Source organism: Geodermatophilus sp. URMC 65, from assembly GCF_053502545.1.
The window spans coordinates 4,537,058-4,593,693 of the sequence record NZ_CP199954.1; the positions used below are offsets into that span (position 1 = coordinate 4,537,058).

A 56,636-nucleotide genomic window follows, 5' to 3' on the forward strand; every position below is an offset into this window, starting at 1 on the left:
CACAGGGCGGTGGCGACCACGCTCAGGCCCAGTCCGATGTCAGCGGTCACGCTGTCCTCCCTCTGCGTCGCGGTGGTGGCGTCGTCCGCTGATCGGCGAGGTCGCCGGCGGGCGTACGGGGAGCTCCGCCGCCGCGCTGTCGGTGCGGCCGGGTGGTCCGGCCGGGAGCCGCGCGGATGACGTGGATGCGGCGTCCACGGTGGGCCGCAACCGTCGTGGTAGGGCGAAGACCAGCAGAGGCGCCGCCAGGCTGACCGCGATCAGTGACACGAGAAGGTGGTCGTGTCGGCCGGGAGCTCGACGATCTTGAAGCTGTCGATGGCGGTGTGGACCAGCGCGGGAGCCCACAGGGTCCGCCGGCCCCACTCGTAGAGGTAGCTGAGCGGCACCGAGGTCACGGCTGCCACCAGCATGGGCGCCCAGTCCCACCACCGGGCCGACCGTCAGCACGATCGGGACGTGCGCCGCGACGACGAAGGGCATGCTCCACCAGACCGCCGGCCAGAACGCGTGGGTCTCGCGCAGCCGCCGGAGGACGAATCCTCGCCAGAGCAGTTCCTCGGCCAGCCCGTGCACCGCGAACACCCCGAGGAGCAGCCAGGGCCAGTTCGGCGGAGCGCGACCGTGCTGCCGGTCAGTGCTCCCGTCAGCGGGTAGACCGACAGCACCAGGAGCGACACCGCCGTGGCCGCGAGGAGCGCAGGGACGCCCGGCGCGCCGAGTCCCAGCCGCGCGCACACCACCACCCGGGCCGATCGAGCCTGCATCCACTCGGGGAGGGCAACCGCCACGAGCACCGCAGCCAGCGTCAGCAGGCCGGAACGCACCGAGGAGTCCAGGGCAGTCCCGATCGCCAGGACGCCGTACACGACGACGAAGCCGACGATCAGGCGGGTCCACGTCGTGGCGGAGCGCGTGGTCATGCCGCCGACCCGTCCGCTCGGCTGGTGAGTGCCGCGGCCGGTGAAGGCGGTCGGACGACGCAACGCGCATCGACCAGGACGATCCGTGACGGCGGGGCACGTCCGCGCGCGGTAGCGGCGGCACGGGTCTTGCGCGTGCTCATGACGTCGGCTCCTCGTCAGTGACGGAGGTCATCGGCCGGTGCCTCCGCGGGCTGCTGTCCACCGACAGGGCGGCGATGGTGGAGCCGGTGTCCCACATCAGCTCGGGCAGGTCCCGGAGCGCGGACCGGTCGGGGACGGTGCCGGGAACTGCGGTGGTCCCGCCCCCTCCGGCCGTCCACGCGGCCGTCCGGCCACCGGCACCTCGGAGTGCGAGGTCATGGCGAGAGGGTCCCCGCAGCGACACCGTCCCGGCGCCCAGGGCGCGGTGGTCGCCGGGGCGTACCGGCCCGAGGAGCCCGGTTGCGGCGCCGGCTATCCGTTGCTGTAGATCCGGTCCGGATCGATCAGCACGGCGGTGCGCCGTTGTTCGGCCATGACCCGGTCGTACTCCTCCCAGTTCTCGTGCCGGCCGCCGGCCGCGGCGAACACCGCGCGCAGCAGCAGGCGGAGCTGGTCGGCGTCGGCCAGCCACGGCTGCGGGTCGTCGGGCCCGGCCACCTGCGCGCGTCCTTCCACCGTCGCCCACTGCCAGCCGTGCCGGAAGGTCACGCTCACCTGCGGGCGGGCGCGGAGGTTGGCCAGCTTGACCCGGCCGTAGGTGACGAAGGCCAGCGACGGCCGCCCGGTCGCCGGGTGGGCGAGGATCCCCGCGTTGACCACCGAGGCCTGGATGGTCGAGTCCGCCCGCAGCGTGGAGACGACCGCGAGGTGGTGGTCGTCGGCGGCGATGGCCGCGACGTCGTCGAGGCTGGTCATACCCAGACCTTGGCACCAGCGCCGCGACGGCTCAGGTCAGCTGCTCGGGGGTCGACGAACGGGCTACGGCCGTAGGCGGGGTGCAGGCCGGGCGTCCGGCGGCCGGCACGAGCCCGGTCGGCGATGGCAGTCGACGGCGTGCGGGGGAGTTCGCGGCCGCGGGAACCTGCCGGTGAGGCGGCCTGGGGGGGCGGCGGTGCACCGCCATGAACGCGATCATGACGGCCTCGGGGGTGCGAGGATCAGGACTTCGGTCGAGACGGCCGCTTCCCCGTCCGGGGGTGGCCTGAGCGGCTCACGGCTTGACCCCATAGCGAATGGCAAGATCTGCAACGCGGTCCCAGTGGAAGGTCACGCCGTAGCGAGCGTGGTGCGCTTCCAGGGCCTCACGCCGCTCCTGTTCGGTCATCGCGGAGTCGGCGAAGATGGCGCCGACCTCGTCGTAGTAGTGAGCGAATGTTGCCGGCACGTGCAGCTCCATCACCCGCGCGGGCTCGCTGCCGGGGTTCCAGAAGGCGTGCGACACCCCGCGAGGCTTGATCACGTAGCTGCCGGCATCGGCTGTGACGATGTCCTCATCCACCTGGAACATCACTCTTCCGGAGATGACGTAGGAGCATTCGTCTTCACGGGTGTGGGTGTGCGGCGGGATGAGCGCACCGGGAGCGACCTGACCTTCCATGATGAGTAGACCGACCGCCGAGACGGTGTGCGTCCACCTTGTGAGCCATGTCCATCCCGTGCACTCGTGCGCCTTCGCCGGGCCGGATGATGATCGGGCTGCCAGGGTCCTGGCTCATCGCCACTCCTGTCGCGGGCTCCTCGATGCCGACGGGATGCGCGCTCCAGGTCGTCGGTCCAGCCAACCCGTCGATGACCGCGCACGGTCCCAGTCGACCAGGGTCACGCCGACGCCTGCGCGGTGAGCGCCACGAGCCCGTCGACTGCGCAGCGTGAAGGTCTGTGCAGCCTGCTGTGGCCGATGCGTGTCCCACGCGGAGGCATGCGGGCGCACCTCGGCAGCTGCGGCCGGCGGGCGGGATCTCGTTGCTGTGGACGGTCCCGGGATGATCGGGTCCGGCTCGAGCCGACGACCCAGACCGAGCGGTGGTCGAGTACCGCCATCCGGCCTGAATCGCAGCCACCGCAGGTCGGGCGGAAGACACGCCCGCAGGAATCCCTGCCGAGCTGGCAGGCGTGGGCCACGTCGACGCCGAGCACCTCGCCGAGCGCGACGACTCCCAGCCGGTCCCCGGTGCTCAGCTCCTGGCCCTGCGAGGGTGCATCAGCCGCTCCATCTCCGTGGCGGCCCGCTGCTTCTCCTTGTGCTCGCTGCGCTTGACCTTGACGGCCTTGCCGGACTTCTTCGCGGAGTGGTTGTCGTGGGGCGACTTGTCGGCCATGGGAGTGCTCCCTCGTCGACGGCCAGAACGGCTCCTCCCTACCTCTGATTGCGCGGCCACGCCAGGGTGTCCGCCGCGTCCTTTCTCGGCTCACGGCGTGAATCCACCCGGATGAGCGTGTCCCCGGTCCGGGCCTGCCCGTGGGTCACGGCGACGCTGCCGTCCGCGGCCGGCAGCGTTCGGCCACACGGACCGACCGGTCGAGGACGCCGACCGGGTGACCGGCGGTCGATGCAGGTCCTGCTGCGCGAGTCAGCCGTCATCAGGGGTGGCATGGTCCCTTGCCGGTCCAACCGGATCCGGCGCCGGGCAGGTCTGCGGCGGGCGACCTGCCGGGTTGGCACGTTCCGCGCGATGGATGCTGTCCGGGTGCCTGCCGTCGAGCGCCATCGCTCACGAGCCTCGCTCCTCCCCGAGCCGCCGCGGGCGGGACTGGACGTCGCCGCCCTCGCGGCCGCCTGGCCGCTGCTCGCGACCGCCTGCCGTGGTGACGGCCACCCGGTGCTGGTGCTTCGGGGCTGATGACCGACGACCCCGCCACCTCGGTTCCCGGACCCCGCGCTCCGCGCCCTCGGCCACAGCGTGACCGGCTGGAGCCTTGGCCTCGATCGGGGCCCGACGAGCCACGTCGTCCACACGTCCTGCGGGATCACCTGATCGATTCGCGATGCTGTTGCCATCGTGGGTCGGATGAGCCGACGAGTGCAGCCCGGACGCGGGATCGACCCCCGTCTGCCATGCGGCCAGACTGAAGTCCGATACGAGAATGTCGTGAACCGCCACACGGCAATACCCTGATCGGTCATGGGTCGGTGCCTTCCGGCCTGACCGCTGTTCGTACTCCGACTACAAAAGTCCCTCGGGGCTCATCATGGCCCTCACAGGTTCCGGTCGGTTGACAACCTCCTACGCCTCTGATTCCTTCGCTCCATGGCCACCAAGACTCAGGTCGTTCTGGTCGATGACCTCACTGGCGACTCGGCCGACACGACCGTGACGTTCGCCCTGGACACGACCGAGTACGAGATCGACCTCTCGGATGAGAACGCAGCTGAAATGCGCAAAGCACTTTCTCGGTACGTTGATGCTGCGCGGAGGGTGACCGGCGGCGGACGCCGGAGCGCGCCAGCGGCGAAGCCGACGTACTCCGGATACGACCCGGCCGCGGTGCGCGCGTGGGCGGCCGGGCAGGGCATCGAGGTCAACGCCCGCGGGCGCATCAAGGCAGATGTCGTGGAGCAGTTCCGGGCCGCCGGCAACTGAAGCCCCACCGCCTTCGACCGGCGTGCCCGGCGAGCGCCCTGAGGGCCTTCATCGATGGACTGAGGTGTTCTCAACGGATTGGTCGCTCGGCGGTGGTCGGGACCGAGGCTGCAGCGGCCATCGCACCGATCCGCTGCGGGCACAGGCGGACGTGGCGTAGCGCTCCCCACCGGGTCTTGAGCAGGGCGACGCCGCGTGCGCCGTCGGCGCGTAGCCGGATCAGGAGCTGATTGCGGGTCGCGGTGCTCGGGGCCAGGCGGGCGCCCTCGACCGGCGAGTGCACGCCGATGCCGGCGCCGTGGTAGCCCTGGTCGGCCAGCGCGGGTGACCCGAGCAGCGCGGCCGCGGCGTGCACGGCACCGAGTAACCCGGGGCCCGGGCGGCGGCGATGTCGTGCACCGAGCCCGGCTGCGCGTCGGGGACCGCGACCGGAAAGCCCTCCGGAGCGCAGCGGACCTGCACGTGTCCGCCGTGGGCGCGGTGTTTGCCCGAGTACCACCGGTCATTGCCGGTGCCGGGGGGGGGTGGTTCGGCAGCGGTCGGTGGCGATCAGCGTGCCGTCGAGCACGACGTGGCTCCAGCCGGCGGCCGTGCCCTGCTCGAGCACGGAGTGCCGGTCGGGGGCTCGGGCGGCCAGCACGTCGATGCCCTCGTGCAGGTAGCGGTAGCCGGTAGCCGACGACACTCCGGCGTCGCGGGCCAGGGTGGGCATGCCGGTGTCCTCCCGGAACCAGCGCAGCACCAGGATCGCCTGGGTGCGGCAGGTGGCGGCGCGGGCGCCGATACCGGTGCCGCGGCGGCGACGTTCGGCGATGAGCAGGTCGGTCGGCAGCGTGGCGCCACGTCAGAGCCGCAGGACGGCGTCAGCCGACCATCCGTTGAGGACACGTCACTGGCACCAGGCTCGAGTTCGGACCCCTTCTGCGATCCCGCCCGCAAGGATCTCTACGCGGCATCGTGCGCCCTGATGGACACCACAGCCATGATCAGGGCGCCAGGAAGGTGCGCCATCCGTCGGGAGGTGGTTGACCCGGCGAGAGTGTCCGCAGCCGGGCGAGCATGGTCGGGTCCTGGGCTTCCAGCCAGGCGACGAGTTGGCGGAAGGACACCAGGCGCACGTCAGGCTGTTCGGCCATCTGGCGCAGGGCCTCCTCGATGGCGTCCATGTAGATGCCGCCGTTCCACTGCTCGAAGTGGTTGCCGATGAACAGCGGCGCCCGGTTGGTGGTGTAGGCGCGTTCGAAGCCTGCGAGGTAGGCGTCGCGGGCCTGGGCCCGCCAGGTCGGGTACATGCCCGGGTCGCCGTCCGTATCGCCGTTGTTCTGCTTGTACATGATGTTGTAGTCCATCGCCAGGGCGTGGCGGCTCTTACCGGCGATGGCGCCGGGGAACGGCACAGCCTGCAGTGGGAAGTCCCACAGGCCCGACCGCTGGTCGGGCCAGACCTGCACTCCACCGGGTGAGCTGGCGTCGTACTTCCAGCCCAGCGCAGCGGCGGTGGGCAACAGCCCCTCCTGGCCCTGCAGGCAGGGGGTGCGGCCACCGATGAGCTCGCGCTCGTAGTCGAAGGGGAGCGGCGCCACGTCGGGTCGGCCGGCCAGCCCGGTGGTGGTCTTCCAGGTCTGCACGAACCGCTTGGCCTGGGCTATCTCCTCGGCCCAGTCGGCCGGCGTCCACAGCGCGACCCCGTTGTCCCCACAGAAGTGCCCGTTGAAGTGGGTGCCGATCTCGTGACCGTCCAGCCACGCGGCGCGGACCTCGCTCATGGTGGCGACGACCTCGGCGGTGGACAGGAACTCGATGTCCGAGGCGCCCACCGGATGCCGTGGCGGGGCGTACAGCATCCGGTGTTCGGACGGCAGGGCGTAGATGCCGCTGAGGAAGAAGGTCATCGCCGCGCCGTACTCGGCCGCCAGCGAGCGGAACCGTGGGAACAGTCCGGTCTCCAGGTTGGCGGCTCCGTCCCAGGAGAAGACGACGAACTGCGGCGGCGTCTGTCCTGGCTCCAGCCGCTGGGGCACTGGCTGGTGCGGCTGGGGGCCTGTGTCGGCGGTCGACCCGTCGCCGATGAGCCGCCCGGTTCTGTCACTGCTCTCAGCAGCAGAGTCGTATCCGGTCAAGCCGCGACCCAGCCCGATCCCCAGCACTGCTACCGACGCATACTCCAGGAACTCCCGCCGAGACAACCCGCTCATGTGGCCGAGCCCCTTCCGCTTGGCATCGTGTGCGGATGTCGAGTCCGACCGGGCTCGAACGGCATCCGCAGGTCGGCCGCCACCGCCACCATCAGCGCGGCCAGTTGCTCGTGGACGAAGCGGTCGCGGGCCCATCGTTCACGCGCTCCAGGATCAGCCGGTGGTGACGCGCCGAGCACCTGAACGACTGTCCGCGAACGCCGTCACGAGGTGTCCTCATCGAGATGGGCTGTTCATGGACGCGTGTCGGCCGCGTCGTCTCAGAACGCGTCTTCGCACTCGCTCACCGAGCCGGCCGGCGGGACATGGTCATGATCATGGCGAGGTGGACCATCGCCTCGGCCTGCTCGGGCCGGGTCTCGTAGTCGCGCACGCAGCGGCGGTGCTTGCTGATCCAGGCCAGGGTGCGTTCCACGACCCAGCGGCGGGGGATGACCTGGAAGCCGGTCAGGTCATCGGTGCGCTTGACGATGCTGACGGTGAGCGCGAGCACCGTCTGCGCCCATCGCACCAGGCGTCCGGCGTAGCCGCTGTCGGCCCAGATCAGGACGATGGTGGAGAACGTGGCGCGCAGCGCGGCCGGCATCCAGGACCGCGCCGTCGCGGTCCTGGATGCCGGCGATGGTGACCACGACCGTCAGCAGCAGCCCGCCGGTGTCGACGGCCGGGTGCCGCTTGCGGCCGGTGACGCGCTTGCCGGCGTCGTAGCCGCGGGAGCGGGCGGGCACGGTGTCCGCGCCGCGGACCCAGGCGGGGTCGATGAGCGCCGCGGTCGGGTTCGGGTGCCGTCCGGCCCGGATGCGGGCCCGGTCACGCAGCGCGTCATGGATGCCGGCCCACGCGCCGGCGGCCGCCCAACGGCAGAACAGCCCGTGGACGGCGGCGCCGCCGCGCTGGTCGGTGCAGGTCGACTTCCCACGACGTCGTCAGCGCGCACGGGCCACCCGGTGTGGGCATGCTCCTCAGCGCGCCGGCCCCGCCAGTTGCCGCCCGGCCCCCGGCCCATCGTCTTCGGCCCCGGCGGCGAGCTCGCGGATGCGGCCGGCCACGTGGTCCCAGCTCCACAGCCGGACCGCTGCTCGGCGAGCTCCCTCGGAGAGCGCTCGCCAGGACCCGGTGTCCAGGTCCAGCAGCTCGCGCAGCCGGGTGCGGAGGTCCTCGGCGTCACCGCTGGTGAAGGATGCCAGGTGCCGCAGGTGCGGCGGGTACTCGCCCTGCAGGCCGGCCGCGATCTCGGCCAGACCGGAGTGCCGGGCGACCAGCGGAGGCGACCCACAGGCCGCGGCTTCCGCAGCCACCATGCCGAACGCCTCCGGGAAGACCGACGGCACGACACTGACGTCCGCCAGCGGCCACAGGTGTGCCAGGTGGCGGTGCTGCAGCGGGCCGGTGAACAGGACGTCCGGGCCGGCCGCAGCCGCCAGCTCGGCACGGGCCGGGCCGAAGCCGACCACCACCGCCCGGGCGTCCAGTCCGTGCAGCGCCTCCAGCAGCAGCGAGACCCCCTTCTCGGCGCTGAGGCTGCCGACGTACAGCACCGTCTTGCGGTCCCCGCTCAGGAACCCCGCCAGCCGCTCGGCGTTGCCCACGTCGGGCAACCGCTCGTCGTGCCCCCCCACCGGATGAGCCGGATCCCGCCGGCTCTCCTCGACCAGCGCGGTCAGTGCGGCGGCCCGCTCGCGGGGGCGCAGCGCGTCGACGTCCACGCCCGGGGGGACGACGGCGACCCGCTCGGGGGCCACGCCGACGAGTTCGCCGAGGACACCGGACACGTGGCGGGACCCGGCCAGGACGACAGCCGCGCCGGCGAGGGTCTCCCGGGCCCAGGCGCCCAACTCGGCGTTCCCCCGCATGGCGAACTCCAGTTCCGACCCGTGCGCCTTGACGACGTACGGCAGCCCGGACGCCGCCCCCACCGGAGCGCCGAGCAGCACGTGGTTGACCAGCAGGAAGTCCGCGGGGCCCTGCGCCCGTACGGCCGCCGCGTTCGCCGCCACGAACGCCTCCCGGTCAGCGCGGCTCAGCTCGGTCAACAGCCGCGGCTGCACGTCCTCGTAGGGTCCCAGGACGAAGACCGGGAGCGGCCCGGGCAGGCTCGGCCGGACGACCGCGGCGCCGCCCAGGTCGTAGCGCTCGGGATGCGGCTCCTGGCAGAGGACCACGACCTCGTGGCCCATCCGGCTCCATGCCCGAGCGAGTTCCCGGGTGTAGACGTTCGAGCCGCTGCCCTCGAGCAGATAGCCGTGCCAGATCAGGATGCGCATCGGATCAGAGTGCGTGACGGACGCCTTCGCCGCCGGTGTTTCGCCGGGTGGGGAGTCGGTTCGCAACCGGCTCCCTCGTCATCCGGCGCTCTTCTCTGTCTGGGTTGAACACCCGCACGAAGTCGGCCCTCGGCACGCCGTTGGGCGACGGAATCGCCCAGGGGCCGCCGTGGGCAGTACCGCGTCTGCCGACGTTCACCCTGAGCGGCTACGACTGCTGATCGGCCCTCGGAATCGACGAGATGGTGGATCCGGTCCAGCGCTGGCCGGCCACCTCGAGCTCGCGAACCTTCAGCGAGCCGATCTCGATCTCCTCGGCGCGCAGTCTCCGGATCACCGCGTCAGCAATCGCGAGCCGGCCGACGGCCATCGCGCCGACCGCGGTGACGGCGAGAGCAAGGGGGCCCATTGCCGACGGCCCGAGGATGCGGGCGCCGACAGCCATCGCGCCGGTGACGCTCGCCGTCGTGGCGGTGGAGCCGGTCCTCTGGCGACGGATGCTGATGATGCTGGACATGGCGCCTCCTGTGACGGTCCCTCGTTCGTGGCAAGCCACCGTTGCGCGTTCGGGCACGCCCATGCAACCACCGGTGGGCGTCGAGCTGTCGGTCGTCGACCTCCGGCGTAGTCCTCGGGGTACTGGTCGGTCCGGCGTGCGGCTCCACCGTCTCCACGACCTGCCGACGGCTGCACGCTGAACCGTCGTTGGCCCGATGGAGGTGGTGGCGTGGCCGAGTTGGTCGGCGGCTGCGCGGGCGGACAGGCCGGCGTGGTCCACGGGCCGGATCGCCATCTGCGGAGATCATCCGGGGGAAGAAGCGCTGTGCCAGGCCCACGAGAGTGCCGGATCCACCCGTTCTCGCTGGTGGGACGCCTGGCGCGGCTGGGCTGCACCCGCATCGGCTCGCCCAGCATCTTCGGGGAGCGGAACCCGAGAGCGCTGTCTGCCGTAACGGCCCTCGCAGTGGCCCCCGACGGACGGATAGTTAGCGCTTGGGGGGATCGGCGACTTCGACTATGGGATCCAGATGAGGGAAGCGCCGCGGCGGAGATGGCGTGCCTGGCGACCGCAATTTCTTTCGCACCGATTAACGACCAAGGTGCGTCCCGCTTCGCTGTCGCGCATGAAGGTCACGGCATTAGTTTGTGGTCCTTGCGCTCGCGGTAGTGCGGCGGGTAACCCACCAACTTAAGTAGGCGTGTCCCAAGCGTCAGATTGACCTGTCTAGGGCTCCTGGGGGTCGACGGCTGGCGAGGCTGCACGCCTTGCTCGCCGTCCGTCCGGCGTAGCTGGACCCGGCGGACGCGCCCGGACGCATTGGTACTGCAGCGGCACCTGGCGAGGCTTTGATCCGCTTGGCGTGGCGTCATCCCCCTGCTGCGCGCGCGGCGGTGATGATCGCGTCGGCGCTACGGTGGGCATCGGCTGGGGTGGTCTGCCATCCGACGACCGAGATGCGCATGACGCTGCGTCCGCGGAAGGTGCTGCCGGCCAGCCAGCAGATTCCGTCACGTTGGACCCGTTCGATCACCGTGTTGGTGAGTGCGTCGTCGTCGCCGAAGCGTACGAGGACCTGGTTGAGCACGACGTCGTTGAGGACGTCGATGCCGGGCTCGGCGGCGAGGCGTCGGGCGATCAGCCGGGCGTGGTCGCAGCATCGGTCGACGAGATCGGCCAGGCCGTGGCGGCCCAGCTGGCGCAGCGCCGCGTACACCGTGACGCCCCGTGCCCGCCGGGAGAACTCCGGTGTCCAGTCGAAACCGTAGGGCACGTCGTCGGCGTGCGCCGGGACGTAGGCCTGGGTCGAGGTCATCGCCGCGCGGTGAGCGGGCGGGTCGGCGACGATGGCGATTCCGCAGTCGTAGGGGACGTTGAGCCACTTGTGGCCGTCGGTCGCCCACGAGTTCGCCTGCTCGGCGCCGGCCAGGAGCGGGCGCCGCCGGGGGTTGGCGGCGGCCCACAGCCCGAACGCGCCGTCGATGTGCAGCCACGCGCGGTGCTCGCGACAGGTGCGGGCGATGTCGACGAACGGGTCGAACGCCCCGGTGTTGATCTCTCCGGCCTGCGCGCAGACGATCGTCGGGGTGTCGGCGCCGTCGGCGAGGGCGCCGCGCAGCGCGTCGGCGCGCATCCGGCCCTGGTCGTCGGCCGGTACCACGTCGAGGAGTTGGCCCAGCCCGAGCAGCCGGCAGGCGACCCCGACGGTGACGTGGGCGTACTCGCCGGCCAGGACGCGGACCCGGGGCGCACCCTGCAGCCCGTGCGCCTCGACATCCCAGCCGGCGTCGCGCAGGACCGCATGCCGCGCGGCGGCCAGGCAGGTGAAGTTGGCCATCTGGCCGCCGGTGACGAACCCGACCCCACTGGACGCCGGCACACCGAGGAGCTCGCGGACCCAGGTGGCGGCGACCTCCTCGACCACCGACAGGGCCGGTGAGGCGACGAAGCCGCCGCCGTTCTGGTCCCACGCCGACACCAGCCAGTCGGCCGCCACCGCGGCCGGCACCGCGCCGCCGATGACGAACCCGAAGTACCGCGGTCCACCCGACGCGACCAGCCCGGGGTCGACGTCGCGCGCCAGGCTCTCGACGATCACCGAGGGATCATCGCCGTCGTCGGTCAGCGGGTGTGCTAGCACGGCGCGCAGCTCACCGAGTCCCGCCGTCGCGCCCACCGGTCGATCCGGCAGCCCGTCGAGATACCGGCGGGCCAGTCGGGCGGCGTCGTCGAGACAGTCATAGCGCCGATCCGACGCTGGGGCATCCCCTGCCCGGAGAGACCGGCTTGAGGTGATGGGGGTCTCGTCGCTCGTCATGGCGGTCCTCCTCGCTCGCGGACACCAGGCCGTCGGCCAAGAATGGTCCGCCGCCGGGCTGTGCACAGGACGGTCGACGATCGCCCGCGACGGGTGTCTGGACGAGCAGGTGATCACCACCCGGCTGGGCGGCGTCGCGACAACCTGCCCCCGGTCCGCTGCTCGTCGAGGCGACGGACGCCGGCCGTCAGTGGACGCCGAGTAGCTCCTGCGCCGGCGGCGGCGAAAGGCCCGGTTGCCGAGCTCGGCTCGGTACGACCGCCCGTCCTCGACCGCCATCAGCGTCGCGCTACCTGCCGATGTCGGCGGCCCGCGTGGTGACGACTGGGCGGGAGACATCGACTGTGACGTCCTCCGGTCAAGCGCACGCACGGACAGAAGTGCGTCCAGCGGCGGCACGACGCGCTCCATCGGAGTCTGGTGTTTCGTTCCAGCGCTTCTTGATGCCGTCTCTAATCAATGTTCCCGATTCGCCATCGGTCTGTAGGACCCTCATTGCGCAAGGCTCCAGGTCCAGGCGGTGAATGGAATGTTCACTGCGGCCGCCTCGGGCGGTCGGCCGCCGCGTCGCCCCCGAGCACAAGGTGGCCACTGCTGGTGGCCTGTGTCAGGTACCGCATGAATGGGTGGTCGGGGCTCACCGCCCGGCGGGAGCGCTGCAGGGTGTCCTCGCCCAGGGCGCGGGCCGGCTCGGCCTCGCCCAGTTCGGCGTGTCGGTTCGGCAAGGTCTTGGTCGTTGTCTGTCATCGGCCACCACTGGCCCGCGGTGTCCTCGAGTGGCCCACTATCTGACAGCTTGGGTAGCGCACTCAGCCGGCGGGATCAACGCTCCCGAAGGCTCGGACAAGTGTCGTCTGACTCGGAGTCAGAGCGTCGTCGCCAGGGCGAGGTGATCCATCAGACGGCGATGGCCGCGCTGGGGATGATCAGGCCACGCGGCTCGAACTCCATCGTCACCGGTTCACCTCGCCGCGCATGGGCGCCCGACACGGCGTCCATCGCCGGCCAGACGACCTCGGCGAAGAAGCGGTCGCACTTCTCCTTGGACTCCCAGATCTCCAACACCTCGAAGCCTTCATCCGTCACCCGGCCCACGTGCAGCAGCAGACCGTCAGCCCTCCCGGTGCTGCGCTGCCCCACCTCGGTGTGCAGGGCGTCGTAGAACTCGGTCGGTGCCGGAACCTTCATGACGAGCCCATGGGTCATGGCGAACTCCGTTCTCGGCCGCGGCCCGCTCGGTGATCTCACCGGACGAGGATGTCGGTTCCCATGTGAACGAGATGGCGTCACCGTGCTGTCACTACGTCGTCACCGTGTGATCCGCTGGTTCCGGTCTACTGCCGGTGCCGCGACAGCCAACGTTCGCCCTCAGCGGCCCCACCTCACCCTGGACACCTGAGTGCAGCCAGACCACGGCCCGTTCGGCCGCGGTCATGGCGTCGGCGCACGTGCTGCTACCGACTGGCTGAGCGGAGCCGTTCTCCGGAGCGACGATCCCGCCGACTCCACGGGCCCTCCACCGTCCGCCCGTGTTCGGTATGCCGTCTGAGCTTGGCGGATGAACATGAGCGAACCTCCGCGAACCCGCGGCCGACATCTGGGGGATAAGAAGACATCTGGGGGATAAGAAGAGGTTGCATGAGTTCGTCGGTAGGCGTCGGACCCAGCCGGCCCCGCTCACCGAGGCGGTCGAGCACGGCCTGGTGCAGCCGGTCGAAGACGCCGACGTCGGCCCACTCGTGCATGCGCCGCCAGCAGGTCCAGCCCGACCCGAAGCCGAGCTCGCGGGGCAGCTCGGCCCAGCCGATGCCAGTGGACAGCATGAGGGCGATGCCCTCGAGCACGTCCCGATCCGTGGTACGCGGCCGCCCGGTTCGACCGTGCACCGCCGGAGGCCGCGGCGGGATCAGTGGCTCGGCCAGCGCCCAGAGCTCGTCACTGATCAACCGGGGCGGCGGGGAAGACGCCGACGAGGACATGCGCCGCACCCTGCGGCGGACCGTCAGGACAGGGCAGAGCCCGAAGACCTACTCTCGCAACGTCCTCTTACATGGCCGTGAGCGCGCTGAGGTCCAGGTGCAGCAGGCGCACGGGGTCGCCGAGGACGTCGATGCTCACGATCCTGCCGCCGCGTACGGTGAAGCCCATCACCGCGACGGGACGGGTGCCGACGAAGATCACGGCACCGGCGGCGCCGTTGACGGTCACGTGCACCACCCGCCGGTCGGGGGCGGCGAACGTACTGGCCCGGGCGGCCACCGCCGCGGCGCCGACCGCGGTCGAGGGCACCCCGGCGGCGGCCGCGCCCAGGTCCGCGCGCAGCACCGCGTCGGGATTCAGCACCGCCACCAGCGCGTCGAAGTCCCCGCCGCGGGCCGCCGCGAAGAACGCCTCAACCACCGCGCGTTGGTCCCTCAGGTCGCCGTCGGGGTGGACCGGCGCTGACTGCACGCGCCGACGGGCCCGGCTGGCCAGCTGCCGGGTGGCTGCGGGCGTGCGCTCGAGCAGCGCTGCGATCTGCTCGAAGGGGACGGCGAACACGTCGTGGAGGACGAACGCCAGCCGCTCAGCAGGAGACAAGGTGTCCATCACAACCAGCAGCGCCAGGCCGACCGAGTCGACAACCACCGCCTCCTGCTCCGGATCCACCCCGGGCGCCGGGCTCCCGGCACCCTCGGTGGCCGGCCCCACATCCGGGTCCGGCAGGTGGATGCCCGCAGCCTGCTCGCGCCGAGTGGCTCGCGCGCGCAGCATGTTCAGGCTGACCCGAGCGACGACGGTGGTCAGCCAGGCGCCTAGGTTGGCGACCTCACTGGTGTCAGCCCGGTTCAGGCGGATCCACGCTTCCCGGACGGCGTCCTCCGCGTCGCTGAAGGACCCCAGCATCCGGTAGGCCACCGCGCGCAGGTACGCCCGCTGCTGCTCGAAAGCAGCCGCCAGCAGGTCAGGTCCATCGACACCGCCCACGCTTCCCCTCCCCTTGTCGCCTTCGTACGCGCGGCGGAGTCCGGCCGCTCAGGGCCCGGCGCGGCTCACGGACTCCCCCGGACCCCTGCCCGAGCGTGCCGAGCCGATGCCCCGGGCCGTCCCGCCGGGCCGCAAGGTCGTGCCTCGCGCCCGCCGGCGAGTCCGCAGAACGGCTCTCAAGACATAGACCCCCTACGCCCGGCGGATGTGACCGGCAGACGCCAGAGGACAGCCAGAACCGTGACAAGGGCACCACGGCCGTCCGCGACGGTGTCCGTCGCGGGCCCGGCCCATGACCGTGCCGGTGGACCTGCCGATGACCGGCCAGCGCCGGGCGCAGGAGGGTGCACCTCAGTGGCCGCGAGCCGCACCGGGTGTCCCGGTGCATGCCCGCCGCAGCCGAATCGCCGCTCGGGACGCTACTGCCTGGCAGCGTCCAACCGCCGGCCGGCCACCGCACAGCCACCGGCACACCCGGCGCTGTCCGCCGCTCCACTCAACGGGACCGCCTCGCTGCACGATGACCTCTACGCGAGCCAATGCGTGGGTCAGTCCAAGGGACCTTCCCCCCGGCTCGACCGCCGGCCACGGCAAGCACGGTCACATTCCCACCGTTTGGCGGGTCGAAGGGATGGGAGCCGATTCCCTCCCCGGCGGGACACCGGTCGAGCACCGACTACCCGCCCGCAGCGCGCCTCTACGGAGTTGCAGCCACCTGAGGAGATCCACATGAGTGCACAGAACCCCAGCCCCGTCGCACCGGACGCGCCCTCTCACGCACCCGTGTCCGAGGCGACCGCAACCCTCACCGCGCCTTCGCCTCACGCCGACGCATCGCCCGGCAGGCGCAGGCGGATCCTGATGCAGGGCCTGTACTGGGTGGTCAGCCTCCCGGTCCTGTTGGAGACCGCCGTCGGAATCCAGTGGGACCTGGCTCGCGTGCCCTACGTCCTCGACGTCCTCGACCGGCTGGGCTACCCCCACTACGTCGCCACCGTCCTGGGGGTCGTGAAGATCCTGGCGCTGCTCGCGATCCTCGCGCCGGGTCTCGCCCGCCTCAAGGAATGGGCCTACGCCGGCATCTTCTTCGTCTACGCGGTGGCTGCTACCTCCCACTTCGCCGTCGGCGACACCATCGGCAGCGTCGTGACGCCCCTGGTCTTCGCTGGGCTCACGCTCCTGTCCTGGGCGCTGCGGCCGGCGGCGCGCCGTGACCCGCGACCGCTGTCCGCTGTGCTGAGCCGTCGGGGCCGGTGACCCACCTGCGTGACCCAGCGCCGCCTGGGTATCCGGCCACGCAGGCGGCGCCTCGCGACCGCCCACCGGGACACACCATGCATTCCTCTTCCACTGGCTCCACCGGCGTCCTCGTTGGTACTCGCGAGTTCCGTCGGCCAGCGCCAATCGGTCTCAACTCGAGCGTTGGACGCGGCTGGGGTCATTTCCGTCCTTCGAGGCCCCCCGGTTGGCGTAGCACTCATCAGGAACGCCCAGCTCCCGTGCCCCACGAAGGCCATCCTGCCGCCGGCGTAATCGATCAGGGCCGGAACGGTGCAGTGGACGTTGCGTGTCCAGCCATGCCGACGTAGTTTCCCTAGATACGATCCGTTTCGATCGACGATCGTCCGGGAGGCCGCATGGACCGGCCCGTCGCACAGCTCCCGCCCGGCCTGCCTTCCGACGCCCTCGACCAGACGCTCATGGCGCCTGGGGAAGACGGTCTCCTGCGCGTAGGACCGGGAGGGCACTGCCGGTGTCCGGCTCTGCCGCGCCGCTGTCGGTCTTCAGGTTCGGCCCGGCGATCGCCCGCTCACCCGTCCGCCGCGCGACACCGCCCATCGGCACGCCGCAGTCCGACCGTCAGGAGCGCGTCATGACCGGCACGCTGCACCGTCACCAACTCGTCGTACCGATCGCGGCGCTGAGCCGCGAGGATCTGGCTCTGGCCGGCGGGAAGGGCGCCAACCTCGGCGAGTTGGTGCGCGCCGGCTTCCCCGTTCCCGACGCGGTGGTCATCTCCACCGCCGCCTACACCCACGTCGTCGAGAGCGCCGGGCTGGCCGCGACGATCCACGCGGGCCTGCGCTCGGGTGACGCCGCAGGCATCCGTACAGCGTTCGAGGTCGCCACCATCCCGGACCGGCTGCAGGCGGAGATCGTCGAGGCGTACGCGCTGCTCGGCGGCGGCCCGGTGGCGGTGCGTTCCAGCGCCACCGCCGAGGATCTGCCGGGCGCCGCGTTCGCCGGTCAGCAGGACACCTACCTCAACGTCGTCGGCGAGGCCGCGCTCCTCGAGGCGGTGCACCGCTGCTGGGGGTCGCTGTGGACCGAGCGGGCCATCGCCTACCGCGACCGGCGCGGTGTCGACCAGGCCGGGGTGCAGATCGCCGTCGTCGTGCAGCGGATGGTGCCCGCCGAGCACGCCGGGGTGATGTTCACCGCGAACCCGGTGACCGGCGCGCGCGACGAGGTGGTGATCGACGCCAGCAGCGGACTGGGTGAGGCGGTCGTCGCCGGGCTGGTCACGCCCGACCACTACGTGCTGGATGCCCGTGGGGCCTTCCGGCAGCGCTCTGCGGGCCGGCGTGAGGTCGTCATCCGCGGCATGGACGGTGGCGGGGTGGCGCACACCGCCGACGAGCAGGTCGACCCGCTGCCCGACGAGGCGGTGGTCGAGCTCGCAAGGCTGGGCCGGGCCGTCGCCGCGCACTTCGGGCGTCCTCAGGACATCGAGTGGGCCCGCGCCGCCGGACGAGTCTGGCTCGTGCAGGCCCGCCCGATGACCGCGCTGCCGCCGTCCCCACTCCGGCTGGGACGGGTCCGACGCCGGCTCGGCCAGCAGCTGCTCGACTACTTCACCGACCGGCCCTACCCACTGGACGTCAGCGCCTGGATCCTGCCGGGCATCGGCCGGCTCGTGGAGCGGATGTTGGCCGAGATCCCCGGGCTGCGCGTGGAGATGTCCGAGCTGCTGCCGGAGGTCGACGGGGTCGTGGACCGCTTCGTGCCTCCGCTGCCCCGGCCGACGCGGGCGATGCTCACCGCGCCCGCACGCCTGGCCGGCCGGATCCGCCGCTTCGCGCCCGCGGCCTGGGAGAGCGACCCGCGCTTCACCCGCTTCCACCGCGAGGTGCGCGAGCTCAGCACGACCGCCCTGGCCGAGCTGGAATGGCCGGCACTGACAGCGACCGCGCGCCGGGCGCTCGCGGCGACGGACCTGGTCAGCGACCTGCGGGTCGACTACCTGCCGCGCGCCGGTTACGACCTGCTGTGCCTGCACGCCCTGCAGGCCGTCCTCGGCCTGCGCGCGCTGTCCGGTCAGCTGACCCTGGGCACGCGGACCCGCACCGAGGACGCCAACCGCGGGCTGGAGGCGCTGGCCGCCCAGGTCCGGCACGACCCGGTGCTGCGGGCCGCGTTCGCCGAGCTCGACGGGCCCGCCCTGCTCGAGCAGGTCACCGGCGATCCCGCGTTCGGCGCGTTCTCCGCGGCGCTGCAACAGTTCCTCGTCGAGTACGGGCACCGCGAGACCACCAGCCCGCTGCTGATGTCCGCCCCGACCTGGATCGACGCGCCAGCGACGGTGCTCGCCCTGGTCTCGGTGCTCGCCGCCGGCCCCGCGCCGCCGTCCCCAGGCGAGGCCGCCGCGGCGGAGGAGCGGCTGGCCCGCCATCCCCTCATCCGCGCCACGGGCACGGCCGAGGCAGCGCGCCGGGTCGTCGAGGCAGCCCGCGCCGGCATCGCGTTCCGCGAGGACTCACACTTCCACGCCACAGCGGTGCTGCCGGTGCTGCGCCGGGTGGCTCTGGAGACTGGCCGGCGGCTGACGTCGGTGGGGGTGCTGGCGACTCCCGAGGACGTCTTCCACCTGCGGCTGGAGGAGCTGGAGCACTGCGCCGCCCCGGACCGGCTCCCGCCCGACGAGGCGGGGCGGCTGCGGGCGCTGGTGCGTGCACGCTCGGCTCGGCGCGACGAGTTGGCAGGCGTGCCGATGATCAGCACGGCCACGCTGTTCCCGCAGTCCGACCCCGGTGCCGACGCGCTGGTCCGCGGCGTCGCGGCCAGCGGCGGCCGGGCGACCGGGCCGGTGCGCGTGGTCGGCGGCCCGTCGGAGTTCGGCACGCTGCGCGACGGCGAGGTCCTGGTCTGCCCCTACACCAACCCCGCGTGGACACCGCTGTTCCGGCGCGCGGTCGCCGTCGTCGTCGACTCCGGTGGGGCCGGGTCACACGCCGCGATCGTCGCCCGGGAGTACGGAATCCCGGCCGTCATGGGCACCGGGACGGCGACCACGGTCCTCGCGGACGGCCGGCTGGTCACCGTCGACGGCGACGCCGGACTCGTCGCCGAAGCCGATGCGGCCGACCGGCCCGGGCGACGGCGGAACCGCTGACGTGCGCAGCGAACTCGACGTGCGCGACGTCCTGGAGGGGCCGCGGCGTAGACACGGTCAGACCCTCGTCGCGGCCATCCTGGAGGCGACGATCGCCGAGGTCGACGAGGTCGGCTACGCGAACCTGAGCATGGAGAAGGTCGCCGAGCGAGCTCGCGCCAGCAAGGCGTCGGTGTACCGCCGCTGGCCGGGCAAGGTGGCGCTGGTCGTGGACGCCGTCCATCACGCGCTGCCCGATCCGGCAGCGCTCGCCGACACCGGCACCTTGCGCGGGGACCTGCTGGCCCTGCTACGGACCGCGGGGGAGCAGCTCGCCGGCCCGGCGGGACGGGCCATGCGAGGCGTGCTCGGCGACGTGCTGCGCGACCCCGAGCGCGCCGAGCAGTTCCGCGCCCGGACACGGGGCAACAGCGCAGCGATGGTCGAGACGGTGCTGCGACGAGCGCAGCAACGCGGTGAGCTCGACGCTGACGCCGTGACCCGACGCCAGCGCGAGGTCGGGCCCGCGCTCATGCGCTTCCACTTCCTGACCAACGACGGACCGGTGCCCGACGAGGTGATCGTCGAGATCGTCGACGAGGTGGTGCTGCCCCTCCTGTGGTCGCGACAGAGCGGGCCGAGCCACGTCGAGCGGCAGCAGGTCTCGGGCTCACTGGCGAACGAGGAGCCGACAGGAGGTAACGGATGACCGCGACACCTGCCGGGTGGCCGGCACGTCCCCGCAGGCCTACCGGCTGGCCTTCCGAGGCAGCGGGGACCGGGACCCGGGCGCTCGGCCAGGCCGTCGTCGACAGGGCGGGGTAGTTGCATGACAGCCGTGAGGATCCGCGGGACAGGCCCGGGGAGGCCTCAGCCGACTCCGTGGGCGACATAGCTCATGACCGTGTACGGCTCGACGTCGAACTCGTCGGTGTCGCCCAGGAACGACAGCTCGCTGGACAGCACGGCGCCGGTGGCGGGGTGCGGCGGGAGGTTGAGACCCCGGGTCGGGGCCGGGCGTCGCCGTCGCGGTCAGGCGGCGCGGATGTGCGCCCGGACCTGTGCGGCTAGCTCGGCGGGGACCTCGATGAGGCCGTGGTCGGCGCGGGCGTGGTCGGCGACGGCGGCGAGGATGCCGTCCTCGGTGGGCGCGGTGAACGTGCGCCCGCACGAGGGGACGACGTCGCCACAGGCGAACTGCTTCACGGGTACCTCCAGGGCGGGACGGGACCGTCGCCGGACGGCGACGGGGGATTCGGGTCCGGGCGGAGCTCGGGGATCAGTCGGTGCCGGTCGCGGCGAGGGTGAGCAGCAGCCGCTCGACACGGACGACGCCGACGGCGGCGCCCACGGAGTCGACGCAGACGATGGGGTCGAACCGGGTGTCCTCGGAGCGGGCGACCACGCGCTGGGCGACCTCGCGGACACCCGCGGACCCGGGCACCCGCAGGATGGTGTCCGTGCGGCGGTGTCCGGGCGGGTCGTCGTGGCGGCGGTGGGGGAGCAGCAGGGCCACCGGGTGCCCGTACTCGTCGACCTGCACGGCGGGGCGCTCGGGTGGGATCTCGCTGCCGTCGTCGCCGGTGGTGAGGGGAACGGTCTCGACGAGGCTGGCGACGTGCCCGGTCAGCCGCGCCTGGGCCGCCCGGTGTCGTAGCCGCTCGACGACGGCGGGGTCGAGCCGCGCCCAGGCCGGTGCCGGTCGGCCGAGCAGGTATCCCTGGCCGAGGGGCACGCTCAGGCGGAGGAACGCCTCGAGCTCACCCCACGTCTCGATGCCCTCGGCCAGCAGCCACGCGTCGATGCGGGCGCCGAACTGCCCGAGCAGCTCGGCGAGGGCGAGCTTGGTCTCGTCGCCGTCGGCGCCCGCGACGAGTGCCCGGTCGAGCTTGATGAGCTGGGGGCGGAACTGGGTGATCTGCTGCAGGCCTGAGTAGCCCGAGCCGGCGTCGTCGAGGGCGAGCAGGGCGCCCCTGGAGCGCAGCCGGTCGCGCAGGTCGATGAGGGGGCGCAGGTCGGCGACGGCCTGGTGCTCGGTCAGTTCCAGCACCAGTGGGGCCAGGTCCTCGGCGCCGAGGAGCAGGTCGGCCAGCTCCGGCTCGGTGAGCAGGTGGGGGCTGACGTTGACGGTCAGGAAGCAGTCCGGAGGCAGGGTCGGCAGCAGGGCGAGGGTCTGCCGGACGACGACGGCCTCGAGGCGGGCTCCGCAGCCGCTCGCGTCCGCCGCGGCGAACCAGCGGTCGGGGGTGTCCGGGCTGGGCCGTCCGTCCGGCTCGTCGAAGCGGGCCAGGGTCTCGTAGCCCGCGATGACGCCGCGCTGCAGGTCGACGATCGGCTGGAAGACCAGTCGCAGCAGGGAAGGGTCGGTGAGGACCGCGGCGAGCCGGGCATCCCAGAGTTGAGACGCGGCGGACGAGCGCTCTGCGAGGACCATCGACACGAGTCCTGTGTCGGTCGCCCGGCCCGGCGGCTTGAGCGCAGCACCCCAGCGGAGTGGATCCTCACCCCCTCCGAGGGACTTCGCTGGCGCCGATGGGCGTAAGCAGAGGGGAGCTCGGTCGTGGGCACCCGATTCGTCTCCAGGCGTCCGCCGCGTCGGAGCCGGCCCAGCGGCGGCTGTGGCGAGCCGCCGGGGACGTCGCCCCGACCGGATCCCGCTCCTCACGAAGCGCACTCGTGTTCTGCAGCGGAGCTCGACGTCGGGATGGCGCCGACGGACGGCGGCGGCGAAGCGGGGTGCCTCGTTGCTGCTGGACGACGGTGGCGGCGCGGCCGGGGCGAGTGCATCGACGTCGAGTGCATCGACCCGATGTCCGAGCGCCCAGGGCGGTTCGCGACTCGCTCGTCGGGTCTGCTCATTGCCGTGGCCGCGCGGCCGCCGGAGTCGTGTCCGTGCCCCAGCTCGCCATCAGGGCAGCAGCCGGGCGGTGGGTGAGTCCGGCTGGGCGGTGTAGACGACGAGGCGCTGGTCGGACTCGTGCGGTGCGGCGACGATCTCGATGTCGAAGGCGAGCGGCCCGGCCGCCGGATGGTCGATGCGCTTGGCGACCGACACGGTCGAGCAAGCTTTCGACCTGCAGGACGCGGGCTCCGCGCCGAGTGGGGGTGGCCGGAGGCCCCGCCAAGTACGCCGCGATCCGGGGCGGCTGGTGAACGTTCTCGTCACGGATCAACACACAGCTCAACAGCTGGCGGAAGAGTCGCCGGCGGATCAGGAGCCGGCGGTGCGCTGACGTCGCCGTGGCGGCGGACCATCGACACGGGCGAGCGCATCCAAGCAGCTGTCGTCCGCTCTCCCTGAGCATCTCTGAACCTGCAGGACGTCGCGCCGCCGCGCATCGTCGAGGCCTGGGTCGCCGTGCTCCAGGGGCGTGGTGAGCGCCCGCCAGGTGTGGAAGCGTCCTGCGCATGGTCGGACACGAGGACCTCGTCGTGCGGACGCTCGGTCCCTGCCGGATCGACTCGCCGCTCGCCTCCCGGCTGGGCGGGCGCGAGACGACCCAGCACTCGGTCGTGGAGGAGGACCGCATCCTCTTCGACGACACGCTGTCCATGGCCGGTGCGCGTGGCGTGGCCGTCGATCGGCTGCCCAGTCTCGAGCCTGGCGGCCCCCGGAAGCGGATCTACTTCGACCCGGCCAAGACGCGGGTCGGGATCGTGACGTGTGGGGGCCTGTGTCCCGGCCTGAACGACGTCATCCGCGGGCTGGTGCTCGAGCTCTCCCGGCACTACGGCGTCCGGCGCATCGTCGGGTTCCGCAACGGCTACCGCGGGTTCATCCCGCGCTACGGGGAGGACGTCGTCGACCTCACCCCGGAGGTCGTGATGCACATCGACGACGAGGGCGGCACGATCCTCGGCACCTCGCGGGGCGAGCAGGACCCGGAGGAGGTCGTCGACGCGTTGGAGCGCCTCAACATCAACATCCTCTTCGTGATCGGTGGCGACGGGACCATCCGCGGGGCCATGGAGATCGTCCGGGTGGTGGGTGAGCGGGGCCTGAAGGTGGCGGTGGTCGGGATCCCGAAGACCATCGACAACGACATCCCCTACATCGATCAGAGCTTCGGCTTCCAGACCGCGATGGCAGAGGCGACGAAGTCGATCCACGCCGCGAGCGTCGAGGCCCGCTCCGCGCCGGGGGGCATCGGCCTGGTCAAGCTCATGGGCCGGCACTCGGGCTTCATCGCCTGTTACGCGACCCTGGCCAAGGACGACGCCGACTACGTCCTCATCCCCGAGGTGCCGTTCGCCCTGGACGGCGACCGCGGGCTGCTGGAGCACCTGCGCCACCGGGTGCAGGAGCGTGGGCACGCGGTCGTGGTGGTGGCCGAGGGGGCCGGGCAGAAGCACGTCGAGGGGGAGGAGCCGGGCCGGGACGCCTCCGGCAACGTCCGCTTCGGCGACATCGGCCGGCTGCTGCGTAAGCGGATCATCGAGCACTTGGACGCGCACGGCGTGGAGAACAACGTCCGGTACTTCGACCCGAGCTACGCCATCCGCAGCGTGCCGGCCAACCCGTTCGACAGCGCCTATTGCCTGCGCCTGGCCCACGCCGCCGTGCACGCCGCGATGGCCGGGCGGACGGAGATCATCGTCGCGCGCAGACGGCGGCGGTTCGTGCACATGCCCATGCCACTGGCGGTCAGCCGACGGAACCACGTCGACCCGCTGGGCGACCTGTGGCTGTCGGTGCTCGAGGCCACCGGGCAGCCCGTGCGCTTCGAATGAGCTGGGACCCTGAAACCGCACATCCCCGGCCTCGTTCGACCGCCCTCGGCTCCCCCCGCTGTTCACCTGCGCGGGGCACGGAGGGGGACCCGGCGAACGAGCAGCTCAGGACTGAGGTCTGTGGCAGGCTCTCGGGCCACGTGCTCAGTCGTCTTCTCGACCTCAGCGTCGCATCAGCCGACGGTGCAGCTCAGGCCATAGCAGCAGAGGAAGCAGAGCCTGCATCCGGCGATCTGTCGGGCCGCCTCACACGCCCGGCTCGCAGGGGACGGCGCCTCGCGCCACTGCGTCGACGAGCCGCTGGTGGTCTTGCTCGGTCTGGTCGGCGTATGCGCGGGCGAACGCGCACAGGGCGCGGTCGACCTTGTCGGACCTGCCCAGGTAGCCGGATACCCACACGGCCTCCGCCGTCCATCGGTGCAGCTCAAGCCGCTTACGGAATGGCGGCGAACCGCCGCGAATGCGATCATGACGGCCTGGCAGTGTGAGAGTCAGGGGGCTTCACCAACATGAACCGGCGATGCCGCCTCCGACACCGAGCACGCAACCGTCACCGCCGGCGACGATGTCAGCCGTGACGATCAGCGGCCCGAGCCTTCAGCTCTGCGCAGCCGGGCCACGCAGAGCTCGCCGGGCGGCAGCGATCAAGCCGATGCCCACCACGGCGGTGACTGATGGCTTGGGCGACCATCGCAGCGCGGCGACGGCCATGCCGGGAGGTGCGTCGCGCTGCGGATCGGACTCAAGCCCCGGCGCTGTCGTAGACGGCTCCGGCGCGGTACTGGCGAAGACAGCGAGCATTGCGGGGACGAAGGCCGCCATGTCCTGGGGCCCTCTGCTGGTGATGAGGTTCCCGTCCCGGACGATCTCCTGATCGAGCCAGGTGGCACCGGCGTTGACCAGATCGTCTCGGATGCCCGGCCAGGAGGTGAGGGTCCGTCCCTCGAGAAGTCCCGCCGATGCGAGTACCCACGGCCCATGGCACAGGGTCGCGATGGGCTTGCCGCTGGCGGCGAACGCGCGCACGAACTGGCGTGCCGGGGCGGACTGCCGGAGCAGGTCGGGATTGAGGAACCCACCGGGGAGAAGCAGACCGTCGTAGTCGCCAGAATCGGCCTCGCTGATCGTCTTGTCCACGCCGACCCGGCTGGCGGGCAGGTGCAGGTTCACTCCGCGGATGCGTCCGTGTCGAAGGGACACCACGTCGACCTTCGCGCCGGCCCGCTTGAGGGCTCGCAGCGGGATGACCAGTTCGACCTTCTCGAAGCCGTCGGCGGCCAGGGCCGCGATCGTGCGGCCCTTGAGCGGGCGTCGGGTAGGCATCTGGTCCTCCTGTCGCGACGATGGCGCCGCAGAGGTGCCATGGGTCCCTGGCGGCGGAAGCGTCAGCCAGGGCGCCCGGAGCCGTTCACATCTGGCTGGTTGCTCGGCCGTGAGCGGCTACCCACAAGCGACCGCCCGACACGTTGCCGGGCGAACCGAGGGTTGACCTGCCCAACGCCCGCATGATCCTGGCCGAGCTCACCGCCCGGCTGACTCCTCGGTGCGCGTGGAATCACTCACCATTGGTCCGCACTCGGATGCGTCTCTCTCGGAAGCCGCCCACCTGTCTCCAAGCGGCCCATCTAGGGACAGCCGGACTCCCTGCGGCCGAGGCCGGCTCTTCTGAGTCAGCCGCGCAGCACTAGCTCCACGATCCATCCTGCGTACATTTTGTGAGCTTGGGCGGGCGGCTCCGGCTTCCCGGGGTCGGCGACCTCGACCATCTGGAGCCGCCCGCTTCCAGGTACGGGCACACCGCTGAAGCTCGTGGAGTTGGGTTTCGCCTTGCGGTCGCATGTCACAACGCGGATTGATCGGACCATGCCGTGCAGCTCGACGACGGGATTGAGCTCGTCAGGGGGACCGTGGTGGTTCTCCTCGTATTCGACTGCGTCCGCCCACTCCAGCTCCAGTAGCGAGGTGACCCAGCTCTTTCTCTCCCTTGTCCGGTGCCCGTGCCAGTGAACTTCCGAACCCACGCGGAACTTTCGCCGCAGCACTGCTGCTGCCACGCATCCACCGACACGAATGCCCGCACAGGCAGAGGGTCACCTGGTCGGCTGACGATGACAACCATCATCGTTAGGCCCGCCGGCAGGGTGTCCCGTAGGTCGCCCTCAGGGACACCATGAAAGGCGCACGCGGTGGTCGGTGCGAGCGTCGTCCCGCCAACGTGCGTCCGACCGAGGAGCTGTGGCGCGGGTGAAGCCCGCGGGTCACGGCGGAGGCCACAGTGCGGACGTCGATGACGGCTAAGTGAACCGCCTCCGGAAAGTCGGGGAAGTCTCCGGACTCGCCGGGGCGGTTCACGCCCGGCGTGGCTGATGAAGAAGTCGGTCCTTCGACCGCTCATGCTGCATCCCTACAGCCATCCGAGTGACTGGGGCGTCACCGCTTCGTCACCCGGCGCCGCCCGCCACGTGAACCACCGCATCGGGCGTGCACCGTCGCCGCCAGCACGCGGGAATGAATCCCTTCTGATCTCCTGCGGCACCCACAGCCCGTCGTCCGCACTGGTCGGTGCGCGGGGGCGGTTCGGCGTCACCCAGCCGCTGATCTCCAGACAGTCTGGTCTGTCTGAAGTCCTGGGTGTCCCCTGTCGGGGAGTGCCGTTCCGGGCTGAAAATGGTGCGCGGCCGCCCGTCGACGTCGTGGTGGCTTGGTCGTTCGAGGCCGGTCTGAAGTCGGGCGCCGGGAGCTGCGCTGTGGGCCGTTGCGTGTGCTTCGAGCACGAGGATCAGATTCGCCCTTCCCTGCAGCTCCCACGGGTGGCCGCCTCCGGATCAGGGTCAAGGGGGCGAGGGCGATGCGGGTCGACACCGACGAGCCCGAGATCATCGAGCGGGTCGCCGCTCTCGACGTGGCCAAGGCCGAGGTGGTGTGCTGCGCCCGGGTGCCCGGCCCGGGCCGGCAGCGGATGCAGGAGGTCCGCACCGTCTCCACGATGACCGCCGCACTGCTGGGGCTGGGCGACTGGCTGGCCGAGCTCGGGGTGAGCCGAGTGGTGATGGAGGCGACCAGCGACTACTGGCGGGCGCCGTTCTACCTGCTGGAGGACCGCTTCGAGACCTGGCTGGTCAACGCGCACGACGTCAAGCACCTGCCGGGCCGGCCGAAGACCGACCGGCTGGATGCGGTCTGGCTGTGCAAGGTCGCCGAGCGGCAGATGCTGCGGCCGAGCTTCGTGCCGCCGCCGCAGATCCGGGCCCTGCGCGATCTGACCCGCTACCGGGTCGATCTGCTGGCCGTGCGCACCGCGGAGAAGCAGCGGGTGGACAAGCTGCTCGAGGACGCGCTGATCAAGCTGACGGCCGTGGTGAGCGATCCGTTCGGGGCCTCCGGGCGGGCGATCATGGCCGCGCTCATCGCCGGCGAGCGGGATCCGGTGGTGCTGGCGAACCTGGCCCGCGGCAGCCTGCGGTCCAAGACCGCTCGCCTGACCGAGGCGCTGACCGGGCGGTTCACCGACCACCACGCCTTCCTGCTGGCCCAGATGCTGCACCGGGTCGATGCGGTCACCGCCGACATCGCCACGGTGCAGGCCCGCATCGAGGCCCAGGTCGGCGAGTTGGCATCCGCGGTCGCCAAGCTGGATGCGATTCCCGGCGTGGGGCCGGTCGCCGCGCAGATGATCCTGGCCGAGATCGGTACGGACATGACCCGCTTCCCGACCCCGGCGCACCTGGCCTCGTGGGCTCGATTCGCGCCAGGAGTCAACGAATCCGCCGGCCGCCCCACGGGCAAAGCAGGCAGCGGCAAGGGCAACCGCTACCTGGCCCGGGTGCTCGGCGAGGCCGCCGTCAGCGCCGCCCGCACCGACACCTTCCTCGGCGAGCGCTATCGGCGGATCGCCCGACGTCGCGGCAAGAAGCGGGCCATCGTCGCGATCGGCCGCTCGATCCTGGTCATCATCTGGGCGCTGCTCTCCGACGAGCAGGCCCAGTTCACCGACCTTGGTCCGGACTACTACGCCGCGCGCAACAACCCCGAGCGCAAGGCCCGTCATCACATCCGCGAACTGCAGGCCCTCGGCTACTCGGTCACCCTCAACCCCGCAGCCTGATCCACATCCCGGGAGATTTTCGGATCAGCCGCCCACAGGGACACCGGGGAAAGCTACGTGTTGAGGGCTTCGAGGACTGTGGCGGCGCCGATGGCGGCGACCTTGCGGCCGAAGTGGACGTCGGTGGTCATGGAGGTGTTGGCGTGGCCGAATTGGTCGGCGGGGCGCGAGTACCGGCCGGCGTGGTGCATGACCCGTTGTGCACGTGCTCGAGTTCGAGGTCCTGTCTGCAGGTCGACGCGGAGCGCAGGGAGTGGCGCGACCCTGCGGCGGCAACTTGCTCCAGGGGTGGGAACGGCGGCGGACGCGCCTCACCCGCGTCCCCACCGTTGAGGGTGGCGGAGCTTCGCCGTGGCACGCCGGAGCACGCCGACCCGGTCGTGAAGGCAGGTCACTGGCATGCCGCGGTGAAGCAGAGGGGTCGCCGCTGGCCTCGTCGGGGGGCGAGCAGCGCAGCGATCAGGCGCTGGACAGGGCCGGGCAGTTCGCCGACGAGAAGACCGGCGGCAAGTACGACCGGCAGACCGAAAGGCCGGCGACCTCGCCGACCAGCGCATCGGCCAGCAGGACGCCGGGCAGCCCGGCAGCTGAGGAACCGAGGAGGGCAGGCTGCGTGCTGCACCCTGCCCTCCTCGGGACGGGCGATGCGTCCGTCCCGCCCTTTCGCCACCAACCAATTCGAGCGACCCACCCGTGGGGGCCGGCCCCGGAGGTGATCACCAGCAGCGGGAGGTCCGGGGAGCGCCGTGCACGACCGCCACGACCGACCGGGACAGGATGATCGCCGGGAGCATGCACCGTAGGGGACGGCGAGCACCACCTCGCCGCTGATCGGCCTGGCCGCGTCGCCCTGGCCGAACAGCTCGACGGTGTTGCCCCCTCTGCTGACGACGGCGCCGATGGCCGAGCTCATGGTGCCGGTGCCCATGATGCTCACGCGGGCCATTGCTCCCTCCAGTGGCGTCAGGTGACGGGGGGCGGGACGCCGTCGACGCTCGCGGCGAGCGCCGGCTCCCAGTCGCACGCGGAGCAGGAGTGGCGGATGACCGACCGGGCGAAGGAGACCGCCGCCCGGTGCGGATCCTCGTCACCGCGGACGTCCTCCCAGTCGAGGATGAACTCTCGGAGGGCTGGTTCCCAACGAGCCTGAGGCGGCTCGAGCCGGGCGTCCTGGTAGCCCCTGGGCGCCGGGTGCGCGTAGCCGTAGAAGGCGGCCCGTGGGTAGCGTTCGTCCCCGGGCCACCACCCGACGGCGACCTCCTGCGCGTCCATCGCGTTCCGCATGATGAAGTCGTCGGACGGCGGGTCCGCGGGCTGTCCCGAGAAGAGGTTCACGGCCAGGTCGAACGACCCCCACCAGGCGTTGACCGGCGTGGAGCGGCCCCGGTAGGGAGCACGGACCTCGGCGAGGGCCAGGGAGGCGCGAACCGCCGCCGCGAAATACGAGCCGACATGGTCCGGGTCGTACGTGGCGTGCTCCTCGTCCTCGTCCAGAGGAGTCGACCACGGCGTCTCCTGCGGACGGGAATCGATCATCACCGGTCCCGCCACATCGCGAACCGCGGCGAGGACCTCGCGCGTCACCTCGCCCACCGAGCGGGAAGGCCCGAGGCCGATTCGGTGCCGGCGTCCGTCGCTGTGCTCCACGCCCGCCTCGTGCGCGTGGAGGTCCAGGACGACGACCAGGGTCCCGGATCCGTCGGGTGCGGGCAGGGGCTGTGTCTCCCAGCCCCTGGCGGTCAGGCGCAGGGCGGCGTGCTGCAGCTGCGGTTCCGGCGGCGCGAGCGCGGCGGAGAGCTTGCCGAGGACCTGTGTGTGCGCGTGCAGGGTGTCGAGGGTCGCCCGCCACTCCTCGTAGGGCAGGGCCGGCCAGGGCTCGGACGCGGCCATGCGCGGACCGTGTCGCCGGACCGCGGGCTCCAGAGCAGTGTCGGAGTCCATGCCGGGGTGTCGCGGTGTCCGCCGCGTCATGCGGAGACCGACGCCGTCGCCTCGGCGGCCTCCAGCACCAACCGGGTCGCCTCGCCGTGGTGGGACATCCCGACCACGTGCGAGGCGCCAGGGATCTCCAGGATGCGCCGGGCTCCGGCCCGCTCGGCCATGCGGCGGTGCGCCCCGGCGGGGATGTTGTGGTCGAGCTCCCCGAACAGGAACCAGCTGGGAAGGGCACGCCACAGCGGCCGGTCGCCTGACGGTTCACCCAACGCGGCCTCGGTGATCGGACGCTGGGTGACCGACATCAGCATCGCCTCCTCCCGGGGCAGGTCGGCGCAGAACTGCTGGTGGTAGCGGTCGGGTGCGATGTAGGTGTCGGTGCCGCCGTCGGCCAGTGGCACGCGCACCAGCGTCTCGCCCAGAGTGCCGCCGGGGACCAGGGAGGACGCGTCCGCGGAGCTCTCTCCGGACTCCAGCGCGAACCCGGCCACGAACACGAGCCCGACGACGTCCCCGGCATCCGCGGCCATGTTGGTCATGACCGAGCCGCCGTAGGAGTGCCCCACCAGGAGCACGGGTCCCTCGATGCTGCGTACCAGGTCGGCGAGCGCCGCAGCGTCGCCGGCGACGCTGCGCAGGGGGTTGGCCCAGGCGATGACCCGGTGCCCCTCGGCAGCCAGGGGGCGTATGACGCTGTTCCAGCTCGAGGACTCGGCGTAAGCGCCGTGGACCAGGACGATGGTCTGCTTCGCGTTCACGGGTCTCCCGTCGTGAGGCCGGGGCCCGGTCCGGCCGAGCCGCCTGTGAACCTCCCGGCTCCGCCGATCGCGTGCATCGGCCAGATGACTGCGCATCGCTCCCGACCTCGCCCGTCACCGAGGGCGGTCAGATGGCCGACGCGGCGCCCGATGAGCCGGTCAGACTCGGAGGAGGACGCGACCATCATCCCGGAGGTGCAACCGTGGTCTCCGATCCCGCTCCCGCCCCACGGCAGGCACCGGACGCATTCGCCGGGAAGCTGAAGCGTACCGAGGTCCAGCGCAGCCTCGTCTCCGTCCCCGGACGGGAGATCGTGCAGGTCTTGACCGAGATCCCGGTCGGCGTGGAGTCCGGCTGGCACACGCATCCGGGGGAGTAGGTGGGTTCATCGCCGCCGGGACCGACCGGAGGTCGGAGCGCCAGCACCCCGTGCCCATCGCCCGGGGGCTGTGAGCCCCGGTCATCGTCCGCGCGGTCGGGTCGCCTCAGGCTGCGGCTGTCGCCCCCTCACATCGCAGCGGGATCGGGTCGCGTCGTCGGAGCCGGACGCGGGCCACGACGTCTGGGGTGATCTCGAGCCAGGGCTCGACGCCCTCGGGCCCGGGCCGGCGGCCGGATCCGGCGTCGTCGACGGGGGAGGCCCGTCGCCCCCGACGAGGCCATCGAGGACGGGCGCGAGGTGACCGCCCCTCGGCGGACGGGAGCGGACCATCCGCACGACCAGGGTCGTGACAGCTCTGGGCACTCCAGGGTGTCCGCGCAGCTCGTGACGTGCCCGACGGACGTGTGCCGGATCCCGGCCACCTCGCCCGTCGCTCGCGACCGGACCCGCGATCGGAGGCTGAGGGGCAGCTCTTCGGAGAAGAGTCAGTCGGCCGATGCGAGCGATGAGGGGTCCTGGCGAAGGTCTGGAGCACCGGGCGGCCCGCCCGGCGGCCATGGGGGACACCACACGCACCGGGAGCTGGCATGGGCGTCTACACCACCAAGGACGGGGTGGACATCTTCTACAAGGACTGGGGGAGCGGGCAGCCCGTCGTCTTCAGCCACGGCTGGCCGCTGACCTCCGATGCGTGGGATCCGCAGCTCAAGCTCGTCGCCGACGCCGGGTACCGGGCCATCGCCCACGACCGGCGGGGTGGTGGTCGCTCGTCGCAGCCGTGGGAGGGCAACGACCTGGCCACCTACGCCGATGACCTGGCCGGGCTCATCGAGCAGTTGGACCTGCACGACGTCGTCCTGGTCGGGCACTCCACCGGCGGAGGAGAGATCACCCGGTACATGGGGCGGCACGGCACGTCCCGGGTGGCGAAGGCCGTACTGCTGAGTGCCATCCCGCCACTGATGCTGCGCACCGACGCCAACCCCGAGGGGTTGCCGATCTCGGCGTTCGACGCGATCCGCGAGGGTGTCGCCAGGGATCGGTCGCAGTACTACAAGGACCTGTCGGCGGCCTTCTACGGCAGCAACCGTCCCGGGTCAACGGTGTCGCAGGGCAAGCGGGACGAGTTCTGGCTGCAGTCGATGACGGTGGGCATCAAGAGTGCTTACGACTGCATCAAGGCCTTCTCCGAGACCGACACGACCGAGGACCTCAAGGCCATCGACGTCCCCACGCTGATCGCGCACGGCGACGACGACCAGATCGTGCCCATCGTCGCCGCCGCCGAGAAGTCGATCAAGCTCGTGGAGAACGCGACCCTGAAGGTCTACCCCGGCGCCCCGCACGGTCTCACCGGCGCCCACGAGCAGGAGTTCAACGCCGACCTGCTCGCCTTCTTGACGGGCTGACCGGCGCAGTCGGCGCGGCGTGACGGCCCGATCTGCGACATGGGGGTGGCAGTGGCGATCGACCACTTCGGCACGGTTCGGCGCGCCTTTGCCCGGCTCAACGGGCTCCTCGTCCGTCGTCCAGAGCCATCGTCGGTTGTCGCTGACAGATCGGAGTCCGCAGGCTGGTGCGCGCCGGTGGGGGCGGAGTAGCCGTTTGGCCGATGTGTGGCCGTGGCGCCGCTGCGGAGGCTGAGCGAGTCCATCGTCCACTCGATCCCTGCATCGGCTGGCCGTCGAACGCCTCCTGATCCGCACGCACATGCCAGTGCCGAACCGGGCCGGAGGCTGCACTGGCACTGTGCCTGCGGTGTCGGCTCGTGCACACCCGCGAGGAGCAGCGATGTCACTCGAACCATTCCGCCTGCCTCAACCCGTCGCTCGACGAGGCCGCCCGCTCGCGGTCCTGGCGGCGGCGCTGGTCCTGACCGGAGCCGCCTCGGTCAGCGCAGCCGCACACCCGGGCGGGTCACCCGGCCAGGCACCCACGGTGGTGCTGGTGCACGGCGCCTTCGCCGACGCCTCGAGCTGGAACGGGGTCGTCGAACTGCTGCAGCGCGAGGGCCACACGGTCGTCGCCCCGGCCATTCCGCTGCGCGGCGTCGCCTCCGATGCGGCCTACGTCGCCAGCGTCGTGAACCAGATCGACGGACCGGTCCTGCTGGTCGGCCACTCCTACGGCGGAGCGATCATCAGCAACGCCGCGACCACGACCCCGAACGTCGTCGGCCTGGTCTACGTCTCCGGCTACGCGCCGGAGAAGGGCGAGAGCCTCAACGACATCGCCAGCAGGTCCAAGGACAGCCTTCTCGGCCCAGCACTCGTGGAGAAGCAGTACCCGACGGGGCAGGGCAACGAGACGGCGACCGAGCTCTTCATCGACCCGGCCGCCTTCCGAGCGGCGTTCGCCGCGGACCTGCCACCGGAGCGGACTGCCGTCATGGCCGCCACGCAGCGGCCGGTCACCGCCGCGGCCTTCGCCGAGCCGAACGGCGAACCCGCCTGGGAGACGCTGCCGTCCTGGGCGGTCGTCGGCACCGGGGACAAGGCGGCCGGCGCGGACGTGGTGCGGGCCAACGCCGAGCGTGCGGGCGCTCAGATCACCGAGCTCGACGGCTCGCTCGTCGTCATGCTCTCCCAGCCGCAGGCGGTGACCGACGTGATCCTCACCGCGCTCCACGCCGTCGGCTGATCCGCCACGAGCCGCTGTCTGGGGGGCGGGCCCCGCCGGCTCAGATTCTCGGTCGGGGAGTCGCTCACCCGAGAGACCAGAACAGGAACCGGCTGGGCGGCTGACGGCAGCGCCATGTGTAGGCGTCGAGGAGTGAAGCTCGGAGACCGCTGCGGCTCTCGGTCGGTCGCAGGTTGACTCCTCAGACGGTGGTCCTATGACGGATACCGCACCCTGGCCATCGGGGACAGGGTCGGCAGGGGCGCCGGCCACGGCGCCACCGGAAGGAGGACAGGTGTCCGACCAGCTGCGGGTGTCCGAGGTCCCCGGGGACGTCGCATCCGTCGTCGATCGGCTGATCGGGGGCCTGCGCGTCCGCGGGGTCGAGGTCTTCGCCATTATCGACCACGCGGCTGGCGCGCGCGCCGCCGGCCTGGACCTGGCCGACGAGGTCCTGCTCGTGTTCGGCAACCCAGCGGTCGGGACGGCGCTCATGCAGGCCGATCCCCGATCCGGGGTGGACCTGCCGTTGCGGATGCTGGTGTGGTCCCAGGACGGCAGGACACGGCTGGCCTACCAGGACCCGGCCGTGCTCGCCGACCGCTACGAGGTGGGCTCCGAGCAGGCGACGTTGGGCAAGCTGCGCGGCCTGCTCGAGCAGCTCGTCGCCGAGGCCGGGCGACCGCGCTGAGACGGGCCCTCACCGGCGCGGTACCGTCGCCGTCCTGTTCGCCGACTGCCACGCCGGGAAGGACGCAGCAACCGAGACCGACGCTCCCCACCGCGGGAGTGAGTGCCTTCGCCGGGTCGTTCCGGGTCATCGACGCCTTCCTCGACACCGGAGCGCCGTGCCCGCGGGAGGCGAAGTCGCTCTCTGGCGGTCCTGGTCAACGCCGACGACCGGGACGACCGGCTCGTGACGGTTCGCACGCCGACGGCATCCCGTCCCCGCCGGTGGGGAGGTCGACTCGACGACGGTCCGGTCCACCAGCAGCCCACCGGGCCGACCGAGGCCCGCCGGTCGGAGGAGCGTGCCTGGGACCTCCACGTCCGCGACCGCGGGCGCCAACCAGCAGCGGCGGCACAGCCCGCCCCGCGGTGATGCATCCGTTGTGCGGCGCTCCAGGAGTCGGTTGGAGTGCCCGGGTCAGTCGGTGAGGACGCTCGCGGAGGTCAGCCCGCAGACGACGAGCACACCAGCGGTGAGCAGCAGGGGTCTGCCGGGGCCGTGTGTGGTGAGCCGCCGCGGTCGTCCGGCCGATCGCGCGCAGGCCACGGCGCAGGTGATCGCCAGCACTCCGGCGATCCAGAGGGGCCACGACTCCCGTGACCAGCCCTGCCGGAGCAGCAGGAGGCCGAGGACCAGCTGCCCCAGCGCCGTCCGTTGCCAGCCCAGACGGGTGCGGGCGTGAGCCGTGTCCCGGTCGGTGCTCACCGCGTCACCAGCACGAGCACGAGGACGACCACGGCCAGGACGATGAGGGCTGCTGTGAGCAGCAGCAGGCTGCGCCCCGCAGGTCGGGCCTCCCGCTCGCGCATCGCCTTCTCGGTCGCCGCCCAGCGGGTGTAGGCCAGCGACGCCGTCCCGGCCGCGAGGATCGCGAGGAAGGCGCCGAGGGCCCAACGGAGGTCGGTGCGAGGAAAGGGTGGGATCAGCTGGACGACGGCCACCGCGGCGGCGATGAGGGACAGCGACGTGCGGATCCAGGCCAGGAAGGTGCGCTCGTTGGCGAGTGACCAGCGGTAGTCGACCTCGCCCTCGCCGGGCGCGGTCGGGGGCCTCGCGGCCAGGGTCGGGTCGGCCGCATCGTCTCGTTCCCTCGCCACGTCGGCCTTCCCCCTGCGCCCGCGGAGGCCGGCGCATCGCACCAGAGTCGCCACGACGTCGACCTCCCCGCATCCGCCACATGACCCGACGCGGAACTGACCGGGTCGGCGGGCGAGCGGCGTCCTCGCGGCACGTCACGGACTCAGCGCCGTCGAGCCGGGCGGAGGTCGAGCAGCTCAGCAGGTGATCAGGACATGCCCCTGGCGCTCGTCCTCTTCTCCCCGGCTGGAGGACGCGGTCGGCGGGCGACCCCAGCCTCGGACCGTGGCCGGCCTCGGGCCGGACCGGCTTCGTGAGCTGGGACTGTCGCACGCCAAGGCAACCGCCATCGACGGTCTCGCGCAGCGGCATCTGGCCGGCACGCTGGACACCGACGACCTCGACGGACTGAGCGACGAGCAGGTAGTGGCGGCGCTGACCGCGACCAACGGCATCGGGCTGTGGACGGCCCCGATGTTCCTGATCCACCAGATGCGCCGTCCCGACGCGCTGCCCGCCAGCGACCTCGGGATCCGCCAGCCCGTCGAGCGGGCATCGACGCTGCCGGGGCTGCCCATGATCGACGAGGTGCGGGAGATCGGCGAGCGGTGGTCCCCGTGGTGCACGTACGCCGTGGCGTTGCTGTGGATTCTGCTGCGCCCCTTCCCGGCGTCGGCGTGAGGCCGCTGGGCGTCGATCTGCCGCTCCGGGTGCTGTCCCTTCCCGAGCCCTCCCGGCGAGGGAACTCCGGTCGGCTCGGCGGGGTCCGGCTGCGCGCGGGCCTGCGCCGGTGCTTGTCGATGACCGGTCCTGGGGGCGCGTCGTCGCATCGGGTCCGGTTGACCCGGGTCGATCGCAGTCGACCGGCCGATGCCCGCGGGCCGGTCCGCGGCGATCCTCAGGTCACGGTTGCCGGACCGAGGTGGTCCCCGGTGAACCTTGGAGTGAGAGGTCCGACCATGGTCTCTGATCCGCTGACTCAGGTGCAGCCGTCACACGACGCCTTCGCGGGGAGGCTCAGGCGTACCGAGGTCCAGCGCAACTCCTCGTCGATCCCGGGCCGCGAGATCGTGCAGGTGCTCACCGAGATCCCGGTCGGCGTGGAGTCCGGCTGGCACACGCATCCGGGGGAGGAGGTGGGGTACATCGCCGCCGGGACGGTGGAGTTGCTCGTCGAGGGCCGACCGCCGCGCACGCTGCACGCCGGGGAGGGGTTCCTCATCACGCCGGGGACACCCCACAACGCCCGGGACCTGGGCCCGGGGACGGGGCAGATGCTGTCCACGTATCTCGTCGAGGTCGGCCAGCCGCTCGTCACACTCCTCGGCTGAACGACACTCCTGTCCCGACCGCCAGCAGCCGGTTGTGCTGTCGCGGGGCGCTGCGTGAGAGCCGCCGAAGCCCTCGGCTTCGGCCACCGGATCCGCGAGGAGAAGCTCATGGACAGCGTCGTCGCACGCGTCGCGGACCTCACCCATGGGCGGTTCTGCACCGGGTTCCTGATCGGTGCGCGGGGAACCCCTTCCTCAGATGGTCGCCGACGACGTGGGCTTCGCCTGGCCGACCGAGCCGGGCGCAGGCCGCTTCTCCGCCACGCAGGAGCGCAGGCTCATGAGGAGCACTCCTGGACGCTTGGCGGAGCGCTGCAGATGACCGACATGCGCCAGCCGCCCACGACGGTCGCCGACGACTCAGTCTCCACACGACAGCAGGGACACATGCGGGCGATCCCCGGCAAGCGCACTGCACCCTCTCCGCGCTGCGCGGTGCAGGGGCGTCGGAGACCACGAGTACATCGCCCGGGAGCCAGCGGGCAGGTGCGACCGGAGGTCGGAGCGCCAGCACCCCGTGCCCATCGCCCGGGGGCTGTGAGCCCCGGTCATCGTCCGCGCGGTCGGGTCGCCTCAGGCTGCGGCCGTCGCCCCCTCACATCGCAGCGGGATCGGGTCGCGTCGTCGGAGCCGGACGCGGGCCACGACGTCTGGGGTGATCTCGAGCCAGGGCTCGACGCCCTCGGGCCCGGGCCGGCGGCCGGATCCGGCGTCGTCGACGGGGGAGGCCCGTCGCCCCCGACGAGGCCATCGAGGACGGGCGCGAGGTGACCGCCCCTCGGCGGACGGGAGCGGACCATCCGCACGACCAGGGTCGTGACAGCTCTGGGCACTCCAGGGTGTCCGCGCAGCTCGTGACGTGCCCGACGGACCTGTGTCGGATCCCGGCCACCTCCCCCGCCGCTCGTGGGCCGGGTCGCCCACGGCACACCTGCTCGCAGCCAGGCGCCCATAGTCAGGGCTCTGGCCAAGACGACTTCCCGAAGCTGCGACCCGGGGAGGTCATCGACGCCAATCGGCCGCCGAGCCTGTCCATCGGTGGGAGGCAGCGGTCGTCGGAGCTTCAGCCGACGGTCGCGGGCTGCGGGCAGGCGCGCTGTCTGGCGCGCCTGCTTCGGGGCTGGTCACGGCAGGCGTGCTGCGCGTCCCGCGGCTGGCCTACCGGCTGTCTGTGCGTGGGGCGACGGCCGGGGCCGTGACCGCATAGAACGCCGCATAGCCGCCACTGACCAGCGCGGCACGGCGATACCGGGCAGACCAGAGCAGCGGGACCATGCTCGCTGCGTGCAGCCCGTCCACCATGGCCGCCGCGCGGACCTGGCGGCGGGCGGGGGAGGCCAGCACCACGGCGTGCTGCACCACCAGCCGGGCGCCAAGCACGCGCACCATCCACAGCTTCGGCTCCGGGAACTCCGGGCACAATGCGTTGGCCAGCGGTCGGGGCCGGACGAGCAGCAACACTCCCCACACCCCGCTCAGCGCAGCAAGCACACGGCTCACCGCCCGTCGCCGGTCAGGATCCGCGACCTCGGCAACCACGCTGTCCATCGGACCACATCCGGCCGCGTCGGTAAGGCTGATCTGACCGCAGCGAGCCGGACACCGCCAGACGCGCGCGGTCCGGCCGGCTCCGGATGTGTCCTGGTTGCTGCATAGACCTGACACTGACCGCCGCGTTGCGGGCCGCCGACGGGCGTGCTGGCGATCGGTCGCCCGCCTCGTGCTCCCGGGGAGTGAGGGGAGACGGCTCCTTGGGGGCCGTCTCCCCTCGGCGTTCTGCCCGCCGTGCTCGCCGCTGGTGTCAACAGCGTCTTGTGCAGCGCCGGCAGACACAGCGCACAGGCCAGGCGACGGTGCACTGGAGCGATCCTCTCCGGCAGCTGCCTGTTCGGACTGTGACCCGATTCAACATGGCCCGACCACGCCGGCGATCCGATAGGACGTGGTCGACGTCGCGTCCGTGCCAGCGACCTCGCGGAGGAGTGACGAGTGCGCGTTGTGTGGCGAGGACAGCGGACCGCCTCTGATTCCACTTGGGAGGCGAGTGGGCCGCCCCGGCGAGTCCGGAGACTCTCTGAACTCGCCGGGGCAGTTCAACCTGTCTCGCTGATTGATCCCTGTTGCCAGTGGGCGCACACTGCGGACGACCTCGCCAACGAGGAGGAATTGGTGACCCTGTACGGGACCCTCGCCCGATCGGACCAGCAGACTCTGCGGCTGGCACCGCTGTGGATGTTCAGCGCACTGGTCGGCCGGACACGGCTGGAGACCTGGGAGCTGGATGCGATCTGGGACGCCGTTCGTGCCACGCTGCCAACGACGACCTGGCTCGGCACCGAGGCGCTTCAGGCGACGCTGGACGATCCCGACCTCGTGGCGGCATACGAGCGGGACGGTCGCCCCGTCACCACCGGCCTGCTCGCGGCGGCGACGGTGTCGGCCAGGCTCGGCGCGGGGGCCGCGAGCTCGATGAGAGCTGCTCTCCTCGCCGTCGGCGAAGGGGTCGCGCGGGCGCGGGGACCGTTCGGTCGCTCCATCAGCCGCCAGGATGCCGACACACTCGAGCTGCTGGCCGAGATCATGGACCTGAGTGACGCGGACCCGCACCGACTGTTCGCGTTCGTCTGATCCCTGCCGACGCCACTGGACAGCCGCCAGGACCAGCGCAACTCACCTCAGCCGGTCTCCGACGAATCCTGGAGGGCACCGCCTGAGCCGGCAAAGCGCGCGAACGCGGAGGGAGCAGCACAGCAACCCGTACAGCAACCCGCTCGGAACGGCCGCGAATGGCAACGAACGGCGACGGACACCGTGATCCGCTGACCTGCGGCTACACCACTTCCGCGAACCCTGGCGAACCCCTCGACTGTGACTGGGGTCAGGGGGCGCAGGTTCGAATCCTGTCAGCCCGACGGAGCAGGTCAGGGGCGGGTCGGCCGGAAAGGCCGGCCCACCTCTCGCACGACTACAGCCGACAAGGCCTACTCCCACCCCTCCACCCGAGGAGCACTGCGGGCCCGCGGCATCGGCTCCACCAGCCCCGAACGCGCGGACACCGCCCTCACCGCATTCGTGCCCGGCCCCGGTGCTGGTCGCCATCCGTTCCCTGAGCGGCGCACCGGCCGGCCACGAACCCACGATCCGCTGACCGGCGTCGCCACCCCGACCGTCACTTCAGGCTGTCGATGGTCTCTGCTAAGGCGGTCCAGGTCCCACAGCGGCTCGAAGGTGATGTTCACCGCCGAGGCGTAGGCCTGGTTGTGGTGCGCCTGGTAGCGGCCGAACGCCTGGGGGTCGTCCACCTCGATCAGCACGTAGCCACCCCAGGCCGTGCCGTATGTCCGGTGGTGCCTCACCCCGCTGTCCACCCCGCCCCAGTTGCCCGAGCGGGCGAACGTCTTGAAGGCCTCGGTCCAGGCCGCGTCGATCTCGGACCGGGTGGCGCCGTCGCGGTAGGCGAAGCGCTGCAGGTACAGCTGGCCCATTCGAGGTCCCTTCTCTGCGCGCGGCCGCTCGGCCCGGTCAGGACGGCGGCGCCTGGTCGGAGTTCCAGATGTCGATCCCGTACTTCCACGAGCCGTCGGATTGCCGCCGGTGGACGACGACGTACTTGCCGGTGTCCACGACCTGGTTCCCGGCGCGCAGCTCGTAGCGGCCTTCCTCGACGGCGAGGTCGCCCTGCTCCTCGAGGGACACCGTCGACAGGCTGCCCCCGGTGAGCCCCTGGCCGAGCGCGCCCTGCCAGAACTGCTCGATCGCCGCCTGTCCGCTCACCGGCTCGGACCCCGGCGCCAGCACCCGGCCGTCCTCTGCGTAGAGCGAGGCCATCAGCCCGGCATCGCCCTTCTCCAGGCCCTGCACGAACGTGGCATTGAGCGCATCGATGTCACTGCGCGCCATGGCTCTTCCCCTCTGCTGTGAGAGGTCCAGCGTTGAAAGGGGCAGCAGCCCCGACAAGGCCCGCCCGCGCCCGGACACGCCCAGCAGGGCCGGAGCGGACTCAGCGCAGCAGCGGACTCACCGGTTCCCGAGGACGGTCGGCGACACAACGGGTGGACGGCGACGACGCGCATCGTCCGCCTCGGCACTGATCCGGTGTCCCACCCGCACCTGTGCCAGGCCGGGCTCCCACCGCGGTGTAGTGATCTCGACGCACGTCATCGTGACGGTGCCGCTCGCCCTTGAGGGTCGTCCGCCTCCGCCAGCCTGCGGGCACGACAATCCGGTGGTCCACGGGCGCGACCATGCTGGAAGTGTCCCGGGACCCTGGCCCGTAGGGATCCCGAGGCGATGCGGGATCAGCGGCGCGACACGTCACGAACGAACGCGCATCCTCCGCGGGGCTGAGCCGGTGCGTGGAGCCCGTAGACGCCGGGAGGTGGGAGATCTGGGCGACACGTGAGCCTGGGGGATCTGCCGATCAGCCGCGTGCGACGAGGGTGTCGAGGATGGGTCGTGGGTGGGTCCACAGGACGGCGTCACCGATACCAGGAACGACGTGGCGGTGAGCGCCGGGGATCCGGCCGGTCAGCGTCGCGCCGTTGTCGGGGAGTGGCCCACGTCCTCTTCGCCACACCAGACGTCGACGGGGATCCCGATGTGCGCGAGGGGAAGGGGCCCGCGGCTCATGGCGAGCAGGGTGTCGCGGACGTATCCCTCCGGCCCTTGGGCGAGCCTTCCCGTAGCGCCGTCCGGCAAGCCCGTTCGAAGCTCTTGGCGCGGTACACCGCTCGGTCGCACGCTGGAGCCCCGGTCATGACCAGGTCCCACATCGCGTCTGCGTCGAAGCGGCGCAACATGGCCGTGGCGCCGTCGGGATCGGTGGCCACGAGATCGAGCAGATCCCGCAGGTGCAGGGGCAGTGCGCTCGTGAACTCCGGGGCGGCCACCGCACGTGGCAGAGCCCGCCCGTGCCATCGATAGTCGTGCCTCGTGCCGCCGCCAGGGCGGTGGCCGGGCTCCGGACTGCCGTGGCGCGATCGATGATCGAGGACGAAGGTCGCGATCCGGGCGCCGACGTGGTGCGCCGCGCCCTCGGGGGGCCAAGCTTCGCCGGGGCATCGTGCCCGCTGCACACCGCCCCTCGGCCGCTGTTGGGCGGCAGTGTCCCGGCGCAGGACTCACCCTGGAGGGGATCCGGATGCAACTGGTCGGTGAGACCGCCGTGGTCACGGGCGCGGCCAGTGGTATCGGACGAGCTCTGGCCCGGCGCCTGGCTCAGGCCGGTGCCCGCCTCGTGCTCGCTGACATCGACGACGCGGCGCTGACGGCCACCGCCCACGAGGTGGGGGCGACCGCGGTCGTCACGGACGTGGCCAGCCCGGATGACAACGAAGCGCTCGCTGACGTAGCAGGTTCCACTCGCGTCCTGTGCCTGAACGCAGGGGTGACCGGCAGCCATGTCGGACCGGTGTGGCTGACCCCGCCCGATCAGTGGGCGCGCGTGATGGGCGTCAACCTCGGAGGCGTGATCAACGGGTTACGGGCGTTCGTCCCCCGCATGCTCTCCGACGACCAGCCGCACCACATCCTCATCACCGCCTCCCTCGCGGGTCTGGCCACCTGGCCCGGTGGTGGCGCCTATGCCGCGTCGAAGCACGCGGTCGTGACGGTCGCCGAGCAGGCGGCACTGGAGTTGTCCGACAGCAGGGTCACGGTCACGGTGTCGTGCCCGGCGCTCGTGCGCTCGGGCATGTCCGCCGAGGGAGCCGAACCCGACGGCGTGGCCGTCGAGGCACTCGACGCGACCGGGCGGGGGCAGTTCACCGTCGTACCGGCCGAGTGGCGCCAGGCGGTCCGCGACCGCGCCGTGAGGCTGGCCGCCGGAGAGCGGCCGCGACTCCCGGCCGCGACACCACCGGAAGGCGGCGAGAGGTCGAGGTGACGGCTTCGACCTGTGATGCGCCGCGGGCCGGAGACGATGGACCCCGAGGGTCGGTGGCTGTCCATCCTCTCCGGTGGCGCGGCGCGGACCGGCCTGCCGGTCAGACTGTCTCGGGTACCCGCAGATGGGCCAGGGCGAGGTCGAACTCCGCCACCTCGAGGATGTCCATCCCCATCCTGGCCACGAACTCCTCGCGCAGGGTCGTGAACTGATCACGGGTGTGCGACATCGCCTCTCGGCTCTCGAACACGACCGCCGAGGCGCATCGCCCGTCTCGACGGTTCACCATGAGGCTGTTGCTGCAGAACCCCGGTGTCTCCTCCCACCAGGGCATCAGACTCTCCCGGTAGGCGTCGATCACCCGGTCCAGGTTCGCTGGGTCGGTCCGGGTCCACGCCACCCGCGCGCACGCGCCGTCCCCGGCCCGGTGTGCCCGGTGCAGGACAGCGATCTCCCACTCCTGGACCTCAGGCGTGCCGCCGAACACCTCGGCTGCGCGTTCGCGCGACGCGCTTACCTGCTCGGCGCTGGCGTGCATCGCGTGGTCGGTCTCCCAGGCGCTGGTGGCGATGCATCGACCGGTGTCGCGGTCGGTCAGGAGCGAGAGACCGACGCAGCCCTCCAGGTGCATGACCATGGGCATGACGTCCTCGCGGATGTAGGCGATGAGGTCGTCGAGGGTCTCGGGGGCGACCCGCATCGTGGTGGATCGGGCGTACATGCCACCACTCCTTCCTCGTGACGGCGACGCCCCTGCGGCATCGCCGCGCGGCACACTGTGCTCTCCCTCGGAGGCCGAGGCAACGGGCCTCGGGGCTCGAGCTCGTGGGCAGCTCCGTGCTGCCCTGCGAAGGCGCTGCACCCGCGGGGACGGTCGCGACGCGGTAGTCGGCGGCGTGCTCGTCCTAGCGGGTGGCGATGCCGTGCGAGGCCTCGAGCCGGTGGAGGACCCGCTCGATGCCGTTGCAGCTGCGGTAGGCGATGCGGTCGTAGCTCACTCGGCCGCCGTGGGTCCCGCTGGCTGCCGCCCGGCCATCGGCCCATCGTCCTCGGCCCCGGCGGCGAGCTCGCGGATGCGGCCGGCCACGTGGTCCCAGCTCCACAGCCGGACCGCTGCTCGGCGAGCTCCCTCGGAGAGCGCTCGCCAGGACCCGGTGTCCAGGTCCAGCAGCTCGCGCAGCCGGGTGCGGAGGTCCTCGGCGTCACCGCTGGTGAAGGATGCCAGGTGCCGCAGGTGCGGCGGGTACTCGCCCTGCAGGCCGGCCGCGATCTCGGCCAGACCGGAGTGCCGGGCGACCAGCGGAGGCGACCCACAGGCCGCGGCTTCCGCAGCCACCATGCCGAACGCCTCCGGGAAGACCGACGGCACGACACTGACGTCCGCCAGCGGCCACAGGTGTGCCGTCGTGGGCGCGTTCGACTGCCGTGGAGGCGGCGTAGCGGGACAGCATGTCGTCCGAGCGCCAGCCGGCGAGCATCATCAGGTCCCGCTCCTGCCCGCCGCCGGCGAGCCAGCAATGCGCGAAGGTGTGCCGGAACCGGTGCGGGTGCACGTCGGCGACGCCCGCCTCGGCGGCCCGCCGGTACAGCACCTCCCGGAGCCCGTCGGGCGTCATCGGCCCGCGCTGGCTGAGCAGCAGCCGGGGAGAGCGGGCGTGCGCGTGCAGCGACCGGATGCGCAGGTAGCGGTCGATCGCCTGTGCGGTCTTCGCCCCGAACGGCACCACCCGCGGGCGTGAGCCCTTCCCCATGACGTAGGCCAGCTCGCGGTCCAGGTCGACGTCGGTCAGCTCGAGCCCGCTCAGCTCCGACACCCGCACGCCGGTGTCGAGCAGCAGCCGCAGGATCACCTCGTCGCGGCGGCCGAGGAAGACGGCGCGGTCGAAGATCCCGGGCCGGCCGCGCCCGACTGCGCACGCCTTCAGCAGCGCGGCGATCTCCTCGTCGGTCAGGATCGGCACCGGCTTGTCGGGCGGGCTGGGGATCTCGATGCCGTCGGTGGGGGCCTTCCCCAGTTCTCCTTCAGTGACCAGCCACCGGCAGAACCGGCGCATCCCGCGCAGCCGGGTGCCCACCGTGGAGGGCTCGCACGTCTCGGCCAGCTCGGTCAGCCAGGCGCTGATCGCGTGCCGGGTGAACTCGTCCAGCGTCGCCTGCCGGCCGCGGTCGGCCAGCCAGCGGCTGAAGTACCGCACCGACTGGCTGTAGAGCTCGATCGTCCGCGGCGCCTTGGCGGCGGCCCGCAGGTGCCGCCGGAAGGACGCCAGCAGGTTCTCCAGCCGGATCGCCACGGCGGGAGGTCATCGGGCGAGTGAGCGCTGTGCTAGGTCCACGAGAGCGTCGAGATCAGCCGTTCTCGCTGGTGGGACGCCTGGCGCGGCTGGGCTGCACGCGCATCGGTTCGCCCGGCATCTTCGGGGAGCGGAACCCGAAAGCGCTGTTCAGCGCAGCGAAACCGCAGGTCGTGGACGAGCGTCGGCGGGTGGGTTATCGGGTGAGTTCTCGCGCCCGGAATCCGCGCAGGTGTCCGTTCCGTGCCCTCCCGGTCCTGATCCTCGCGCCGTGGAGCCGGCTACCCACCCGTCTGGTGCGGCGACGGTGAGAGGGGCACCGGCCACGGGCCTCGCTGCTGTGTCCGAGGAGGGACACAGCGCTTCCGCCGATGCCGGTGCCGGCACGGAGGCGCCGGTCAGCCGTAGACGTCGGCGCGGTGCGAGATGCGCACGACCCTGACGAGGACCTCGTCGTCGTGGATCGAGTAGATGACGCGGTACTGGCCCCGTCGCGCGGACCAGTAGCCCTGGAGCTCGAAGCGCAGCGGCTTCCCGACGCGGTACGGGTCCGCAGCCAGCGGCCCGTAGAGGAAGTCGACGACCGCGACAGCCACGCGCTCGGGGAGGTCTCGCTCGATGGCCCGCTTGGCCGCCGCCGAGAGGACGACGTCGAACTGATGAGGGCCGGTCACCGCCGGCGGGCCGCGAGTGCGGCCCGCACCTCGGCCTCGCCGTAGACCTCACCGGCGGCCATCGCTTCCTCGGCCTGCCTGATGTCCGAGCGCGCTCGGGGATCGGAGAGGATCTCCAAGGTCTCCATCAGGGACTCGTAGTCCTCGACGGCGAGGATGACCGCGACCGGACTGCCGTTCCTGGTGACGGTGACGCGCTCGTGCGTGCCGGCGACCTCGTCGATCACCTGGCTGAAGTGCGCCTTGACCGCCGCCAGCGACTGGGTCGTCATGACCACAATCATGGTCAGCTCGCCGGCTGCGGTCAAGCAGCTCGGCCGGGGCTCTGACAGAACCTCCGCCCACCACCGGCTCAGTCGGGCGGCGGAGGCGACGGGACACGTGAACGGGCAGAGCGGTGACAGGCCGACAGGTTCGTGCCACTCGCGGACGGCCCAGGACGTTGTCCACAACCGCTGGCTCGGACCGATCAGGCGAGTGACCGGCACCCTGAGACGACGGAGCCCCTGCAGTCATCGGGCCGGCGAGCCACGCCGCGACGGCGTGCCGGGCAGCTCGTCGAGCACCGGCTCGCGGCCGCGGGTTGGTCAATCAGCGGGAGGAGCAGACGCTCCAGCTGATGAGCTCGATGGCCCACGGTGCTTGAGGGGTGGTCTAGGCGCTAGGAAGGTGACTGGAGGAGTACCCCAAATCCACTGCAGGACGCGGGTTGTCCGTCGAGTGAGCGCTGTGCTTCCCTGACGCCGAGCGCCGGATCAGTCGTGTGCTGGCAGGACGCTTGGCGCGGCTGGGCTGGACCCGCATTGGTTTTCCCGGCATCTTCGGGGAGCGAAACCCGAAAGCGCTGTTCAGAGCGGTGAAACCGCAGGTGGCGCATGAGCGTAAGCGGGGGAGTTATCGGGCGAGTTCTCGCGCCTGAATCTGCGCTAGGAGCCGCTGCCCGTGCCACCACGACCACCGTTCACGGTAGTGGTGCTCGCTGCCGCACGAGACCCGATCGGGCCGCCTTCGGCAATACGCGGGGAGGGGCCGCGGCGCTCCGATCTCCGTGCGGGTCGGGCACTCCTCGGGCGATTATCGGTGCGTTCCGGCAGACCGCTCGTCCGAGGCGGGTGGAGCGATTCCGCTCGGGAGGGCCTGCATACAGCCCGAGTAGAGGGTGTGCGAATGGAGCAGGCGTCCTGGACTCCAACAGCCGCTTCCGCGGTACCCGGTACCGCACTCGTGGTCTGGGGGCGGGAGTTGTGTACGCCCATCGACCTCACGGTGAGTCGTGGCGAGCTCCAGGCGCAACGCCGAGAGCTCCGCTTCAAGCCGTGCCGCGGAGAGCCCTTGGCGCCGATCAGTTCAGGCTGAGGGCAGCCACGCTTCCGGCCAGGAGGCCAGAAGCGTCGGTCCCGCCGCACACCGACCATGGCACGAGTCTGGTCGCAGGGGAGACCTTCGACTCCGCCTGTACGGCTGCGATCTCCCACGTACTGCTCTTGACGAACGTCGAAAAGTGGGTGTCCGTGATGACGTCGGACGTCGTCAGGCACCGGGCAGTGAGGCATGGGTTCGGCCCGGCAGTGGTCAGTGCCGCACGCAGCCGCTCGCAGATTCCCTCGAGATAATCTTGTGGACGCGGCACATCACGGGACACGTGCACGTGGATGGTCAGGAGTTCACGTTCTGCCGGTGCAGGAGTGTGCTCGTCGACGGCCCAACTCAGGGAGACGAAGCAGGACAGCGCCTGATCCCCTGGAGCGCCGTCGTCCTCCAAGTGCCGGGCATAGTTGGCGAGCAGCGTTACTAACGTGGCGTCGCGAGCGATGAGGTTGAAGGCCACGAAGCGAAGGTTCACCGAATCCTCCTCGGCACCACTTGTGCATGTGGGATAACAAACTTCGTCGTTTCACAGCTGTCGAACTCTGCTTCCTTGACGGTATTCGAGCGGTGGCGCGCGACAGGCCAGGAGAAGACAAGGCTCCGGTCGACCGTGCAGCCTGAGCGGGCTCGTCAGGCCCGTAACTCACAACTCGCCGGACCCATATCCGTGAACAGGGACGTTGCATAGAATCGTTACTGGCCGCGGGTGTCGCAAGCCCTCCATACAACCATTCGTGGTCACTTCAAACCTCCTGCATACGCCGCCCACCCGGGCCGGGGCCCCGGTCGTTCCTGGTGCACCGCCTCAACACTGGCGGTGGGCGCTGGAAGGTCGCTGGACGGCCGCTGAATCGTCTTGAACGCTTGGCCGGTAGCGGGCACCCTGGGTGGTGGAGGGCCGTGGCCCACCGTGCTGCCCGACCTGCCGTGGCTTCGGCGAGCGACGCTGGCGGGGGTGAAGGGACCAGGTATGGATGTCCGGATCCTGGGCCCGCTCGAGATCCGGGGGGCAGGCGGGCTGCTTGTCTTGCGGGGCACTCAGGCGCGCGCGGTGCTGGCCATGCTGGCGCTGCACGTCAATGAGGTGATCTCGACCGATTTCCTGGTCGACGGCCTGTGGGGAGATCGAGAGCCGCCGGCGAGCGCCGTCAACATCGTGCAGGGTTACGTCTCGCGGCTACGTAAGGTCCTGCAGGTCGAGCAGAGGTTGCAAGACGTGGGCGCTGCGGTCTTGCAGCGGCGCGGGCCGGGCTATCTGCTCGAACTTGACCCCGAGCAGGTCGACGTGCATCGCTTCCAGCGGTTGGCCCGCGACGGCACGCAGGCGCTGCCTGCGGCGCCCGCCCGGGCGGCGGGCACGCTGCGCGAGGCGCTGGGGTTGTGGCGCGGGCAGCCGCTGGCGGAGTTCGCCGACACCCCCTTCGGCCAAGCGGAGATCCCCCGGCTGGAGCAGCAGCGGCTGGCTGCGCTGCAGGCCCTCCTGGAGGCCGAGCTCGCTCTGGGACGCCACGCCCAGCTCGTCGGCGAGCTGGAGACCCTTGTCGCCCAGCATCCGCTGCACGAGGGGCTGCACCGGCTGCTGATGCTCAGCCTGTACCGCTCGGGTCGGCAGGCCGAGGCGCTGGAGGCCTACCGACGGGCCCGCCGGACCCTGTGTGAGGAGTTGGGCGTCGATCCCGGCCGGGTGCTCCAACAGCTCGAGGGTGCCATCCTGACCCAGGACCCGTGCCTGGACTGGTCCCCACCACAGGCCGGGTCTCCACTGCAGAGTCCAGCCGATGCGCCGATCGCTTCCGCCGCCATGCCGCGGTCGCAGATATCGCAGGTTCCCGCCCGCAATCCGCACTTCACCGGACGAAGTGACATGCTCGCCGACCTGCGGCGGCGGATGCGCGCCGGGGAGGCCACGTTGGTGGTGCAGGCGCTGTACGGGCTCGGCGGGGTGGGCAAGACCCAACTGGCGATCGAGTACGCGCACCGGTTCGCCGCCGACTACGACCTGGTGTGGTGGATCGACGCCGAGCAGCCGGTGCTCATCCCCGACCAGCTCGCCGAGCTTGCTGCCCGGCTCGGTATGCAACGCGGACCCACGGTAGCCGACACCGTCGGCCGACTGCTGGCCGAGCTGCGCGGCCGGGACCCTTGGCTGCTGGTTTTCGACAATGCCGAACGGCCGGCCGACGTCGCCGCCTACCGGCCCGGCGGCGCCGGGCACGTGCTGGTCACCTCCCGCTATCCCGGCTGGGGGGCACTGGGCGGCCGGCTGGAGGTCGACGTGCTGGCGCGGTCGGAGACGATCGCGCTGCTGCAAGCGCGCATGCCGACGCTGGGGGAGGATCTGGCCGACAAGCTCGCCGCCGAGCTGGGCGATCTGCCGCTGGCCGCCGCCCAGGCCGCCGCATACCTTGAGCAGACCGACCTCCCGGCGGTGGACTACCTGCGCCGGTTTCGCACCCGCCGCGCCGATCTGCTCGCTCGCGGCGAGGTGGTGGGCTATTCCGGGCGGATCGACACCACCTGGGCGCTGTCGCTGGAGCGGCTGCGTACCGACGATCCGGCCGCGGTGCAGTTGCTGGAACTCGCGGCCTTTCTCGCCCCCGAACCCATCCCGCTGACCCTGTTCACCGGCCACCCCGACCTGCTCCCCGAGCCGCTGCGCAACAGCGCCGCCGACCCCGACGCCCTCGCCGACACAGTGGGAAAGCTGGTTAGCTATTCCCTGGTCCGCCACCCCGACGGCTTTCAGGTCCACCGGCTGGTGCAGGCGGGCATCCGCCAGCAGCTACCGCTCGACCGGCAGCAGGCCACCGCCGAGCAGGTGGGGGCGCTGCTGGCCGCCGCATCCCCCGGCGCGCCGGAGAAGCCGAGCAGCCACGGCGCCTACGTCCAGCTGGCTCCACACGTACTCGCCATCGGTTCGCTGGGGGACTCCTCGCCCGACGCTCGGCACCTGCTCCTGGACACCACCAGCTTTCTGCTGGCCCACGGCCATACTCAGGGCAGCCGAGTCGTGGCCGAACCGCTGCTCGACCGCTGGCGGTCGGTCCTCGGCCCTGACCATCCCGACACCCTTGGCGCGGCGACCATACTTACCCTCGCCCTGGCGCAGCTGGATGAGGCGGAGCGGGCGCGCGCTCTGGGCGAGGACACCCTGCAGCGCAGCCGCCGGGTGCTCGGTCGCGGTCATGCGCTCACGCTGTGGTCGGCGGCCGCCCTGACCTACGCCCTGGTGCAACAGGGCGAGGCGGAACCGGCCCGCACCCTGGGCGAGGACACCTTGCAGCGCAGCCGCCTGGGACTCGGCCCCGACCACCCGATGACCCTACTCGCGGCAGCCGCACTGGCCTTCGCCCTACACCAGCTGGGCCAGGCAGGGCCGGCGGGCGCCTTGGGCGAGGAGACCCTGCAGCGCAGCCGCCAGGTCCTCGGCCCCGACCACCCGATCACTCGGAGCGTCGGAAGCATCCTCGCCGTTCAGAGCAATAACGCACTGACTTTCTGACGCCGCCAATGCTCAGTACTTCGATTCCCGTCGTCTCGTGCGGCCCACAAACCGCTGAAGGACGGGGTTGCCTGTCGAATTGGCGCCGTGCTTCCCTGGCTTCGAGCGCCGGATCACCCGTCCGCGCTGCTGGGACGCCTGGCGCGGCTCGGCTGTACCCGCATCGGTTCGCCCGGCATCTTCGGGTAGTCCGGGGGATAGGGCAGGTCGCCGACGCCCTGGTCCTTCGCCTGCCGCTCGGCCAGCTCCAGCAACGGCTCGATGCCGAACGCGTGGTCGGAGATCCCGGCGTGCTTGTCACCGACCTGGCGGAAGCGGGCCGGCATGGTCAGCACGTCGAAGTCGGTCGGGTGGACGTCGGGCAGCTCGTCCCAGTCGACCGGCGCCGAGACCGGCGCGTGGGGCTTGGGCCGGATGGAGTACGCCGAGGCGATCGTGCGGTCCCGGGCCATCTGGTTGTAGTCGATGAAGATCTTCTCGCCGCGCTCCTCCTTCCACCACGACATCGTCACGCGGTCGGGGAGGCGCCGTTCCAGCTCGCGGCCGAAGGCGATGACCGCGCGGCGCACCTCGGGGAAGGTCCAGCGCGGCTGGATCGGGACGTAGACGTGCACCCCGCGGCCGCCGGAGGTCTTCGGCCAGCCCTGCATGCCGCACTCGGCCAGCAGCTCGCGCACGTGCGGCGCCACCCGGACGGCGTCGGAGAAGTCGGTGCCCGGCTGCGGGTCCAGGTCGATGCGGATCTGGTCCGGCGACTCGACGTCGGACTTCGACACCGGCCACGGGTGGAACGTCAGCGTGCCCAGGTTGGCGCACCAGGCGACGACGGCCACCGAGTCCGGCGCGATCTCGTCCGCCGTCCGCCCGCTGGGGAAGGTGATGTGCGCGGTCGGCACCCAGTCGGGGGCGTTCTTGGGCACCCGCTTCTGGTAGAAGGCGTCGCCGGTGTTGTCCATGCGGGTGGACAGCCGCGCGCCCTCGAACACCCCACCCGGCCAGCGCTCCAGCGTCGTCGGCCGGTCCCGCAGCGCGTGCAGGATCCCGCCGCCCACGGCGATGAAGTACTCGACGACGTCGATCTTGCGGATGCCGCGTTCGGCGAAGTACGGCTTCTCCGGGCTGGAGACCCGCACCTCGTGCCCGTCGACCTGCAGCAGGACGGCGTCCTTCGACGGCGCCATCAACGACCCGATCCCGCGGAACTGATCACCCGGCGCACCCTAGGGCGCTCCGGCCGGGCACGTCAGCCGTCCTGCGGCACCACCACTCAGGCGGGGCAGGTCAGCCCGTCCTGCGGCACCACCAGGTCGATGAGGTAGGCGTTGACCGCGCCGGTCACGCAGTCGGTCTTCGGGTAGGCGGTGTGGCCCTGCCCCTGCCAGGTGAGCAGGACGCCGGAGGTGAGGTCCTCGGCCATGTCCACCGCGCCGGGCAGCGGGGTCACCGGGTCGCCGGAGTTGCCGATCACCAGGATCGGCGCGGCGCCCTCGGCGTCCCGCTCGGGGATGGGCGTGCGCTCGGCCTCCCACACCGTGCAGCGGTGCAGCCCCACGGCCGAGCCGGCGCCGAACAGCGGGAAGCGCTGGCCCCACTCGGCGGCGAGGGTGCGGACCTCCTCCTCGGGCACCGCCGTCGCCGGGTCGGTGTCGGCGCAGTTGATCGCCTGGGCGGCGTCGAGCAGGTTGGTGTAGGTGCCGTCCTGCAGCCGACCTGCGTAGGCGTCGGCGAGGGAGAACAGCTGCTGGGAGTCACCGTTGCGAGCGGCGGCCAGGCCCTGCGCCAGCTGCGGCCACGAGTCGGTGCTGTACAGCGCCGAGAGGACGGCGGTCATGATCACGCCCGGCGTCGCCTGACGGGTCTCCCCGGCCAGCGCGCTGGGGATCGGCGCCGTCGCCGCCTGGTCCAGCAGCTCCTCCACGAAGCGGCGCGGGTCCGGGCCGAGCGGGCAGCCGGCGACCAGTCCGGTGCAGTTCGCCGCGAAGGCGTCGAAGCTGGCCTCCAGCGAGGTGGACTGCTGCTCGGCGTCTCCCCGCGGGTCGTCGTCCGGGTCGACGGCGGCGTCGAGCACCAGCGCCCGAACCCGGTCGGGGAACAGCTCGGCGTAGGTGGAGCCGAGGGTGGTGCCGTACGAGTAGCCGAGGTAGGTCAGCTGCTCGTCGCCGAGCGACTCCCGCAGCAGCTCCATGTCCCGCGCGGTGTCGACGGTGTTGAAGGTGCCCAGCGAGTCGGGGTACTGCTCAGCGCAGCCGTCGGCGATCTCCTGCTGCAGCGCGAAGGCCTCGTCGACCTGCTCCGGCGTGCTCGGCCGCGGCTCGGAGGCCACCATCCGGTCCTTGAGCTGCGGCGGGATGCACTCGACCGGCGTGGAGAGCCCGACGCCGCGCGGGTCGAAACCGACGACGTCGAAGCGGCGCAGCACGTCCTCGGGCAGCGTGAGCGCCGAGCCGATCGCGGCGTCGGCGCCCGAGCCACCCGGGCCGCCGGGGTTGATCACCAGCGAGCCGAGGCGGTCGGCCTGCTGGGCCCAGCGGGCGCGGACCAGGGTCAGCGGCAGCGTCTCGCCCTGCGGCTCGTCGTAGCTGATCGGCACCTCGGTGCGGCCGCACTCGAAGACCAGGTCGCGCTCGCTGCCCGGGGAGCCGGCCACCAGCTGGGAGATCTCGGCGTCGCAGTCGCTCCAGGCGATCTCCGCGGCCTGCGGCTCGGCCGGTGCCGAGGACGCCGAGGCCGACGCGTCCGCCGCGGTGTCCTCGGAGGAGGAGGTGCAGCCGGAGACCGCCAGGAGCAGGCCGGAGGCAGCGGCGACGAGGCCGCGGGACAGGCGCATGGGTCCCCAGGGTATGAGGCCCAGCCGGGCGGCGCAGGCACGGGCCCCGACCGGTGACCGGCCCCTCAGCCGAGCGTCACGCGACCGTCACCCGGCGAAGACCTCGGCCAGGTCGTAGCGCACCGGCACCTCCAACTGGTCGTAGGTGCAGCTGCGCGGCTCACGGTCGGGACGCCAGCGCAGGAACTGGCCGGTGTGCCGCAGCCGCCGCCCCTCCAGCTGGTCGTACTTGACCTCCACCACCAGCTCCGGGCGCAGCGGCACCCAGGAGAGGTCCTTGCCCGCGTTCCAGCGGCTCTGCGCGCCGGGCATCCGGTGCTCCTCGCCGTTGGCCCCGTTCGCGACCTCCGCGTTGGCCCAGTCCTGCCACGGGTGCCCGTCGAGCGCCTCGGCCCGGTAGGGCGCCAGTTCCTCGACCAGCTCGGCCCGCCGGGCCATCGGGAAGGACGCCGCGACGCCGATGTGCTGCAGGTCCCCGGAGTCGTCGAAGAGACCCAGCAGCAGCGACCCCACGATCGGCCCGCTCTTGTGCCAGCGGAAGCCGGCGACCACGCAGTCCGCCGTCCGCACGTGCTTGACCTTGGTCATCAGCCGCTGGTCGGGGCCGTAGGGCAGATCCGGTGCCTTGGCCACGACGCCGTCCAGCCCGGCGCCCTCGAACTGCTCGAACCAGCGCTGCGCGGTCGCGGGGTCCTGGGTGATCGCCGTGACGTGGACCGACTCCGTGCCGGTCACGACCTCCTGCAGCCGGGCCCGCCGCTGCGCGAACGGCACCTCGAGCAGCGACTCGTCGCCGACCGCGAGCAGGTCGAAGGCCACGAAGGAGGCCGGCGTCTGCTCGGCCAGCAACCGGACGCGGGACTCGGCCGGGTGGATGCGCTGCAGCAGCGCCTCGAAGTGCAGCCGGTCGCCGTTGGGGACGACGATCTCGCCGTCGACCACGCAGCGCTCGGGCAGCGCCGCCTTGACCGCCTCGACCACCTCGGGGAAGTAGCGGGTCAGCGGGCGCTCGTTGCGGCTGCCCAGCTCCACCTCGTCGCCGTCCCGGAAGACGATGCACCGGAAGCCGTCCCACTTCGGCTCGTAGAACACGCCCTCGGCGATGGGCACCTTGGTCACGGCCTTGGCCAGCATCGGCTTCACCGGCGGCAGGAGGGGCAGGTCCATGCCGGTCAGTCAAGCAGTCACCGCCCACGGACGGCGGCGTGCGGCCGGCTCAGTAGCTGAACGTGGTGGCGCCCTCGTCGCCGATCCACTCCCACAGGGGAACCGTGCCGGCGAGCTCGGCGCCCTTGACCAGCCCGGCGGCGTCCAGCTGCTTGGCGTTGAAGCAGATCGGGCAGACGAACAGCCGCCCGCCGGCCGCGGCGTAGCGCTCGAAGAGGCTGGTCAGCGGGGGACAGCCCTCGCACGCGGTCCCGACGGCCACCCCGTCCAGGGCCAGCCGCACGGCCTCCTTGGCCAGGAACATCGCGGTCGGACGGCCGGACTCGGCCGCTCCCACGGCCATGAGCATCGCGACGGTGACCGTCTCCGCGTCCTCGAGTCCGGTCCTCAGGCTGACCACTGCCTTGCCCATGGCTCCTCCTCGCACGGTCGGGGAGGCGGACGCTAGGGGCGGCCGGGTGGCCGGCGCAGGAGTCGGAGGTCCCGCGGCAGTGGTCATGGCGTTCTGGGGGACGACGCCCCGGGCTGCCCGCCGACCGTGATCGCGACCCGCGCGCCGCGGTGGCCGTCCTCGTGCTGCAGCGCACGGACGATGACCGCACCGCGAGGACCGGGGCTCGAGCGCAGGCCGAGCGGGCAGCTGGGCCAGGGAACGAGGGCACGCCGCGAGTAGACTAAGTGACATGACCACGTCGGTCGGCGTGCACGAGGCCAAGACGCACCTGTCGCGACTGCTGGAGAAGGTCGCCGCCGGTGAGGAGGTCGAGATCACCAACCGCGGCCGGGTGGTCGCCCGGCTGGTCGGGCCGGCGCGGCGGACGCCGAACTTCGGCTTCGACCGCGGCAGGGTGTGGCTCGCCGATGACTTCGACGAGCTGCCCGAGGACCTGCGGCGGGCGTTCGAGGGCGAGGAGTGAGGGTCCTCCTCGACACGCACGTCCTCGTGTGGGCGGCGACGACACCGGAGCGGCTGGGATCCGACCTGGCAGTGATCGAGGACGCCGACCGCCGGATCGTCTCGGCCGTCTGCGTCTGGGAGCTGGCGATCAAGCTGGGCCTGGGCAAGCTCTCGCTCGGGTCCGACGTCCGGACCTGGGTGCGACGGGTCACCAGCGAGCTCGTGCTCGACCACCTCCCGGTCACCGCCGACCACGCCGCCGCGGTCGAGCACCTGCCCGACGTCCACCGCGACCCGTTCGACCGGCTCCTCGTCGCCCAGGCCGTCGCCGAGGGGGCGGTGCTGCTCACCTCGGACCACCGGCTCACGGCGTACGGCGACGCCGTCCGGCTGGTGGGCTGACCCGTGTCCCGGTCGAGGACGGACGACGCAGCGGCGTGGGCGCTGGCCGCGCTCATGGTGGTCAGCGGGGTCACCCACTTCACGAAGCCCGGCTACTACCGGGGCCTGGTGCCGTCGTGGCTGCCGGCGCGGTCCGCGCTCGTCGCGGTCAGCGGACTGGCCGACGTCGCGGTCGGCGTCCTCGTCGCGGCGCCCGCGACCCGCCGGACCGGCGCGCGGGCGACCGCAGCGCTGATCACGACCTACCTGCCCGCGCACCTGGAACCGCTGCGCCACCGGCACACCGCGCAGCGGGCGTTCGACCGGCCGGTCGGCGTCGCCGCGCGGGTCGTCGTCAACCTGGGCTACGTCGCCTGGGCAGCGGCGGTCGCCCGGCGGGCTACCGGTCGACCGCGTACCGGGTGAACAGCACGCCGTCCTCCTCGAGCACCTGCACCAGCCGGGGGCGGACGACGTCGGTCAGCGCGCCGGCCAGCAGCCGGTCCGGGCTGCCGACCAGCGCCGGTGCGATCGACAGGTCCAGCTCGTCGACCACCCCGGCCGCCAGCGCCGCCGACAGCAGCGCCGGCCCGCCCTCGCACAGCACCTGCTCCAACCCCCGCTCGGCGAGCGCGTCGAGCGCGGTGGGCAGGTCGACGTCGTCCTCCCCGCAGACCAGCACGGTCACGCCGACGTCGGCCAGGGCTGCCCGCCGGCCGGCGTCGGCGGCCGCGCAGGTGACCAGGACGGTCGACGGCACGGCGAGCCGGTCCCCGGGCGCGAGCGACGCCCGCCGGGACACCACGGCGACCGGCGCCGATGCCGGCCGGCCGATCGCCGTCCGCAGCCGGCCGACGGCGGGGTCGGCGTCC

At 71.8% G+C, this 56,636-nt stretch carries 52 protein-coding genes and 5 pseudogenes (1 of these 57 cut by a window edge); 18 read left to right on the forward strand and 39 right to left on the reverse strand.

The features are described 5' to 3' along the window. Positions 1–260 precede the first annotated feature (260 nt). The 5 genes and pseudogenes from ACWIX7_RS22010 to ACWIX7_RS22030 all read right to left on the reverse strand — a co-directional run bounded on the left by ACWIX7_RS22010 (position 261) and on the right by ACWIX7_RS22030 (position 3,226). Positions 261–413 (reverse strand): hypothetical protein, encoded by a 153-nt coding sequence (locus ACWIX7_RS22010; protein WP_448622203.1) that lies wholly within the window; start codon positions 411–413, stop codon positions 261–263. 16 nt (positions 414–429) lie between these two features. Further along, positions 430–993: pseudogene (locus tag ACWIX7_RS22015) on the reverse strand (CPBP family intramembrane glutamic endopeptidase); the annotation flags it as partial. 386 nt (positions 994–1,379) lie between these two features. Further along, complete coding sequence (locus tag ACWIX7_RS22020) at positions 1,380–1,823, reverse strand: TIGR03618 family F420-dependent PPOX class oxidoreductase (RefSeq protein ID WP_448618537.1); 444 nt, start codon at positions 1,821–1,823, stop codon at positions 1,380–1,382. A gap of 295 nt (positions 1,824–2,118) precedes the next feature. Next, positions 2,119–2,610, reverse strand: coding sequence for a cupin domain-containing protein (locus tag ACWIX7_RS22025; RefSeq protein ID WP_448622179.1), 492 nt, complete (start codon positions 2,608–2,610; stop codon positions 2,119–2,121). 472 nt (positions 2,611–3,082) lie between these two features. Beyond that, positions 3,083–3,226 (reverse strand): hypothetical protein, encoded by a 144-nt coding sequence (locus tag ACWIX7_RS22030; protein ID WP_448618538.1) that lies wholly within the window; start codon positions 3,224–3,226, stop codon positions 3,083–3,085. A 930-nt stretch (positions 3,227–4,156) separates the two neighbouring features. Here ACWIX7_RS22030 and ACWIX7_RS22035 point away from each other — a divergent pair. Then, positions 4,157–4,489, forward strand: coding sequence for a histone-like nucleoid-structuring protein Lsr2 (locus ACWIX7_RS22035; RefSeq protein ID WP_448618539.1), 333 nt, complete (start codon positions 4,157–4,159; stop codon positions 4,487–4,489). Positions 4,490–4,559: 70 nt separating this feature from the next. Here the strand turns inward: ACWIX7_RS22035 and ACWIX7_RS22040 are convergent. From ACWIX7_RS22040 to ACWIX7_RS22085, 10 genes and pseudogenes are all read right to left on the reverse strand, one after another. Further along, a pseudogene (locus ACWIX7_RS22040) lies at positions 4,560–5,321 on the reverse strand (transposase family protein). A 154-nt stretch (positions 5,322–5,475) separates the two neighbouring features. Beyond that, entirely contained in the window at positions 5,476–6,510 is a 1,035-nt protein-coding gene (locus ACWIX7_RS22045; protein WP_448618540.1) for a hypothetical protein, read from the reverse strand. 457 nt (positions 6,511–6,967) lie between these two features. Then, positions 6,968–7,270, reverse strand: a complete 303-nt coding sequence (locus ACWIX7_RS22050; protein WP_448618541.1) for a transposase — start codon at positions 7,268–7,270, stop codon at positions 6,968–6,970. A 13-nt stretch (positions 7,271–7,283) separates the two neighbouring features. Beyond that, positions 7,284–7,553, reverse strand: a pseudogene (locus ACWIX7_RS22055) (transposase); the annotation flags it as partial. A 93-nt stretch (positions 7,554–7,646) separates the two neighbouring features. Continuing rightward, positions 7,647–8,948: a glycosyltransferase family 4 protein gene (locus ACWIX7_RS22060; protein WP_448618542.1), complete on the reverse strand. Its 1,302-nt coding sequence runs from the start codon at positions 8,946–8,948 to the stop codon at positions 7,647–7,649. A gap of 208 nt (positions 8,949–9,156) precedes the next feature. Beyond that, the gene (locus tag ACWIX7_RS22065) at positions 9,157–9,465 is read right to left on the reverse strand and encodes a hypothetical protein (RefSeq protein WP_448618543.1); all 309 of its coding nucleotides are present in this window, start codon (positions 9,463–9,465) and stop codon (positions 9,157–9,159) included. 850 nt (positions 9,466–10,315) lie between these two features. After that, entirely contained in the window at positions 10,316–11,764 is a 1,449-nt protein-coding gene (locus ACWIX7_RS22070) for a pyridoxal phosphate-dependent decarboxylase family protein (RefSeq protein ID WP_448618544.1), read from the reverse strand. 897 nt (positions 11,765–12,661) lie between these two features. Next, positions 12,662–12,970, reverse strand: a complete 309-nt coding sequence (locus tag ACWIX7_RS22075; protein WP_448618545.1) for a hypothetical protein — start codon at positions 12,968–12,970, stop codon at positions 12,662–12,664. A 458-nt stretch (positions 12,971–13,428) separates the two neighbouring features. Next, positions 13,429–13,743 (reverse strand): annotated as a pseudogene (locus ACWIX7_RS22080) (transposase); the annotation flags it as partial. A 67-nt stretch (positions 13,744–13,810) separates the two neighbouring features. Further along, entirely contained in the window at positions 13,811–14,731 is a 921-nt protein-coding gene (locus ACWIX7_RS22085) for a sigma-70 family RNA polymerase sigma factor (protein WP_448618546.1), read from the reverse strand. Between the two features lie 861 nt (positions 14,732–15,592). Between ACWIX7_RS22085 and ACWIX7_RS22090 the strand changes: the two genes are divergently transcribed. From ACWIX7_RS22090 to ACWIX7_RS22100, 3 genes are all read left to right on the forward strand, one after another. Further along, positions 15,593–15,988, forward strand: coding sequence for a DoxX family protein (locus tag ACWIX7_RS22090; protein ID WP_448618547.1), 396 nt, complete (start codon positions 15,593–15,595; stop codon positions 15,986–15,988). Positions 15,989–16,604: 616 nt separating this feature from the next. Then, positions 16,605–19,124 carry a PEP/pyruvate-binding domain-containing protein gene (locus ACWIX7_RS22095; RefSeq protein WP_448618548.1) on the forward strand — a complete coding sequence of 840 codons (2,520 nt, stop codon included), beginning with the start codon at positions 16,605–16,607 and terminating at the stop codon, positions 19,122–19,124. A gap of 1 nt (position 19,125) precedes the next feature. Next, complete coding sequence (locus ACWIX7_RS22100) at positions 19,126–19,812, forward strand: TetR/AcrR family transcriptional regulator (protein WP_448618549.1); 687 nt, start codon at positions 19,126–19,128, stop codon at positions 19,810–19,812. Between the two features lie 323 nt (positions 19,813–20,135). Here ACWIX7_RS22100 and ACWIX7_RS22105 read toward each other — a convergent pair whose 3' ends face one another. The 3 genes from ACWIX7_RS22105 to ACWIX7_RS22115 form a co-directional block, all read right to left on the reverse strand. Beyond that, positions 20,136–20,309, reverse strand: coding sequence for a DUF1059 domain-containing protein (locus tag ACWIX7_RS22105; protein WP_448618550.1), 174 nt, complete (start codon positions 20,307–20,309; stop codon positions 20,136–20,138). A 73-nt stretch (positions 20,310–20,382) separates the two neighbouring features. Beyond that, complete coding sequence (locus ACWIX7_RS22110) at positions 20,383–21,537, reverse strand: EAL domain-containing protein (protein WP_448618551.1); 1,155 nt, start codon at positions 21,535–21,537, stop codon at positions 20,383–20,385. 474 nt (positions 21,538–22,011) lie between these two features. Further along, positions 22,012–22,158, reverse strand: a complete 147-nt coding sequence (locus tag ACWIX7_RS22115) for an MmyB family transcriptional regulator (RefSeq protein ID WP_448618552.1) — start codon at positions 22,156–22,158, stop codon at positions 22,012–22,014. A gap of 353 nt (positions 22,159–22,511) precedes the next feature. Here ACWIX7_RS22115 and ACWIX7_RS22120 point away from each other — a divergent pair, with 353 nt between their 5' ends. Beyond that, positions 22,512–23,834 (forward strand): ATP-dependent 6-phosphofructokinase, encoded by a 1,323-nt coding sequence (locus tag ACWIX7_RS22120; RefSeq protein WP_448618553.1) that lies wholly within the window; start codon positions 22,512–22,514, stop codon positions 23,832–23,834. A 246-nt stretch (positions 23,835–24,080) separates the two neighbouring features. On the opposite strand, the gene ACWIX7_RS22125 is transcribed toward ACWIX7_RS22120, so the two are convergent. The 3 genes from ACWIX7_RS22125 to ACWIX7_RS22135 form a co-directional block, all read right to left on the reverse strand. After that, a complete protein-coding gene (locus ACWIX7_RS22125) occupies positions 24,081–24,329 on the reverse strand; it encodes a DUF2252 family protein (protein ID WP_448622180.1) in 249 nt (82 codons plus the stop codon). Between the two features lie 102 nt (positions 24,330–24,431). Next, positions 24,432–25,157, reverse strand: a complete 726-nt coding sequence (locus tag ACWIX7_RS22130; protein ID WP_448618554.1) for a type 1 glutamine amidotransferase domain-containing protein — start codon at positions 25,155–25,157, stop codon at positions 24,432–24,434. A gap of 347 nt (positions 25,158–25,504) precedes the next feature. Beyond that, the gene (locus ACWIX7_RS22135; RefSeq protein ID WP_448618555.1) at positions 25,505–25,888 is read right to left on the reverse strand and encodes a DUF6578 domain-containing protein; all 384 of its coding nucleotides are present in this window, start codon (positions 25,886–25,888) and stop codon (positions 25,505–25,507) included. A 794-nt stretch (positions 25,889–26,682) separates the two neighbouring features. Between ACWIX7_RS22135 and ACWIX7_RS22140 the strand changes: the two genes are divergently transcribed. Together ACWIX7_RS22140 and ACWIX7_RS22145 are read left to right on the forward strand one after the other, a co-directional pair. Further along, a complete protein-coding gene (locus ACWIX7_RS22140; RefSeq protein WP_448617358.1) occupies positions 26,683–27,939 on the forward strand; it encodes an IS110 family transposase in 1,257 nt (418 codons plus the stop codon). 253 nt (positions 27,940–28,192) lie between these two features. After that, positions 28,193–28,720 (forward strand): antitoxin, encoded by a 528-nt coding sequence (locus tag ACWIX7_RS22145; RefSeq protein ID WP_448622181.1) that lies wholly within the window; start codon positions 28,193–28,195, stop codon positions 28,718–28,720. A 182-nt stretch (positions 28,721–28,902) separates the two neighbouring features. Here ACWIX7_RS22145 and ACWIX7_RS22150 read toward each other — a convergent pair whose 3' ends face one another. Then, a complete protein-coding gene (locus ACWIX7_RS22150) occupies positions 28,903–29,829 on the reverse strand; it encodes a DUF5996 family protein (RefSeq protein ID WP_448618556.1) in 927 nt (308 codons plus the stop codon). A 77-nt stretch (positions 29,830–29,906) separates the two neighbouring features. Next, on the reverse strand, positions 29,907–30,632 hold the full coding sequence (locus ACWIX7_RS22155) for an alpha/beta fold hydrolase (protein ID WP_448618557.1): 726 nt from the start codon (positions 30,630–30,632) through the stop codon (positions 29,907–29,909). Between the two features lie 970 nt (positions 30,633–31,602). Between ACWIX7_RS22155 and ACWIX7_RS22160 the strand changes: the two genes are divergently transcribed. From ACWIX7_RS22160 to ACWIX7_RS22170, 3 genes are all read left to right on the forward strand, one after another. Beyond that, entirely contained in the window at positions 31,603–32,424 is an 822-nt protein-coding gene (locus ACWIX7_RS22160; RefSeq protein ID WP_448618558.1) for an alpha/beta fold hydrolase, read from the forward strand. A 382-nt stretch (positions 32,425–32,806) separates the two neighbouring features. Beyond that, positions 32,807–33,655 (forward strand): alpha/beta fold hydrolase, encoded by an 849-nt coding sequence (locus tag ACWIX7_RS22165; protein ID WP_448618559.1) that lies wholly within the window; start codon positions 32,807–32,809, stop codon positions 33,653–33,655. 274 nt (positions 33,656–33,929) lie between these two features. Beyond that, positions 33,930–34,325 carry a DUF302 domain-containing protein gene (locus ACWIX7_RS22170; RefSeq protein ID WP_448618560.1) on the forward strand — a complete coding sequence of 132 codons (396 nt, stop codon included), beginning with the start codon at positions 33,930–33,932 and terminating at the stop codon, positions 34,323–34,325. Between the two features lie 456 nt (positions 34,326–34,781). On the opposite strand, the gene ACWIX7_RS22175 is transcribed toward ACWIX7_RS22170, so the two are convergent. Both ACWIX7_RS22175 and ACWIX7_RS22180 read right to left on the reverse strand, forming a co-directional pair. Next, positions 34,782–35,069: a DUF202 domain-containing protein gene (locus ACWIX7_RS22175; protein WP_448618561.1), complete on the reverse strand. Its 288-nt coding sequence runs from the start codon at positions 35,067–35,069 to the stop codon at positions 34,782–34,784. Further along, the gene (locus tag ACWIX7_RS22180) at positions 35,066–35,461 is read right to left on the reverse strand and encodes a YidH family protein (protein WP_448618562.1); all 396 of its coding nucleotides are present in this window, start codon (positions 35,459–35,461) and stop codon (positions 35,066–35,068) included. Before ACWIX7_RS22180 ends, ACWIX7_RS22175 begins: the two co-directional genes overlap by 4 nt. Before the next feature lie 184 nt (positions 35,462–35,645). Between ACWIX7_RS22180 and ACWIX7_RS22185 the strand changes: the two genes are divergently transcribed. After that, on the forward strand, positions 35,646–36,122 hold the full coding sequence (locus ACWIX7_RS22185; RefSeq protein ID WP_448618563.1) for a DNA-3-methyladenine glycosylase family protein: 477 nt from the start codon (positions 35,646–35,648) through the stop codon (positions 36,120–36,122). Between the two features lie 278 nt (positions 36,123–36,400). Then, positions 36,401–36,772: a cupin domain-containing protein gene (locus ACWIX7_RS22190; RefSeq protein WP_448618564.1), complete on the forward strand. Its 372-nt coding sequence runs from the start codon at positions 36,401–36,403 to the stop codon at positions 36,770–36,772. A gap of 1,158 nt (positions 36,773–37,930) precedes the next feature. Here the strand turns inward: ACWIX7_RS22190 and ACWIX7_RS22195 are convergent. Further along, positions 37,931–38,320, reverse strand: coding sequence for a hypothetical protein (locus ACWIX7_RS22195; protein ID WP_448618565.1), 390 nt, complete (start codon positions 38,318–38,320; stop codon positions 37,931–37,933). A 621-nt stretch (positions 38,321–38,941) separates the two neighbouring features. On the opposite strand from ACWIX7_RS22195, the gene ACWIX7_RS22200 reads away from it, so the two are divergent. After that, entirely contained in the window at positions 38,942–39,400 is a 459-nt protein-coding gene (locus tag ACWIX7_RS22200; protein ID WP_448618566.1) for a hypothetical protein, read from the forward strand. Between the two features lie 353 nt (positions 39,401–39,753). On the opposite strand, the gene ACWIX7_RS22205 is transcribed toward ACWIX7_RS22200, so the two are convergent. After that, entirely contained in the window at positions 39,754–40,257 is a 504-nt protein-coding gene (locus tag ACWIX7_RS22205; protein WP_448618567.1) for a hypothetical protein, read from the reverse strand. Between the two features lie 37 nt (positions 40,258–40,294). Continuing rightward, a complete protein-coding gene (locus tag ACWIX7_RS22210) occupies positions 40,295–40,672 on the reverse strand; it encodes a YybH family protein (RefSeq protein WP_448618568.1) in 378 nt (125 codons plus the stop codon). 1,264 nt (positions 40,673–41,936) lie between these two features. Here ACWIX7_RS22210 and ACWIX7_RS22215 point away from each other — a divergent pair. After that, the gene (locus ACWIX7_RS22215; protein ID WP_448618569.1) at positions 41,937–42,656 is read left to right on the forward strand and encodes an SDR family oxidoreductase; all 720 of its coding nucleotides are present in this window, start codon (positions 41,937–41,939) and stop codon (positions 42,654–42,656) included. A 100-nt stretch (positions 42,657–42,756) separates the two neighbouring features. Here the strand turns inward: ACWIX7_RS22215 and ACWIX7_RS22220 are convergent, their stop codons facing one another. From ACWIX7_RS22220 to ACWIX7_RS22245, 6 genes and pseudogenes are all read right to left on the reverse strand, one after another. Further along, positions 42,757–43,377, reverse strand: coding sequence for an antibiotic biosynthesis monooxygenase (locus tag ACWIX7_RS22220; RefSeq protein WP_448618570.1), 621 nt, complete (start codon positions 43,375–43,377; stop codon positions 42,757–42,759). A gap of 273 nt (positions 43,378–43,650) precedes the next feature. Further along, positions 43,651–43,995: a hypothetical protein gene (locus ACWIX7_RS22225; RefSeq protein WP_448618571.1), complete on the reverse strand. Its 345-nt coding sequence runs from the start codon at positions 43,993–43,995 to the stop codon at positions 43,651–43,653. A gap of 97 nt (positions 43,996–44,092) precedes the next feature. Next, positions 44,093–44,947: pseudogene (locus tag ACWIX7_RS22230) on the reverse strand (tyrosine-type recombinase/integrase); the annotation flags it as partial. A 398-nt stretch (positions 44,948–45,345) separates the two neighbouring features. Continuing rightward, on the reverse strand, positions 45,346–45,621 hold the full coding sequence (locus tag ACWIX7_RS22235) for a type II toxin-antitoxin system RelE family toxin (RefSeq protein WP_448618572.1): 276 nt from the start codon (positions 45,619–45,621) through the stop codon (positions 45,346–45,348). Further along, positions 45,618–45,893: a type II toxin-antitoxin system Phd/YefM family antitoxin gene (locus ACWIX7_RS22240; protein ID WP_089405756.1), complete on the reverse strand. Its 276-nt coding sequence runs from the start codon at positions 45,891–45,893 to the stop codon at positions 45,618–45,620. The genes ACWIX7_RS22235 and ACWIX7_RS22240 overlap by 4 nt, the downstream gene beginning before the upstream one ends. A gap of 1,070 nt (positions 45,894–46,963) precedes the next feature. After that, positions 46,964–47,464, reverse strand: a complete 501-nt coding sequence (locus ACWIX7_RS22245) for a hypothetical protein (RefSeq protein WP_448618573.1) — start codon at positions 47,462–47,464, stop codon at positions 46,964–46,966. 435 nt (positions 47,465–47,899) lie between these two features. Between ACWIX7_RS22245 and fxsT the strand changes: the two genes are divergently transcribed. After that, entirely contained in the window at positions 47,900–50,491 is a 2,592-nt protein-coding gene (gene fxsT, locus ACWIX7_RS22250) for an FxSxx-COOH system tetratricopeptide repeat protein (protein ID WP_448618574.1), read from the forward strand. Between the two features lie 113 nt (positions 50,492–50,604). On the opposite strand, the gene ACWIX7_RS22255 is transcribed toward fxsT, so the two are convergent. The 4 genes from ACWIX7_RS22255 to ACWIX7_RS22270 all read right to left on the reverse strand — a co-directional run bounded on the left by ACWIX7_RS22255 (position 50,605) and on the right by ACWIX7_RS22270 (position 54,897). Then, positions 50,605–51,672, reverse strand: a complete 1,068-nt coding sequence (locus ACWIX7_RS22255; protein WP_448618575.1) for a DNA polymerase domain-containing protein — start codon at positions 51,670–51,672, stop codon at positions 50,605–50,607. Positions 51,673–51,758: 86 nt separating this feature from the next. Further along, entirely contained in the window at positions 51,759–53,318 is a 1,560-nt protein-coding gene (locus tag ACWIX7_RS22260; RefSeq protein WP_448618576.1) for an alpha/beta hydrolase, read from the reverse strand. 87 nt (positions 53,319–53,405) lie between these two features. Further along, on the reverse strand, positions 53,406–54,485 hold the full coding sequence (locus ACWIX7_RS22265; protein ID WP_448618577.1) for an ATP-dependent DNA ligase: 1,080 nt from the start codon (positions 54,483–54,485) through the stop codon (positions 53,406–53,408). A 49-nt stretch (positions 54,486–54,534) separates the two neighbouring features. After that, positions 54,535–54,897, reverse strand: a complete 363-nt coding sequence (locus ACWIX7_RS22270; RefSeq protein ID WP_448609179.1) for a peroxiredoxin — start codon at positions 54,895–54,897, stop codon at positions 54,535–54,537. A 271-nt stretch (positions 54,898–55,168) separates the two neighbouring features. Here ACWIX7_RS22270 and ACWIX7_RS22275 point away from each other — a divergent pair, with 271 nt between their 5' ends. From ACWIX7_RS22275 to ACWIX7_RS22285, 3 genes are read left to right on the forward strand one after another with little or no spacing between them, the layout of a single operon-like run. Further along, positions 55,169–55,402: a type II toxin-antitoxin system Phd/YefM family antitoxin gene (locus tag ACWIX7_RS22275; RefSeq protein WP_448618578.1), complete on the forward strand. Its 234-nt coding sequence runs from the start codon at positions 55,169–55,171 to the stop codon at positions 55,400–55,402. Beyond that, the gene (locus ACWIX7_RS22280) at positions 55,399–55,785 is read left to right on the forward strand and encodes a type II toxin-antitoxin system VapC family toxin (protein ID WP_448618579.1); all 387 of its coding nucleotides are present in this window, start codon (positions 55,399–55,401) and stop codon (positions 55,783–55,785) included. Before ACWIX7_RS22275 ends, ACWIX7_RS22280 begins: the two co-directional genes overlap by 4 nt. Positions 55,786–55,788: 3 nt before the next feature. Beyond that, positions 55,789–56,190: a DoxX family protein gene (locus ACWIX7_RS22285; protein WP_448618580.1), complete on the forward strand. Its 402-nt coding sequence runs from the start codon at positions 55,789–55,791 to the stop codon at positions 56,188–56,190. On the opposite strand, the gene ACWIX7_RS22290 is transcribed toward ACWIX7_RS22285, so the two are convergent. Then, positions 56,165–56,636: the 3' portion of a dihydrofolate reductase family protein gene (locus tag ACWIX7_RS22290; RefSeq protein WP_448618581.1), read on the reverse strand. Its footprint extends 263 nt past the window's final position; the window shows 472 of its 735 coding nt (coding positions 264–735); its start codon lies off the right edge, out of view; its stop codon occupies positions 56,165–56,167. The two genes, ACWIX7_RS22285 and ACWIX7_RS22290, sit on opposite strands and share 26 nt — an antisense overlap.

Excerpts from the sequence above, each read along its gene's own strand:
- ACWIX7_RS22010 (WP_448622203.1), bottom strand. The coding sequence starts at position 413 with ATGCTGGTGGCAGCCGTGACCTCGGTGCCGCTCAGCTACCTCTACGAG.
- ACWIX7_RS22020 (WP_448618537.1), bottom strand. The coding sequence starts at position 1,823 with ATGACCAGCCTCGACGACGTCGCGGCCATCGCCGCCGACGACCACCAC.
- ACWIX7_RS22030 (WP_448618538.1), bottom strand. The coding sequence starts at position 3,226 with ATGGCCGACAAGTCGCCCCACGACAACCACTCCGCGAAGAAGTCCGGC.
- ACWIX7_RS22035 (WP_448618539.1), top strand. The coding sequence starts at position 4,157 with ATGGCCACCAAGACTCAGGTCGTTCTGGTCGATGACCTCACTGGCGAC.
- ACWIX7_RS22050 (WP_448618541.1), bottom strand. The coding sequence starts at position 7,270 with ATGCCGGCCGCGCTGCGCGCCACGTTCTCCACCATCGTCCTGATCTGG.
- ACWIX7_RS22060 (WP_448618542.1), bottom strand. The coding sequence starts at position 8,948 with ATGCGCATCCTGATCTGGCACGGCTATCTGCTCGAGGGCAGCGGCTCG.
- ACWIX7_RS22065 (WP_448618543.1), bottom strand. The coding sequence starts at position 9,465 with ATGTCCAGCATCATCAGCATCCGTCGCCAGAGGACCGGCTCCACCGCC.
- ACWIX7_RS22070 (WP_448618544.1), bottom strand. The coding sequence starts at position 11,764 with ATGACGAGCGACGAGACCCCCATCACCTCAAGCCGGTCTCTCCGGGCA.
- ACWIX7_RS22075 (WP_448618545.1), bottom strand. The coding sequence starts at position 12,970 with ATGACCCATGGGCTCGTCATGAAGGTTCCGGCACCGACCGAGTTCTAC.
- ACWIX7_RS22090 (WP_448618547.1), top strand. The coding sequence starts at position 15,593 with ATGCAGGGCCTGTACTGGGTGGTCAGCCTCCCGGTCCTGTTGGAGACC.
- ACWIX7_RS22095 (WP_448618548.1), top strand. The coding sequence starts at position 16,605 with ATGACCGGCACGCTGCACCGTCACCAACTCGTCGTACCGATCGCGGCG.
- ACWIX7_RS22110 (WP_448618551.1), bottom strand. The coding sequence starts at position 21,537 with ATGGTCCTCGCAGAGCGCTCGTCCGCCGCGTCTCAACTCTGGGATGCC.
- ACWIX7_RS22120 (WP_448618553.1), top strand. The coding sequence starts at position 22,512 with ATGGTCGGACACGAGGACCTCGTCGTGCGGACGCTCGGTCCCTGCCGG.
- ACWIX7_RS22130 (WP_448618554.1), bottom strand. The coding sequence starts at position 25,157 with ATGCCTACCCGACGCCCGCTCAAGGGCCGCACGATCGCGGCCCTGGCC.
- ACWIX7_RS22140 (WP_448617358.1), top strand. The coding sequence starts at position 26,683 with ATGCGGGTCGACACCGACGAGCCCGAGATCATCGAGCGGGTCGCCGCT.
- ACWIX7_RS22150 (WP_448618556.1), bottom strand. The coding sequence starts at position 29,829 with ATGGCCGCGTCCGAGCCCTGGCCGGCCCTGCCCTACGAGGAGTGGCGG.
- ACWIX7_RS22160 (WP_448618558.1), top strand. The coding sequence starts at position 31,603 with ATGGGCGTCTACACCACCAAGGACGGGGTGGACATCTTCTACAAGGAC.
- ACWIX7_RS22165 (WP_448618559.1), top strand. The coding sequence starts at position 32,807 with ATGTCACTCGAACCATTCCGCCTGCCTCAACCCGTCGCTCGACGAGGC.
- ACWIX7_RS22190 (WP_448618564.1), top strand. The coding sequence starts at position 36,401 with ATGGTCTCTGATCCGCTGACTCAGGTGCAGCCGTCACACGACGCCTTC.
- ACWIX7_RS22195 (WP_448618565.1), bottom strand. The coding sequence starts at position 38,320 with ATGGACAGCGTGGTTGCCGAGGTCGCGGATCCTGACCGGCGACGGGCG.
- ACWIX7_RS22205 (WP_448618567.1), bottom strand. The coding sequence starts at position 40,257 with ATGGGCCAGCTGTACCTGCAGCGCTTCGCCTACCGCGACGGCGCCACC.
- ACWIX7_RS22210 (WP_448618568.1), bottom strand. The coding sequence starts at position 40,672 with ATGGCGCGCAGTGACATCGATGCGCTCAATGCCACGTTCGTGCAGGGC.
- ACWIX7_RS22220 (WP_448618570.1), bottom strand. The coding sequence starts at position 43,377 with ATGTACGCCCGATCCACCACGATGCGGGTCGCCCCCGAGACCCTCGAC.
- ACWIX7_RS22225 (WP_448618571.1), bottom strand. The coding sequence starts at position 43,995 with ATGGTGGCTGCGGAAGCCGCGGCCTGTGGGTCGCCTCCGCTGGTCGCC.
- ACWIX7_RS22240 (WP_089405756.1), bottom strand. The coding sequence starts at position 45,893 with ATGACGACCCAGTCGCTGGCGGCGGTCAAGGCGCACTTCAGCCAGGTG.
- ACWIX7_RS22255 (WP_448618575.1), bottom strand. The coding sequence starts at position 51,672 with ATGGCGCCGTCGAAGGACGCCGTCCTGCTGCAGGTCGACGGGCACGAG.
- ACWIX7_RS22260 (WP_448618576.1), bottom strand. The coding sequence starts at position 53,318 with ATGCGCCTGTCCCGCGGCCTCGTCGCCGCTGCCTCCGGCCTGCTCCTG.
- ACWIX7_RS22265 (WP_448618577.1), bottom strand. The coding sequence starts at position 54,485 with ATGGACCTGCCCCTCCTGCCGCCGGTGAAGCCGATGCTGGCCAAGGCC.
- ACWIX7_RS22270 (WP_448609179.1), bottom strand. The coding sequence starts at position 54,897 with ATGGGCAAGGCAGTGGTCAGCCTGAGGACCGGACTCGAGGACGCGGAG.
- ACWIX7_RS22275 (WP_448618578.1), top strand. The coding sequence starts at position 55,169 with ATGACCACGTCGGTCGGCGTGCACGAGGCCAAGACGCACCTGTCGCGA.